The sequence below is a fragment of the Bacteroides sp. OF03-11BH genome (genome assembly GCF_003604005.1).
Classification (GTDB): Bacteria; Bacteroidota; Bacteroidia; order Bacteroidales; family Bacteroidaceae; genus Bacteroides; species Bacteroides ovatus.
Genome location: NZ_QTMW01000045.1, coordinates 1 through 46,429, shown reverse-complemented (window position 1 = coordinate 46,429; position 46,429 = coordinate 1). Strand labels below are relative to the sequence as shown.

Genomic DNA, 46,429 nt, shown 5'->3' with positions numbered 1-46,429 from the left:
ACCAAACCTCAAAGTGTAAAAGGTGCATTTCTTCGAATGCTTACATTGTATTAGCCTTTACCTTTTTCTCTTTTATTGGAATCTTCGAATCAGGATAACCCAAAGCTACACAACCGTAGACTTTATGATTGGCAGGAACACCTAAAGCAGTAATAAATTCACGAACCTCCGGATCATCACATGTTGTCCCCAACTGATTGATCCAACAAGAGCCGATACCTAAAGACTGGGCAGCCAGGAACATATTTTCTATGGCACAAGCACAATCCATACCAGCCCACCATTGAGTAGGCTCATTAGATACAATCACTAAAGTCGGAGCATGATAATAGCAACAATAAGTCTTACTATGTCCACGTTCCTGCAAACGAGAATCGTCGCTTTTTGCAAAAGCCCCTTTAATCCGTTCATTCAGTTCTGTCAACTTATCCATATTTTGAATAGCCGTAAAATGCCATGTTTCCAGATGCATTCCACTCGGTGCATAAGTTGCAGCTTCCAAAATAGCCTGCAAATCCTCTTCTAAAACTTGCTGGCCAGTATAAGCCCGTACGCTACGGCGTGCTTTAATGTTCTCTAAAACTTCATTTGTTTTCATGGATAACAAGTATTTTATATAAGTATGCCATCATTATTAGTTTAACTGCATCAATACATTATACTTTTCTACCGTTTGACCAGCCCAATCTTTGCATTCAGTTTGAAATAATAGACTCCATTCTCTCTCTCCAGGAACCCGTATTTGTCTTTCTCTAAAGATCCTTTTTCTAAACGGGTATTTAGCAACAAGAAGTCCTCCATTATTTGCTTTTCCGATTTATGATAACAGAGCACTTCTCCATTTCCATCCACCAATAGAATACCTTCCACTGCCGAATCCAATCCATTGTAAATCTTTGCAGGACGCATTCCCAATACTAATGCCATCAAGAACTGCTTCATCTTGAATTCATAGAACTTATGCTTATTGATTAGTTCATCTTTAATCTTCAACGGATTCATTTGTTTAATAACTTCCGTCAACTCACTAATACGGGAGATACCATCCAAATGCATGATACGAACCATTTCTGTCAGTACACGTGGAAAATGCAGATCAATCATCAAAAGATTACTGCGGAATACGCGGTCGGCTACATCAGCGTATTTAAGTACGCCCCCCAAACGTTCGATCATCATCATCCGTTCGGCAACTTCATTCGGAGATTCAGGCAAAGCATTGATTTTATTCACTGTTGGAGTGGCAAATTTGACTCCACTCTGTTCCAGTTTAAGATTCGCTGCACGTCCTCCATCCAACAACGGATTCATTACGCCCAACCGTGAACGGACATTGAAACCTCTTAACGGAGCTTTCGGATGCCAAAATGCAATGGAAAAATCTGTGCGATCTTCTGTTTTTGCTTCCAAATCGAAAATGGCAGCTTCGTCTAAAAACTCTTCTACTCCTTCCGGAGAAACAACATCATTTTCCGACGAAGATTTCACAGCCTGTAATATCAGATCAGCTACAATACCAAAATCTTCACGAGGCATGGACTTACTCCCATTCTCTCCTTCTATACGAATCGTATCTTCTTCAATATAATATTGACGTGTTCCATCATGTTCTTCCCGTTGAATCATTGCAACAGGCCAAAATGTATCTCCCGCCTTTGCTTCTGCTGTGCCTAACACTACTTTTCCATCTGCTAAGAGACGAAAGAAAGAATAGAGTTCGCACCATTCTTTTTTGGTTGCTTCAAATGCCATATATTTTTGTTCTTCTTTATTTTACTACAAATGTTCTATCTTAATTCTACTACTGATATTACAGACGACACAATCGGAGGAACTATATGAGTCACCTCCTCCAATGGAGGGAGCTTGCCTACCTGTGCAAACAGGGAGTTTCGTATCCATTCTCTGGGAGTGACTATGATAAATCGTCCCGTCCAACAACCATCAAAATAGGAAGGGTTACCCGGCTGTTTCTTAATGGGATAACAGATGTTTTCTCCTTTAGTCCGCATCTCCGGCGAACGTCCGGGATCATTCACCCACACATGTTTATCATCAATGCCACGAAGCACCATCCAGTGCCCTCTCGGACCAGGACGCAAACCACGAACTGCACCTGTATATCTCACATTTACAAGCACAGGAATGCCACGATCAATATAATCTTTCAATATCCGATAATCTTTCTGCTGGAAATGTTCGGCACTTATCATGTTTTCATAATAACGTGTCAACGAATCAATCTCAAAAGAATAATATCCTCCCTGCCCTATTGAAGTACGGCGACGGAAAGGAGCACGTTTTTTCAGAAAGTAGTTCCGCTGATATTCAATCAGTTTCTTTTCTGCATCCTGGGCTGTACGTTGTGTATCAGCCGTCATTCCCTTAAAATAATCAAAGACCATTAACGAAGAAGCCAGAGAGCAATGCGAGTAAGGGCATCCCGCGATTTTCTGCGAATACCACGGAACAGGAATATTATTAGGAGCCAGTTTTTGAGTTTCCTGTATTTGTGCTTGCGCCTGAACGCTCATCCATACAAAGGAACTTAAAAACAGACTAAAAATTATGTGACATTTATTTATCATGCAATCCACTCTCTATCTCTATTACTACTTCTAATACTTTACCTACAAAATATTCTCATCATCAAGAATCCGCGCTGTCTCCACCTTCTCCAAACGTGCACGCAACTTAGGCATCATCGAACGACGAATCCGCAATGTCATGCTACAATCCATGTCATACGACTGATTAAGAATCTCCGGTTCCTCTTCTTTCACAATGCGCATGACATCATTCATAAAAGGATATTCAAACATTACCGTCACATCCTCATCTACCGTCTTTTCTATAATAGTAGCGGCAGCAATAGCTTCGGCAGCAGCGGCCTTGTAAGCAACAATCAATCCACTTGTCCCCAACTTGATTCCTCCAAAATAACGAACAACTATAATCAGTATATCCGTCAGTTCATTCGAGTTTATCTGTCCGAGAATAGGTTTACCCGCTGTTCCGGAAGGTTCTCCGTTGTCATTGGCACGGAAATCCTTTCGCGCAGCTCCCAACATATAAGCATAGCATACATGCCGTGCATCATAATACTTTTTCTGATACGTTTCAAGATGCATCTTTATCTCATCGAGAGTACGCACAGGAAGGGCTATAGCAATGAACTTGCTTCGTTTTTCCGTATAAATACTTTCGGAAGGCTCAATGATGGTTTTATAAGTATCTTCAGCAGTCATGTTGCAAAGATACGGCTTTAATGAGAAAAGTCAATCTATCATTTGGAAATATTAATGTTCCACTTATCGATGATAGGCAGTTGGGGGAATTAAAAATAGTGACGCTATCCAATAAAAATAGTGACGGTATACCACAACGATACCGTCACTATCCCGGGCATATCCCGTCACTATTTTTTCTACATCAATCAAGCGTCACATCTACTGATATAGTCCCTATCAACAATAATTTTCGCATCATCTTACAGATATTTCTTAATCTAGCTTATGAATTACCAGTCCCGAACGAAGTTTCGGTTCAAACCAAGTAGTCTTCGGCGGCATAATATTGCCTGTATCTGCAATATCCATCAACTGTTTCATAGATACGGGATAGAGAGCCAAAGCCACTTTCATTTCACCGCTATCCACACGCTTCTTGAGCTCTCCCAATCCACGGATACCACCGACAAAATCAATACGTTTATCAGAACGCAGATCCTTTATACCTAAAACTTCATCCAAAATCAAGTTGGAAGAGATTGTAACATCAAGCACACCAATAGGGTCGTTATCATTATACGTACCGGCCTTAGCAGTCAAGCTGTACCATTTACCACCCAAATAGAGTGAAAAATTATGTAAGCCGGATGGTTTATAGATATCCGCACCCTTCTCTTCTACTATAAAGTTTTTATCAAGTGCAGCCAGGAATTGCTCGGGAGTCAAACCATTGAGATCTTTCACTACACGATTATAATCGATGATGGTTAGCTGATTTGCAGGGAAGCAAACAGCCATGAAGTAATTATATTCTTCATCACCACGATGATTCGGATTTTGCTTTGCTTTCTCTGCTCCCACCAATGCAGCAGCGGCAGAACGGTGATGCCCGTCAGCAATATAAAGAGCTGGCATTTTAGCAAATTCGGCAGTAATGGTAGCAATATCTGCATCCTGGTCGACAATCCAGAAAGTATGTCCAAAGCCATCACCCGGAGCAATAAAGTCATAAATCGGCTTGTTTGCTGTATATTTCTTTATAATAACATCGAGCTTCTCATTATCAGGATAAGCAAAGAAAACAGGCTCAATGTTTGCGTTGTTCACACGTACATGTTTCATACGATCCTCTTCCTTGTCACGACGGGTAAGCTCATGCTTTTTGATAATACCATTCATATAATCGGGAACATAAGCACCGACCACCAATCCGTATTGCGTTTTCCCGTTCATCGTCTGGGCATAGATATAATAGTTTTCCTTATTATCCTGCACCAACCAGCCTTTGTCCTGAAACAGTTGGAAATTCTCGGCAGCTTTAGCATACACCTGTTCGTCGTGTTCATCCGTACCAACAGGGAAATCTATTTCCGGTTTAATAATATGATAAAGAGACTTTTCGTTACCTTCCGCTTCTGCGCGGGCTTCTTCAGAGTTCAATACATCATAAGGACGTGAAGCGACCTGTTCTACGAGGTTTTGCGGAGGACGAATGCCCTTGAAAGGTTTGATTATTGCCATGATATTAGTATTTTATATGTAAAAAATTAAAGCCACAGACTTCTTGAAAATCTGTGGCTCAAATATACTACTTATTTCTAAAAAAGACATTCTGCAACGGATTGTTTTTATTCAGATACTATCATAGTTATCCTGAAAAATCCGGCAGACTTATTCAGAATCTTATTTGTTTACTCTAAATTTCTCGCAACCATCTTTCAGGAAGCCAACAATTTGTTGAGCGGCAGCAATACCGGCATTGATATTTGCTTCAGCAGTTTGAGCACCCATCTTCTTAGGAGTTGAGAAATAACGTCCGGCAAACTTTTCAGCAAACTCTGCGTTAGCAGCAGGCATAATATCTGTGATATATTTGAAGTCTGCACGATCTTCCATCAATTTGATTAGTTCTGCTTCGTTAATCACTTCCTTACGGGCAGTGTTTACCAACATAGCACCTTTCGGCATATCTTTCAACAGAGCATAATTGATAGAGTTCTTTGTTTCGGCAGTTGCCGGAATATGAAGAGATACCACCTGGCAAGTCTTGTACAATTCTTCTGCAGAATCAAGTGCTTTCACACCATCTTTTTCGATTACTTCTTTCGGGCAGAATGCATCATAAGCATACACTTCCATTCCGAAACCTTTGGCAACACGAGCTACATTGCGGCCTACGTTTCCATAAGCATGAATACCCAATTTCTTGCCCATCAATTCTGTACCGGAAGTTCCGTTATAGAAGTTACGGACAGCATATACCATCATACCCAAAGCAAGTTCGGCAACAGCATTAGAATTCTGTCCCGGAGTGTTCATCACGCATACATTGTGAGCTGTGGCAGCAGCCAGGTCCACATTATCGTATCCTGCACCGGCGCGAACTACGATTTTCAATTCTTTAGCAGCATCAAGCACCTCTGCATCAACAATATCACTACGGATAATGATGGCATTAGCATCTTTCACTGCATCCAGTAACTGGGCTTTTTCTGTATATTTCTCAAGTAAAGCAAACTCGTATCCGGCTGCTTCTATTTCTTTACGGATACCGTCTACTGCAACTTTAGCAAACGGTTTATCAGTAGCTACAAGTATTTTCATAATCTAATTCTGTTTATAAAGACTCACCACAGATTACCCAGATTCTCACAGAATAAAAAAAATCTGCGTCCGTCTGTATAATCTGTGGTGAAAATATTATTAATGAAGTTTTTCAAATTCCTGCATACAATCAATCAAAGCTTGTACGCTTTCTTTCGGCAGAGCATTGTAGCAAGATGCACGGAAACCACCTACAGAACGGTGTCCCTTGATACCTACCATACCTCTTTCAGTAGCAAACTTCAAGAAGTCAGCTTCGAAGTCTTTGTATTCGGGAGCCATCACGAAACAGATGTTCATACGTGAACGGTCTTCTTTGGCAGCAGTACCCACGAACATTTTGTTACGGTCGATTTCAGCATACAACATATCCGCTTTTTCAATGGCACGACGTTCCATTTCTTTCACACCACCCTGTGCTTTGATCCAGCGAAGCGTCTGCAATGCTGCATAAATAGGTACAACAGGAGGAGTGTTAAACATAGAGCCACTGTCAACATGAGTCTGATAATTCAACATCGTTGGAATGTAACGGGAAACCTTACCCAATGCGTCATTCTTAACGATAACGAATGTAACACCAGCAGGAGCCAGATTCTTTTGTGCACCACCATAAATACAGATATATTTAGAAACGTCGATCGGACGTGAGAAAATATCAGAAGACATATCGGCAACCATCGGAACCGGAGAATCGAGGTCTTTCTTCAATTCTGTACCGTAAATTGTGTTGTTAGTCGTGATGTGGAAATAATCTGCGTCTGTCGGGATTGTATAATCTTTGGGGATATAAGTATATGTAGCTTCAGCAGAGGAAGCAACTTCTACAACTTCACCAAACCCTTTAGCTTCTTTCATAGCTTTCTTTGCCCATACACCGGTGTTTAGGTAAGCAGCTTTTTTTTCGAGGAAGTTATAAGGAACCATGCAGAACTCCATACTAGCACCTCCACCCAGGAACAGTACCGAATAGCCTTCGGGGATATTGAGTAATTCCTTGAATAATGCCTCTGCTTCGTCAACCACAGGTTGGAAGTCTTTGGCGCGGTGGCTGATTTCCATCAAAGAGAGACCAGAGCCGTTGAAATCTAAAATAGCCTTCGCTGTATCCTCTATCACCTCACGCGGAAGAATGGAAGGTCCTGCATTGAAATTATGCTTTTTCATTTGAAGTTTGTTTTTGGTTTAACAATTTCGTTACTTTTGTCTTTTGACCTTGCGAATTTACGAATTTATTTCCGCCGCACAAATCTTTCCTTATAAAAATACTGTTTTAAAGCAGATTTTCCTTTCTTTTTATTGGTTTATACAGGATATATACACCATTTTGTTATCCATAGATGTCAAGTAAGGTATCTTACAGAAAAGATCTTTACTTCGCTTCTTCTATAATAGTCTTCATTCCTTTGATTTTCTCCCCCTGAATCAGATTCAAGAGTTGCTTCACCTTAGCCTGGCGAACAGCGACAAAAGCATAATGTTCTTTGACGTCAATCGCTCCGACATCTTCGCGGGTCAGATTTCCTTTTTTATATAAGAATCCGGCAATATCTATCCGGCTAAGTTTCTCCTTTTTTCCTTTACCTATATAAATGGTAGCCCAGACCGATTTCGGAGGCCGGGGAGGGTTTTCAGGCAACACTACTATCTCCATTTCTTCCAGAATATAAGAAGGAAGTTTCTCTTCGGCATGAAGAATCAGATAAGACGTTCCGGTCGCATCCCAACGTGCTGTTCGTCCGTTGCGGTGCGTAAAGGCTTCTTCATTGACCGGCAAATGATAATGGATGATATGTCCGACTTCCGGAATATCCAGTCCACGGGCAGCCAGATCGGTAGAAATCAATACATGACAACTGCCATTACGGAACTTGTAAAGCGCACGTTCACGGTCCGGCTGTTCCATACCACCATGAAAACGTTCTGCGAGTAGTTTTTTATCCGCCAATAACTGATGTACACGGTCCACCGCATCCCGATGATTACAAAACACGATGCTCGAAGCGCTCCCCAATGTACAAAGCAGGTTATATAAAGTATCAATCTTATCTTTGGAAGGCGAAAGCACCTCCATCAATTTCAAGCGCGACTCTTGTTCTTCAGAATCGTCCGAAAGGAAGTTCAACTTAACTGTGCGGTTCAATCCTGTAAATTCGGGAATCTCTGCCGCATCGGTAGCTGAAAGCAACATACGTTTTTTTAATCCCGGAAGCTGGGTGATAATCTCTGCCATTTCATCGTGGAAACCAAACTCCAACGATTTGTCGAACTCGTCGATAATTAAAGTTTCAATGGTTTCAGGGTTAAAATTGCCTTTCGACAAATGGTCGGTGATACGTCCCGGAGTACCAATGATGATAGCAGGATGATTGCCCAATATACTTTTCTTTTCTTCGGCGATAGGATGTCCACCGTAACAACAGCAGGTTTTCCAGGATGTCCCCATTGCTTTGAATACAGAATCTATCTGTAAGGCCAGCTCACGCGAAGGAACGAGAATCAAAACCTGCACGCTGTCATCGTTCGGTTTTAGAGTAAGGAGTAAAGGTAACAGATAGGCCAATGTCTTGCCCGATCCTGTCGGTGACAACAGTATAACGTCTTTTCTTCCGGTAGCTTGTTCAAGTGATGCTTCCTGCATCGGATTCAGCTCCTCAATCTTCAAATTGCGGAGAGCCGACTGTATAATTTCATTTTTCTCTAACATGGGGGCAAAGATACAAAAAGGAAAGAGTACGGAGATAAAAATACAATCAAACTTTAGCCATGCCGGTCAATATATAATAACCTTTCAGATTATTCTCTTTCATGTAAATGGTTACTTCTGCCCTACAAGCTGTCACCAAGGCATATCCCGTTAAACTTGAACTCATAGCTTTGATAAATGAATACTCTGTATCATTGTGAATAAAAGATATACGATGATATTCCATAACCTATTGTACTTTAATAATTCTATTGTGTAGCCAAATATACGAATATAATAGATAAGTACGGATAAAAAAGGAGAACTATCTTTAAAACAGACATAAAATAGATACAAACCATAACGGAAAGACATTATGAGATAATACCAAAAAGAAGCGGGAAATCGAAGAAGCATTACTGCTTTTCAGATTTCCCGCTCTGTGTTTATGTAACCTTTCCGGTCATTGTTCCGACCGGTTTGTTCTCTTCTGCGAATTATCCTCCGAAGTTGTCGAACATCAGGTTCTGTGCCGGAACGCCAAGATCGTCGAGCATCTTCTCTACAGCTTTCGACATCGGACCAGGACCACACATATAGTATTCAATATCTTCAGGAGCTTCGTGATTCTTCAGGTAAGTTTCGTAAATTACGTTGTGAACGAATCCCGGAGTGTACTTCACGCCTGCAGCATCAGCAGCAGGGTCCGGACGGTCGAGAGCCAAATGGAAAGTGAAATTCGGGAAGTCCTTTTCGATTTGCAGGAAATCTTCCAGATAGAACACTTCGTTCAGCGCACGGGCACCGTAGAAGTAAGACATCTTACGGTCAGTAGTATGCAATGTCTTGGTCAAGTGCATGATTTGCGCACGCAACGGAGCCATACCCGCACCACCACCAATCCACATCATTTCCTTCTTAGAATCGAAGATTGGGTGGAAGTCTCCGTAAGGACCGCTCATTATTACCTTGTCACCCGGTTTCAGAGTAAAGATATAAGAAGAAGCGATACCCGGCATTACGTCCATAAATCCAGGACCTTGTTCTTTCGGTTTGAACGGCGGAGTAGCGATACGTACTGTCAACATGATACGGTCACCTTCGGCAGGATAGTTGGCCATAGAGTAAGCACGAATTGTTTCCTCGTCGTTCTTACATTTCAAACCTAACAAACCGAATTTCTCCCATGCAGGAAGATATTCGTCACCAATCAAGCTCTTATCAATGTCCTTATCATAGTCCATTGAAAATTTAGGAATCTTAATCTGCGCATAAGAACCCGGGATAAAGTCCATGTGTTCGCCTTTAGGCAGAGCAACGATGAACTCTTTGATAAATGTAGCTACATTCTTGTTGGAGATTACTTCACACTCCCACTCTTTCACACCAAGTACAGATTCGTCAATCTTGATTGACATATCGCCTTTCACTTTCACCTGACAACCCAGACGCCAGTGGTCTTGCTGCTGTTTGCGACTGAAGTGAGGAACCTCAGAAGGCAGGATTTCGCCGCCTCCTTCGAGTACTTGGCATTTGCACTGTCCGCAAGATCCCTTACCACCACAAGCAGATGACAGGAATATCCCATTTACAGACAGCGTATTCAACAAAGTAGAACCGGAAGCCACTTCCAATTCCTTTTCGCCGTTGATTGTCAGTTTTACGTTTCCTGATGGTACCAGGAAATTCTTGGCAACCAACAAGATTACAACAAGCAACAGAATAACCACAAGGAATACCCCAATGCTCGCTAATATTAAATTCATATCCATTGTCTTATTCCTTTCTTTTTAGATGTTCAAACCAGAGAAACACATAAACGCGATTGCCATCAGACCTACTGTGATAAATGTGATACCCAAGCCCTTCAATGGAGCAGGTACGTCAGAGTAAGCCATTTTCTCGCGGATAGCAGCCAGACCTACGATAGCCAGCAACCAACCGATACCGGAACCCAATGCATAAGAGAGGGCATCCCAAATATCACCAATGTATTTCGGATCACTCGGACCAACGTTAATACGTTGTTGCATAAACAGAGAGGCACCCATGATCGCACAGTTAACGGCAATCAACGGCAGGAAGATACCCAACGAAGCGTACAGTGACGGAGTGAAGCGTTCTACCACCATCTCCACCAATTGCACGATACCGGCAATTACGGCAATGAAAAGAATAAAACTCAAGAAGCTAAGGTCGACACCTTCAATGATAGCATTGGCAGCCAGCACCTTAGTTTGCAACAGGTAGTTGACCGGAAGCGTCACCAGCAACACGAAAGTCACGGCGATACCCAGTCCTACGGCAGTCTTCACATTCTTCGAAACAGCCAGGTATGAACACATACCCAAGAAGAATGCGAATATCATGTTGTCCACAAAGATAGAGCGGACGAATAAACTTAATAAATGTTCCATAATTCTTTTTGATTTATGATTTATGATTTATAATTTATGATTTATGATTCAGCAGACTTATCATGCGACTATGACTATAAAGCTAGACATAAATCATAATTCAGAAATCAGAAATAATTAATTACTTTGTTCTTGCAATTCTTTATGACGTGCACGTTGATACCAGATAATGCATGCTACGATAATCAATGCCATCGGCGGCATCAACATCAAGCCGTTGTTTACGTATCCGATATTTTGAATCGGTTCATAATTCAGGATATTGAAACCAAGCAATGTTCCCGAACCAAACAATTCGCGGAAGAAAGCAACGATAATCAAAATCTTAGCATAGCCTAAACCATTACCTACACCATCCAAGAAAGACTCCCAAGGACCGTTCTGCATGGCAAATGCTTCCAGACGTCCCATCAAGATACAGTTGGTGATAATCAAACCTACATAAACAGAGAGCTGTACGCTTACGTCGTAAGCAAACGCTTTCAGGATTTCACTTACGATAGTTACCAAAGCAGCTACCACAACCAACTGGACGATGATGCGGATGCGGTTAGGAATCGTCTTACGCAACAGTGAAATAACAACGTTGGCAAATGCAGTAATCACCGTTACTGAAAGTCCCATCACGATGGCAGGCTCCAGCTTTGCGGTAACAGCAAGTGCAGAACAGATACCGAGCACCTGTACGGTTACCGGATTATCAATTCCCAGCGGAGCAGAGAATACTTCTTTATTTTTCTTTGAAAACAGTTGTCCCATATTCTATCTTTCTCCTCCTTATTATTTAGTTAAAAAACTCAAGTAACTATTCAGGCAAGACTTCAACATGGCATCTACACCTACTGAAGTGATTGTACCACCGGAGATACCATCCACTTGGTAATCAGGTTTCTCTACCTTGCCATTTTTTACGACTCCCAAAGTGATAGCTCCATTTTCCAAAGTCTTCTTACCTACAAATTCGTTTTGGAAATGTTCGGTTGCAATTTCAGCACCCAGACCCGGAGTTTCACTAGCGTGTGAGAAGTAAGTACCGTAAACGGTATCTTTATCTTCGTTCAGTGCAACGTATCCCCAGATAGCGCCCCAAAGACCGGCACCGTAAACAGGAACTACATATTTAGTCTGACCGTCCACTTCGCATACAAACACGTGCAGACGTTGTTGTTCTTTTGCTTCTTTCTCGTAGTTGGTAGCAAATTCGCCCGTATTTTCGGTCAGCGTACCGTCTACGTTCATCAGCATGTCCCCTTTCACATATTTCTTATATTCAGCATCCGCATCCTCCACATTTTTAATGTTCAGTGCAGCGAGAATCTGTTTCTTAGTGTCCAACTGCACATTCTTATCTTGTGTAGATTTCAATGAAGAACTAACGAATGCCAGCAGGAATGCTACGATAATAACCATTACCGAAGCATAAATGATAGTATAACTATTACTATTCGTATTCATTTTCTTTCGGTATTTATTGGTTAGACTTGATAGCGCGTTTTTCGCGACGGCTGATGTTACCCTGCACTACACAGTAGTCGATCAGCGGAGCGAAGATGTTCATCAGTAGGATGGCAAGCATCATACCTTCCGGATAACCCGGATTCAGTACGCGGATAACGATAGCCATCACACCGATCAGGAATCCGAAGATATATTTACCTCTTTCCGTACGTGCGGAAGTCACAGGGTCAGTAGCCATAAATACGGCACCGAAACAGAAACCACCGAGAACGAGGTGTTCGTACCAAGGCATTTGAGCCATTGTATTGTTTTCCATGCCGATTGAGTTGAATACCCATGCCATAAATGCACCACCGACAAATACGGAAATCATAGTCTTCCAACTAGCAACGCCTGTCCAAAGCAAGATAACCGCACCAATCAGAATAGCGATCACACTGGTTTCACCGATCGAACCCGGAATCAGACCTGTAATCATATCCATGTTGAATGCAGGAACACTACCAGATGTAGCAGCTTGTCCCAGCGGAGTAGCAACGGTAAGTCCGTCTACGCTTTGTCCCAGACCGAAAATGCTGTCGCCTGACACCCAAACGGCGTCACCGGACATCTTAGTCGGATATGCGAAGAACAGGAATGCACGAGTAATCAACGCAACGTTGAAAACGTTCATACCTGTACCACCGAATACTTCTTTTGCGAAAATAACAGAGAATGCAGTAGCTACGGCAAGAATCCACAGCGGACAGTCTACCGGAACGATCATCGGGATCAAGATACCGGAAACGAGGAATCCCTCCTGTATTTCTTCTTTCTTCCATTGAGCTACCACGAACTCAATACCCAAACCTACTACATAAGATACGATAATTTTAGGCAGTACTGCCAGGAATCCGTATGCAAACATTTCGATAAAGCTGCCAGTAGCACCCGTGTGAGTGAAATGCTGGTAACCTACGTTATACATACCGAACAGCAAAGCCGGTACCAACGAAATAACCACAATCGACATGATGCGCTTGCTATCAATTGCGTCATGTATGTGCGTTCCCGTTTTCGCAGTCTTGTTGGGCACGAACAGGAATGTTTCGAAGCCGTCAAACACCGACTGGAATGCGTGGAATTTGCCGCCCTCTTCAAAGTTCGGCTTTATCTTATCGAGATAATTTCTTAACGCTTTCATTTATTAAATTGAGAATTGAAAATTGAGAATCGAGAAAAGGCTACGCTGTGTTTACCAGAAGACAATTTCATAAAGTCTCAACTATCATTTTTAATTTTTACTTTTTACTTTTTTAATTCTCCTATGCCATTTCCGAACGGAGCATATCAAGTCCGGCACGAACAATGCGTTGCAGTTCCATCTTCGAAGAGCAGACGAATTCGCAAAGAGCGAAATCTTCAGGAGCCACTTCATAGATGCCAAGTGCTTCCATACGGTCGATGTCACCGGCGATGATTGCTTTAATCAGATATTCGGGCAGGATATCCATCGGGAATACCCTATCGTATTCACCCGACATAATCATGTGACGTTCGCCACCTTTGATGCGGGCATCCAACGTATATTCCTTCTTACCCATCAACCAGCTGAAATAAGAATGGTTGGCACTGAACTGGTTGAAGCGCGGCATGATCCATCCGAGCATTTCGTGAATGTCGTCACCTTCGGGGATAACAGTCAGTTGGCTGTGGAATGCGCCCAAGAATCCGTTCGGAGAAACTTGCTTTCCTGTCAGTACGTTACCGCTGATATAGCGTAAGTCTTTGTCTTTTGTTACATTGCCGGCAAACACGTTGGTGAGCAATGCGCCTACCTGGAGTTTGCAGTATGCAGGTTTCAACACTTCGGAACCTGTCACAGCTACTGTACGGGTGAAATCCACATGGCCTGTATTGAAAAGGCGACCGATGAAGATTACGGCTTGCGGATCAATGGTCCATACCGTTTCTCCCTTGGATGCAGGGTCGAGATGGTTGATCTGAACACCTACATTACCAGCAGGGTTCGGTCCGTCGAAAGCGGTGATTGTAACGTTCTTAGCCTGTGTCAGTGCAGCAGCGTTCTGTTTCACACTGATATTCAGGTAGGTTTTTGCCAGTTTGGCAAGAACATCAAGTCCTGTCTGGAAGTTTGTTTCTTCACCTTTGAGGGCGAACTCGAAATCCGGAGCTAACGGATTAGTGTCGAATGCGGATACAAAGATTCCTTTCGGAGTGACCGTCGGGTCAGCAATGATGTCATAAGGGCGCTGTTTGATAAACGCGAAAAGTCCGGCTTCCAACAAAGCGGTTTTCACAGCTTCAGCATCCATCGAAGCAACATTCTTTTTCCCAAAATCTTCATAGTCCTGCTCTGCAGCAGCTTCCACAACGATGTTCAACACCTTACGACGAGCACCACGTTCTACACTCGTCACCACGCCGCTCACCGGCGAAACAAATTTCACTTCAGGATGATACTTGTCGATAAACAAGGGTCCACCAGCCATTACATATTCCTGCTCTTTCACGACTACCTTAGGCGTCACTCCAGGAAAGTCATCGGGTACGAGTGCGTAGAACCCCGGTTCTTTTACTGTTGCGTACGTTTCAGCAGCTTTACCTTTCAGGTTTATGTCAAGGCCTTTACGTAACTTTATTACATTTGCCATGCTAGATAAAATAATGGTTTCATAAATTTGCCGCAAAAGTAATAAATAAGATTGGGATTCGGGAGGAAAAAAGAAAGGAATTACGGAAAAATATCCGTAATTCTTTTCGTGTTCGTGCACGTAATCTTTTATCTTTTGTTCCGGAACAAAAGACAGAAGCAAAGAAAAAGAACTATTCAGCAAACATAGGATCCCAAGCAGGAAGTCGGATAGGCTTCTGTTTCAACACCTCGAGAGCTTTTTTCGATGCATATTTCGTTTCTACTACTAGACGGAACATATATTCGTTAAACCAATCATCCGTCATGATGAGATAACCCTGATAACCGGCAGCAGGGCCCCAACTATTTTCAACCATCCATTTCGTCGGTTTTCCGTTTTTGTCAAGATCAACAGCCATAAGAGTCATGGCGTGACTGGAGCCACTGGCAAAACTTTGAATGCGTTGCTTCTTGTTCATGCCAAAAGAAGTACCCATAAGAGATTCGTAGTCGTAGTTTTTGACATCCAGTAGACCACGGTCAGAGTTTAGAAACTTACCTACATCGCAAGAGAAATACATCATCGTGCTATCCTTGAGAGAAGAAATAGCCATTTCTTTGATATCTTCGATGGGAAGATTGACATACGTCCAGTTTTTGCCGTCGTAACGGTGGCGGTCGTAGTCTATCTCATAACACTTATAATATTCACGGCTCGGATCGTTCATTAACATGACATAATTATCAATCAGTTTTTCGTCACCATACTTTTTCAGGAAAGAAAACGGAGTGTAAGTTTCCGTAGACACAGGCTCACCCTTAGCGTTATATTCAATCCAGGTAAATTCAGTAGGAGGAACACCGAGATTCAACACTAACATGCGGTAGATGGTGCTCAACATCTCTGTTTTTGTTTTCTCAAGGGCAGCAGGCTTGGCACCTTGCGCAGCGAGATCACGGAGTTGAAGCCCCTGTTCACGAAGTTTCAGGGCGATCAGACCTGCCATACGGGAGGTATTTTCACTACTGTTGGTTTCCGGCATCACATCTTTGGGAACAAGCCCGTATTTACTGACAATATCGGCTACACCGGTAAATGTTCCACCGTCACTCAAAGGATTGCGGAAGAGCCATTCCACCATTTTATCATCCATCGGCTTACTGCTGGTGTCGATAATACCTTGCAGAAAGAGATTAGCTTTCTCCAGCTGATCGAAGAAGAAAGGATAAGTTTGCGAAAATTCGAAAGAACCGAGGTTATGCTTGGCGATCGCTTTGGCACGCATCACATTCAAACCTGTAAAAAGCCAGCAACGGCCGGAAGATTTCTGATCGGTGATACCTTTGGAAGGCACTTTGATGGAGAAATGTGTGTCCATCCCTTTCAGGTTATCCTGATTGAGAGCCAGTTTACGAATGTCGTTGCTACCGATAGCGTTGCGGATAGCCTTGTCAGTAGGAGTGTTTGCGTAACTCTGCTTGATTTGTTGCATCATGGAGTCGCTGATGCCTCGTTTCACTTCTTGCGCTTGTGTAGAATAAGAAAAAGCACATAAAACAAAAATTGATAAAATCTGTTTATTCATTGATATAAGTAATTAATTAATAGGCTGACGGATCATGATACACTAATAAATACGGTTTAAATGTATGAGATTAAATCATGCGATTTTATTTATCAGCATATCGAAAAACATCATATTCCGCAAAAATACGATTCTTTTTTAGATTTATTATCTAAGAACTTCAAAACTAATCAAAATAAAAGAGTTTTCTTTGCAGTCGAATTCCTCACAGAGAAATTATGAAGAAATATATAATAGGAATATTGATGATGCTTCCATCCATCAATATGATGTCAGCCGCGGCTGATAGTACGGCAGTAAAGAGCGATGAACTGCAAAGGTCTACAACTTCTATCAGTGATACTACTCCTACAGATATTGAAGACATCTCGTCAGATACCATTCCTGTCCTTTCAAAGCGCGAGCTGCGTCGCCAGCGCGTGGCAAACCGGAATTTACACTATAACATATTGGGTGGTCCCAGTTATACGCCGGATTTTGGTTTACTGGTGGGCGGTAGCGCACTGATGACATTCCGGATGAATCCGAGTGATACCACCCAACGACGTTCGGTAGTGCCGATGGCCATTGCCTTGATGTTCAAAGGCGGCTTGAACCTGATGACAAAACCACAGCTCTTTTTTAAAGGCGACCGCTTCCGTATCTTCGGAACTTTCTCATATAAAAATACAATCGAAAATTTTTATGGCATCGGATATTCCACTAATAAAGATTATGAACGTGGAGAAGATACCAGTGAATACCGTTATAGCGGCATCCAAGTAAACCCCTGGTTCCTGTTCCGTCTGGGAGAAAGCAATATTTTTGCAGGTCCCCAAGTCGATTTGAACTATGATAAAATTACCAAACCGGCTGCCGGAATGGTTAATGAGCCCTCATATATAGCGGCAGGAGGAACAGAACACGGATACAAAAATTTCAGTTCCGGACTTGGTTTCCTGCTGACGTATGACACACGTGATATTCCTGCAAATGCATATAGCGGAACCTACCTCGACTTTCGGGGAATGATGTATAACAAGGTATTCGGCAGCGATAATAACTTTTACCGTTTGGAAATCGACTACCGCCAATACAAAACAGTAGGACGCCGCAAAGTGATAGCCTGGACAGTGCAAAGCAAAAACGCATTCGGAGATGTACCCCTAACAAAATATGTACTTAGCGGAACCCCCTTCGATCTTCGCGGTTACTACATGGGACAGTTTCGCGACAAGTCCTCGCATGTCATGATGGCCGAATACCGCCAGATGATAAATACGGACAAAAGCACTTGGGTAAAAAAGATGTTAAGTCATATAGGATATGTAGCCTGGGGAGGATGCGGATTCATGGGACCCACTCCGGGCAAGATAGAAGGTGTGCTTCCCAACCTCGGATTAGGGTTACGCGTTGAAGTTCAACCCCGTATGAATGTACGCCTTGACTTCGGCAGAGACATGGTGAACAAGCAGAATTTGTTCTACTTCAACATGACAGAAGCCTTTTGACGCCATTTACGCGACAAATTGTGCACAAATTACAAGAAAGATTGTAAAATAGATAATAAAAGACTGCACATAAATGAAATTAATCCTTATATTTGCGCAAGCTATAACACAGCAAGAGCAAATAATAGGATTTTTTTATGAAGCAATTTATATGTTTTTTTTCGGGGTTATTACTTCTGTTCGTCTCTACCACTCGTGTAGTTGCACAAGAAGTGTCTGACTATTCTCAACTAAGTGAAGAAGATTATACTAAAATAGTACTTCCCCCTCTATCCGTTTTATTCGAAAATGCCAAGAACAGCCCCATTTATGAGATGGCGGACGTAAAGGCGAGAATCGAGCGCAAATTACTCCAAAAAGAGAAATGGTCATTTCTGGGTTTCTTCAGTCTACGGGGAAGCTATCAATACGGAATGTTCGGCAATGAGTCCACTTATACGGACGTGGCACTCGCCCCATACCTCACCTACTCCACCCAGGCACAAAATGGCTACACAGTAGGTGCCGGTCTAAGCATCCCCTTAGACGACCTATTCGACCTCAAGGGTAAAATCAACCGGCAAAGGCTCACATTACGCAGTGCAGAATTGGAACGGGAAGTGAAGTACGACGAAATCAAGAAGAATATTATTGAGATGTATGCGATGGCTACCTCACAGATAAGAGTACTTAAAATGAGAAGTGAAAGTTTGGTACTTGCTAATGTGCAATATGAAATTTCTGAAAAGAATTTTGCCAACGGAACCATAGAATCTTCCGACTTGGCCGTAGATAAAGAAAGGCAGTCAACTGCACGTGAGGCATATGAGAATAGCAAGTTTGAATTGACAAAGAGCTTAATGATACTTGAGGTTATTTCACGTACTCCCATCATAAGAAAATAAAAAAACTAAGATATGAACTTCATCATTTCTATCATACGGACCCTCTTTCGCCACCGTTGGCTAATACTGGTAGGGACCGCTATCTTCACGTTACTCGTCTTCTACTATACGCGTCACATGCAAGGTGGATACGACGTGAAAGCAACACTTTATACCGGAGTAGCCTCGGGATACAACTTGGAAAGCGATAAACGCACAGACTGGGCGACAGTACAAAATTCGATGGACAACCTGATAAGTATCATGCAAGCCGAGAGCACCCTGAAAAGAGTATTCCTGCGATTATTTGCCCGTGTACTTATCCAGGGAAATCCGGACAATGACAATGACGGAGTCACCCCATCCAGCTACAATTACACCTATAACCACTTAAAAAACAGTCCGCATGGACCGGAAATATTAAAGCTAATCGACAAATCGAGCGAAGATAAAACAGTTGCCAATCTGGAAGCATATATGCGTCCGAAAAAAGGTAACTACATCTATGAAATGTTCTACTACAATCACCCTTTCTATAGCTACAACGCTTTGAAAAACATCAAAGTGCAACGCCGGCTCACGAGTGATTTGCTGGACATCAGCTATACTTCCGGCGATCCCGGCATAGCCTACAACACGGTAAGCATCCTGATGGACGAATTTGTGGAAGAATACCGCCGTATTCGCTACGGAGAAACAGACAAAGTCATCAAATACTTTGAGGAAGAGTTGAAACGCATCGGCAAAAAACTCAACTCGGAGGAAGACGACCTGACCAAGTACAACGTAGAAAAACGTATCATCAACTATCTGGACGAAACCAAAGAAATCGCGGCCATCAGTAAAGAATTCGAGCTGCGGGAACAAGATGCACTTTTTGCATACAACAGTACCAAGTCGATGCTCGAAGAACTGGAGAAGCACATGGACAGCAATGCCAAGCAAGTGCTCAAGAATATGGAATTTGTGGACAAATTAAGAGAAGCATCCAATATCACCAGTAAAATCTCGGAAGTGGAAGCGATGAGCGACTCCAAACAGAAAGATACCGAATCTCTGACAGGTGACAAAAAACGATTGAGCGAACTTAAACAGGAACTGAATGATTTAACCACTTCCTACGTAAGTCATAAATACACCAAAGAGGGCGCCAGCCGGACCAATATCATCGACCAATGGCTGGAACAAACTCTGTTGTTTGAAAAAGCTAAGGCCGAACTACTAATTGTACAAAATGCCCGTCAGGAATTGAACGACCGTTACGTTTTTTTTGCCCCTGTAGGTACCACCATCAAACAAAAAGAACGCTCCATCAACTTTACGGAGCGCAGTTACCTGACCGTGTTACAGAGCTACAACGAAGCCCTGTTGAGAAAGAAAAATCTGGAAATGACTTCTGCTACATTGAAAGTGCTCAATGAACCGACCTATCCGATTGCATCCAATTCAACCAACCGCAAGCAGATTGTCATTGCCGCCTGCATAGGTAGTTTTCTGATAATCATCGCTCTATTATTATTAATCGAGATTCTTGACAGAACGTTGCGTGATGCAAACCGAACCAAACGAGTGACCGGATTTAAGGTAATAGGAGCCGTTCCCAGCCCCTCCTCTTCCCGTTATGGCGGACTAGCCAAAACCTACGTCCAACTTTCCATCAAAGAATTGAGCAACTCCATACTCCGCTTCCTGACGAAGCGGAAATCCCCCGGAGTATTTATCATCAACCTGTTCAGTACCAGCGAAAACTCCGGTGAAGACATCGTTGGAAATCTGATCTGCGGATATATGCAAAGCCGGATGTTAAATACGAGATTCATCACGTATGGAGAAGATTTTAACACAGATTCTACTCAATACCTGCTTGCAAAAAACATTACCGATTTTTATACCCTGCAAGGAGAAGACATACTGATCGTTGCCTATCCGCCATTGTCGTCAAGCAATATCCCGACTGCACTGTTGCACGACGCTAATGTCAACATTTTGGTCAGCCCGGCAGACCGCGGATGGAAAACCATCGACAAACAACTTTGCGAACAGCTCACGACACAAATGGGTAAAACGGATGTTCCGTTCCGTGTGTGCCTGACCAACGCCAAGCGTGAGGCAGTGGAAGATTTCACCGGACAACTTCCGCCATATACCTTATTACGTAGAGTCAGCTATCGTTTCAGCCAATTGTCACTTACAGAAAAAATCATATTCAATCTAAGTAGAAAAGCGAAAGAGACTGAAGAAGACGATGACGAATAATAAGATAGTGACTTTCCATATCCTGTTTGCTTTACAATTTGTGTTGGTTGCAGCAGGAATGTTAGTAAATATCAAGGTAGGGTTATTCTCTATGATAATTATCTTGTTATTTACTACTATCTGTTTGATACAACTTAACAATGATGAACAAACCAACTGGAAAGCAGGTCAAAACATCATGACCTATATGTTCACAATCTGGTTGTGCTTCTATCTTCTCGAAATTCTTAATCCCAACAACGTGCTGGCAGCATGGAACATCAACCTTACACCTTATGCGCTGATACCTTTAATATGCGCCTTTGTTGTTCCGCTCGTTGTCCGCACAAAAAAAGACATCGAGCTGCTATTAATCATCTGGTCGGTATTCGTCCTCGTCTTTACGATAAAAGGTTACTGGCAAAAAAACTATGGTTTCAGCTCCAAAGACCTCTATTTCCTGCACGTGCTGGGCGGATGGCGTACACATATCATCTGGTCGGGTATCCGCTATTTTTCCTGCTTCTCCGACGCAGCAAACTACGGAGTACATGCCGCCATGTCCGCTGTAGTCTTTGCCATCTCCGCCTTCTTTGTGGAGTCCAAATGGCTACGCATTTACTTCCTCTGCATCGCCGTCGGGGGACTTTACGGAATGGGTATTTCGGGAACCCGTGCAGCTATGGGAGTCATCATGGGAGGAATGTTGATGATAACCGTCATTGCCAAAAACTGGAAAGCGTTATTGGCAGGTATATTCATATCCATCAGCGTTTTCGTATTCTTCAGTTATACCAATATCGGAAGCGGGAACCAATATATCCACAAAATGCGCTCCTCTTTTCATCCGTCCGAAGACGCTTCCTATCAGGTGCGTGTCGAAAACCGGCAAAGGATGAAAGAGTTGATGGCAAAGAAACCGTTAGGCTACGGCATTGGGCTTTCTAAAGCCGGTAACTTCGATTCACGAGAGCAAATGCCCTACCCTCCCGACTCTTGGTTAGTCAGCGTATGGGTGGAAACGGGAATTGTGGGACTGATACTCTACCTTTCCATACACGGTATTCTCTTTGCCTGGTGTTCCTGGATACTCATGTTTAAAGTACGCAACAAAGGCCTGCGTGGACTTATCGCAGCATGGCTCTGTATGGATGCCGGATTTTTTATCGCCACTTATGTCAACGACATTATGCAGTATCCCAACCAGTTGCCCGTATACATAGGCTTTGCACTCTGTTTTGCAGCTCCACATATCGACAAGCGTATCAGTGAAGAAAAAGAAAAAGGTGAAGAAAGCGAAGAAAAAGAACGGCTGCTATCTAATAACGAAATCAACGAATAAGAATGACAAACAGTAGTCCCGACATATCATTTATTACCATCTGTTACAACGGGTTCAAAGACACCTGTGAACTAATAGAATCACTGCACAAAAAGCTGAAGTCTGTGAGCTATGAAATCATAGTGGTAGACAATGCTTCACGCGAAGATGAAGCAGCCAAAATACACGAATTATACCCAACGGTTATCAGCATCCGCAGCAATGAGAACGGAGGTTTTTCCGGTGGTAACAACATTGGAATCCGTACAGCAAAAGGCAAATACATTTTCCTTATCAATAACGATACATATATCGAATCCGATGAAATCGCCTACTTGGTGGAACGATTGGAAAGTCGTCCGGAAATCGGAGGCGTATCTCCTAAAATACGTTTCGCCTTTCCGCCGCAACACATACAGTTTGCAGGATTTACTCCGCTGACAAAGATAACATTGCGCAACAATATGCTGGGTTTCGACTGTCCCGATGACGGAAGTTACGATACCCCTCATCCTACCCCCTATCTACACGGGGCAGCCATGATTATCAAACGCGAAGTGATCGAAAAAATCGGAATGATGCCGGAAATCTTCTTCCTTTATTACGAAGAACTCGACTGGAGCACAAGCATGACCCGTGCCGGCTACGAGCTATGGTATGAGCCGCGTTGCACTGTTTTTCATAAAGAAAGCCAAAGCACCGGTCAACTAAGCAAACTACGCACCTATTTCCTGACACGAAATCGCCTGCTCTATGCCCGCCGTAATATGAAAGGCATGGAACGATTAATGTCCGTACTTTACCAGAGCACCATTGCAGCCGGCAAAAACAGTCTGTCATTTGCTTTCAAAGGCCGTTTCGACCTGTTTTGTGCCACCTATTATGGAGTCTGCACAGGGCTATTCATGTCTTCATCAGATACTAACAATAGCACACTTAAAAAACTCTAGATACTATGAACATTATTGACTGGATTCTCTACATTCCCCTGGTATTTTGCGTATGCTACCTATTACTATACGCTATTGCCTCCAAGTTTTACCGGGCTCCCCAATACCCCGAAGCCCGTACGCTCCGACGCATCGTCGTGCTCTTTCCCGCCTACAAGGAAGACCGCGTGATTGTTGCTTCCATACAGAGCTTTCTTGAACAGGATTATCCGAAGGAACTCTATGAGATCATAGTCATTTCCGATCAGATGCGACCGGAAACAAACGACGCTCTGGCAGCCCTTCCCATCCGCCTGTTAATGGCAAATTACAAGGAAAGTTCGAAAGCCAAAGCACTGGCAATGGCCATGGATTCCATTGATACAAATGCATTCGACATTGTAGTCATCATGGATGCCGACAACATGACCACGCCCGATTTCCTGTCTACCATCAACCGTGTTTTTGACAGCGGCATAAAATCCGTACAGGCGCACCGGACAGGAAAGAATCTGAACACAGACATTTCCGTACTCGACAGCGCCAGCGAAGAAATAAACAATGGATTCTTCCGCAGCGGACACAACGCAGTAGGACTTTCTGCCGGGCTATCCGGTTCGGGAATGGCATTCGAAGCAGAATGGTTTCATCAGAACGTGAAATATCTCCAGACAGCAGGTGAAGACAAAGAATTGGAAGCCATGCTCCTGCAACAGCGCATCTATACCGTTTATCTGCCCGACCTGCTTGTGTTTGACGAGAAAACACAAAAGAAAGAGGCTATCAGTAACCAGCGCAAACGCTGGATAGCAGCACAATTCGGTGCACTCTGCGCTTCGCTGCCTCACTTGCCTAAAGCATTCATACAAGGAAATTTCGACTACTGCGACAAGATATGCCAGTGGATGCTTCCACCACGATTGATTCAGTTGGCAGGAGTTTTCGGCTTGACCTTCGTCTTTACCGTTATCGGCCTTATATTGAGCCTATGCAATGGCAGTAACGAATGGATGATAGCCATCAAATGGTGGATATTGTCGGCTGCACAAGTAGCAGCCATGATGCTACCCGTACCGGGCGGCAGACTATTTACCAAACAGGTAGGGAAAGCAATCACCAAAATGCCTATGCTGGCTGTTACTATGATTGGTAACTTATTTAAATTGAAAGGAGCCAATAAAAAGTTTATCCATACGGAGCATGGTGAACACCATAAATAGAAATCAAACATAACAAGAAAACAACAATGAAAATCGCTATTGAAGCCCAACGAATTTTCCGCACTAATAAACACGGAATGGATTTCGTTGCTCTTGAAAGTATCCGGGAATTGCAAAAAATAGACCATGAGAACGAATATTTCATCTTCGTTACTCCTGGTGAAGACAGATGCTTGGAAGAATCGGAAAATGTGCATATTATCGAACTAAAATGCCCCACTTACCCCCTTTGGGAACAAGTGGCTCTTCCACGCGCAGTAAAAAAAATCATGCCCGATTTATTGCACTGCACAAGCAATACTGCCCCATTGCAATGTCCCGTACCATTAATACTAACACTACACGACATTATTTATTTAGAAAAGCGTCATTCTTCCAGCTTCACCTGGTATCAGGAAATGGGATGGTTTTACCGCCGGATGGTAGTACCACGCGTATTGGCCAACTGCGAGAAAATTATTACAGTCTCGCAGTTTGAGCGTAAACGAATCCTTGACGTGCTGCATCTGCCGGAAGAACAATTAGTAGCCGTGTACAACGGTTTCAATAGTCATTTCCATGTACAACCCAAAGCTCCGGAGATCACCCGAAAATATATTGATGCAGACAATTATCTATTTTTTCTGGGAAACACCGACCCTAAGAAGAACACTCCCAGAGTGCTGAAAGCATATAGCGACTATCTGAAACAATCCACCCAAAAGTTGCCATTGCTCATTGCCGACCTCAAGGGAGATGTTATCGACCGGATATTGGAAGAAGAAAATATTACAGAAGTCAAGAGTTATATCCACGCTCCGGGATACATTGCGAATACCGATCTTGCGGCACTCTATAGTGGTGCATTCGCATTCCTTTATCCATCGCTTCGCGAGAGTTTCGGCATCCCGATGCTGGAGGCAATGGCTTGCGGAACGCCCATCATTGCGGGAAATACATCAGCCATGCCCGAAATTGCAGGCGAGGGAGCTTTACTGGCAGATCCGTTCGACTCCAATGATATTACTGAAAAAATACTGCAACTGGAAAAAGACCAGGCACTCTATCAGCAACAAGTGGAATATGGCATACAACGCAGCCAGTTGTTTTCATGGCGGAATACGGCAGAATCGCTGCTAAAAATATATAAAGAGTTTGCCAAGCAAAATACCAAAAAGCAATAACTAAATCAAAAAGAGAATGTGTCAAAGCTTCCCTTTTTAACGCAATCACCTTCGCCACAAATAGTTGTAGCGAAGGTGATTTTATTTAACCATTCCACTCGGCTTTCACCTCAAAACACGGACATGCCTTAATCCACTCTTCGGGTTCAATCTCCCCGTTTCCATTCAGGTCGGGACTTAGATCCCGATGTCCGCACACCCGGCAACCGGGATAGTCGCGCAGGAGTGCAAGGATCAGCACCCGCATTGAATGAACCTGCCATTCGGTACGGGTATCGGCGGGATGACCGTGGCAGTCAAGTCCGCCCTCATAACAGATGCCAATACTGTTCCGGTTGTGTCCTTTTGCGTGCGCACCGATTCGTTCAATCTCACGGGTGGTCTTTATATCTCCATTTTTGCGGATATAAAAATGATAACCCGTCCCGTTGAAACCACGCCTACGGTGGCACACTTCCAAATCATCTTCCGTAAAATTCCTATCCTCCCTTGAGGCGGAACAGTGGATCACAATCAAGTTGATGGTTCGCATAAATTCATCCCTCCGTTTCTGTGACCATCTGTACTCGTTGCACACATTCCCTGCTGCTACACTGCAGAGCCGCAGCTTGCGTCAGCTGTCCTCTCAACGAGAAAATCTCCGCGTGCATCTCTTTCACTTTCGAACTAAGGTCGAAATAATCCTTCAACACTTTCTCCAACTGCTGCATCAGAAAAGTATATTGATCTTTCACCAGCTCGCTGAACTCTTTCATTTCTTGTGCCATCATCTGGCGCTTCTTACGGCTACTGCCCAGAAAAGGCAGAATCGTCATGATGATTTCGATAATTTTATCTAACATTTTAATAGATTGAGATGATAAATTAATAAATTGAGAACAGAGTCAATCAAAGCAGTTTATGCTGCCGGATCCGGAGCTTCTCCTCCACCGCTACCACCACCGGATTCTCCCCCATCGCCTTTACCATCATCATCGGAGCCGTCACCGCCGTTTCCTCTGGCAGCGGACTTCTTCTCCGTATACAATTCGAACATCATGTTATTATCCCCGCCACGAGTAGTTGCCGTGCTGTCATTGGCAAGACGCAATGAGTTGTCGACTTTGAAACGGAGATTGATGCGAGTGATATTTTTCACCGTACAATCCTTTTCCTGTTCCACACCCGGACAGGTCAGCGTGGTATAAAAAATACCCAGTCCATCCACTTTCACCTTATTCCCTGCCACAAGCACTTTTTTCATCGCACGGACAAAGGATTTCATCACATGCGACACGTCTTCCACCGAAAGCGACCCGATAGACTCGATTTCCTGTGCCAGTGAATCGATTGAATAGATTTTCGACTCTCCAGCCTTGGGCTTGAGAAGATACATCATCGGTGATTTATCATCACCGAGCCGTTTTCTGCGTTTGTAGCGCACAACTGTAACTGTTGCCATATTTAAAAATTGTTTCTACGAAAAGAAGTACATTCTCCCTTTCTGTTGGTGAAACAAAGATACGACAACACGTTGACGACTTGCCGGATTGCACCGGACTACACCGGATTATGCCGGATTAAAACGGATTACACCGAATTATACAAATTATACCGGAATATGTGGAAATATGTAGGAATATGTAAGATCATTCCCTAGTTTTCAATGATCCATTCTCCAATAGTTCGCATACTACTGTCGAAATTAACTCCCACTTTAACGACTTTCCGATGATCTGCCTGATAAGGAATCGCATACTGTTTACTATTGATCTGTGCCAACGCTTCTTCAGGAGTACCGTCTACTTTGAATTCGAATACGTAGATAGCGTCCTGCATCTTTATCACAACATCGGCCCTGCCAACAGCGCTCTTCACTTCTGCATCCACATATTGCCCCATCAGCCGGAACAGGAGGTAGAAGATGGTCTGATAGTGTTTCTCCTCCTTATTATTCATATCATTGAGGATAGAGGCGAAAAATGATTTGATCCGCTCCATACATTGATCCAGATTGCCGACCCGTAAGTCTTTGATAAACGATACTACATAAAATGTATTCTCGCGAGCAGGCAAATGCACATAAGCCGGCATTAATGATTCGATAAAGCCTTTCCGAACTTCTTTGTTAGGATAAGCCAATGTATAGATCTGAAAATCCCGGTCATACTCTTTGATAGTGAGATAACCGCTTTGGTAAAGTACCGGAAGCGGGTCTGTAATGACATTGGTAGGTGCATCAAACTGCTCGGCAGTAGCCGAAACGCCATCCAGTTGACGAATATCGAAATCGCTTTGCTGCAAGATGTCTATCAGGAAAGTGGGAGTGCCGGTAGAGAACCAGAAATTCTCATAACTTTTCTGCGCAAATGCATTAAACAAGCTAAACGGATTGTACACATCCTCACATTTCTTACTGAAATGATACCCATCATACTGTTGCTTCAGATGCATACACGCTTCATCATACGTTTCACCATTCGCCTCGGCCATCCTTCTTATATCTTCTTCCAACTGTGTACGCAATTCATTTTCCGTTATACCGCAAATGGCACTATAAGCATCTTGCATACTTATGTTCTGAAGATTGTTCAATTCACTAAAGATGCTCATCTGACTAAATTTACTGATACCGGTTAGAAAAAGAAAACGAAGATATTCTCCCTGCGCTTTCAACGGACTGAAAAAGTCGCGCATGATGCCACGTATTTCAGCTTGCAACTCCTCATTGTTGTTGCTATCCAACATAGGAGAATCATATTCGTCTACAAGTAACACAACCTGACGCCCGCTCTGCTCGTAAGCACGTTTGATAATACCTTTCAGACGGAGACTGAAAGTGTCTTCGCTCGTGTCGCATCCGTAAATTCGTTCCCATTCCACCAAGCGATTGTTGATAGCGGAGCGCAGCATCCCCGCATTCATATACTTACTGATACTGAAATCAATATGCAACACGGGATAAACCGTCCAGTCTTTCTCCAACTGTTCCATCATCAGACCCTTGAACAGGTCTTTTTTACCAGAGAAATAGGCTTCAAGAGTGGAAACTAACAGACTCTTTCCAAAGCGTCGGGGACGGCTAAGAAAACAAGTCTTAGCCGAATTAGCCAAACGATAAATCAACTCTGTCTTATCAATATACACACAATTATTATTGCGTAAATCTTCGAAACTCTGTATCCCTATCGGATAACGCCTGAATATTCCTTCCATCCTTTTTCTATGCTTTTAACGTGAAACGTAAACAAAGATACGATAAATTTCAAGAATCGGTATTCTATTAGTATCAATTCTTTTATGAATACGCTCGAACATCTGCTCTCAAAATTTGCCTATCCCACTAAAAATGAGTAACTTTACTTCAAATATAACAATCTAAAGGCACAACTATAAATGAAAACAAAAAACAAGATTCTCCCCGAACAAGAAGAAGAAAAAACATTCCAATACCGCACCTATGGGAAAGGCGAACTTGCCTTGTTGTACCTCCCCAATATCCTGCAACAAAGCGCAGTAGACCGATTCAACGAATGGATTGAAGCTGCACCCGGACTAAAAGAACGGCTCCTGGCCACCGGCATGAATCCACGCGCCAGATACTACACTCCCGCACAAGTAAGGCTCATCATCGAAGTGCTACAAGAACCCTAATTAAAGTATCAAGTATTAGGTATCAAGTATTAACCGTGGTAAACGCATCACAACAACGGATAACATCATAATGCTTAACATCATAATACTTAACATCTAATACTTAATACTTGATACCTAATACCCTAAAACAGTTCTTTTTCAGGTAGCCAGCAGGAGTTGTCGAACATCGTATTTCGGACACGCTGGTCAGCGGAGAGAGAAGGGTCATGAGATTCTTCACAGGGCAGGTATCGTCCGCTTACGGGATCGTAGACAAAGGATGCCATTCCACCGACACCAAAATGCTTGAATTTCACCTTGTCCACATATACACGGGTGACACCAACCTCCTTGTCACGTTCCACAATGATACCATAATCCGCTTTGTTATAGAAATCGGCAGAGCCGTTGATGTCGTACATTTCCACACGAGGGGTAATGCCCGTGACAGGATTACGGTTCATTTTACGAGGATGGACTACGACCACGAGCAGGCAATTATGCTGCACGGCAAATTCTGTAAATTTATTCAACAGGTTGGAAATATATTGCGTTTCCGTCTGTCCCGGCTGCGGGTTATGGTCGAAACGGTTGAGCGGGTCGAAGACAATAATGCGGCAGCCGCGGCGGACAACAAGTTCATGAGCCTTGGCCAGTACACGATCCGGAGAAACATTACCTTTCAGAGAGATATGAGAGACGTTTTCAGTCAGAAAATCTTCCGAGTTCGCAAGGAGTCCCTCCGTCATGCCACAGCCGTTTTGAAAACGGTGTCCGGTGAGTTTCTCAATCAGTTTGCGGAGATGATAGACGATAGGGGTATTTTCCGGGCTAAAGAACCCGATTTTCCATTGATGCCGCAGGCAGAGACGCAACACCAATTCGTCCACCCACTCGGATTTTCCTGCACTGGGAACTCCGGTGACGTAGACACTTCGCCCACGTTCATACGTGCAGATCTTATCCATCTCCTCCCATCCCGTTTCCGCTCCGGGACCGAAGCCGTTGTCGAAAAGAGCCCGCAGATCGTCATGCAAGTCGGTAGCGGTGAAGATACCTTCGAGCGGAACTTCTGCTGCCTGTTCGATGGCGATACGGAGACTGGCGATACCATATTTGCAGAGATGCTCGTTGGCATCTTTACACTCCGGACCGTAAGTCACCACCCGGCAGCGTTCAGCTCCCAGCCGGTTGATGAGTTCATTGCGCAACCGGATTCCGGCAGAATCGGCATCAACGGCAATGATGATTTCTTTCAGGTCCTCGAAGTGCGTCTCCATAAAACGGTCGAGCCAGGAGAGGTTCGAATTGGCTCCGGCCGGCACGGAGATGACACTTTGAAATCCGGCGGCGATGGAGGAAGCAGCATCCAGTTCGCCCTCGTGGATGATGCAGGAGGTCTGCCCCACAATGGAGTCGATGTTGTAGGAAATCAGTTCGGCACCCTGCACCATTTTGAAAAGTTTCGGGAGAGCGCGAAATTTGGTGTTTATCAGTTGCTCCCCTTCAAAATAGTTGAAACAGATGCAACGTTCCTTTTTGCCGGATTGCGGCATAAATTCTTCCTGTTCGGTGATGCGTAGGGCAGCTATGACGGACTGCGGGATGCAACGCGTCTCCACCAGCCAACGCTCCGTGTCTTCGGAAAGCGTGGTTTTCGAAACATCGAACATCGGACGCTGAAAATGCTGCGGAATGGCTGCCGCACGACGCTTGCGGGCTACCGCACGTTCGGCATTCTTACGCTCTTCTACATCATCGGGAACATAAAAATCAGCGCCACAATGATAACAGTGACAGTGGCCCGTGTCGACGTTGACACGTAGCGAACGGTCGCGCTTATTCTTGCGGGTAGGAAGACATTTTTTACAAATCGTCTTGAGCACTCCACTCGATTTACCGTGGATGTCGACATCATAGTTGGCAAAATTTCTCATAATTTTTTCCTTTTTTCTAATTAAAAAATAGTTTAAAATAATCATTCACACGCAGAAGACTTACCTGCCGGACGAGTGTCTGCCACCTGCCGGACGAACTTCCGTTACCTGCCGGACGAACATCGGCCACCTGCCGGACGAAGCCAGTCATCTGCCGGATTAATGCGCCCATCTTTTCTTCACATCATCCCACACAGCCGATGCATCGGGACGTGGCGGCGCATCAGCCGGAATAAGATGTCCCAGATACGTTCGCCGCCCGTCGACGACGCTTTCAAAGCGGTTCACATCCTTGTCGACCGTATTCTCAAGCTCTTTCAGCAAGGTTTCCCTCAACGTGCGGCAAGTAACGGAACCGGCCGCGATATAATTTGAAAAATACCGTTTCACGTCCTCCGGGAAAAGCAGTCCGGCTCCTTTGTCATAAAGCCGGATATGTTTTTTGAAGATTTCCAAAATAAGTTTTTGATGGTCTACAAAAAGCTTTCCCAAACCGGAATGTTGCCCGACCAATTCCATATATGACTGGAAAGTAGAAAGTTGGTCCACCAACTTTTCCCAAGGCAACACGGGTTGTAACGGACCATGATTGCCTTCATCCGCCAAACGGCTCACAAGAGACGGTGTTTCTATATCACTCCTATTATTGTTTACAACAGAAACACTTCCTTTACTCTCCTCTTCTTTACTCTCCTCTTCTCTCCTCTTCTGGTTTTCAGTGGGTTTTCTCCCTTTACTGACGGGCGTTTCAGCACTTTTTGCCACCTTTTTCGGACGCCCTCCTTTTTTACCGTTTTCGATGTCCATTTTCCGCTTCTCTTCCAAGCTTTTCATCACCCTATCCAAGTAAGAAGAACGAAACATCTGTCGTTCCTCATCCAGTTCGAAGAGATCGAATTCGCGAAGTACCCGCTCCACCGCAACTACATCCACATCATACCGCCGGGCCATGGCCTTCAGTAAAACCGGTTTGCACGACGCCTCATAAGCATCTTTAGTGCGCAGATGCAACAACAAGATCACGTAAATTCCGAGTGCTTCCGCGGCATTCATCTCCGACATCATACTGGCAATATTGTCGTCATTCAACAAATTTACCTCCAAATTGAAATACTGATCTTTCTTCATTTTCATTTATCATTTATTATTCCACATTTAATACTTCCGGGGCGCAAAGGTGCGAAATGTATTTTATTCCAGCTATCGCAAAAATGAGAGGGGGATTATATATTTTTTATCAGACCTTTGCCAAAAATTATCAATAATCCCAAACAATATGGACACAAAACGCAACCAAACGTTGGAAGAAATAGAAGAAAATAAAATAGTAAGCGAGCATTATCGGAACAGAATAATGCTGATAAAAGAGCTCCTGAAAACATCACGGCTAGCCACAGTAGACCTCTGCGTGCATATCAACATCAGTGAAGCCTCCTACTACCGTTACATAAATTTCACCAGCTATATGAAAGCAGACATTTTCATACATGCTTGTCTCTTCCTCAAGCAATATATCGAAAGCAACCACATTCCTTATACCCAAGAAGAAAAACGGCTTATAAAAACATTAGACCTGTTTCAGATTTCCTCAAATAGCAACTTAAACTGCAATTAAAACACAGAAAAGGAGAAACTTATCATAAGTTTTATTACATTTGCAATGTAATAAAAGTCTTTAAAACTTAAAAAATGATTGATAGCGAAACAGACAGCCCATCAATAAAAGCACTGATCGTTTTCAGAGAAAACGGAGAAACCGACAATCTATTTGTTCCTATCTTATGCGATGCTATCAGAATGGCTGGAATTGACGTGCGATGTTCCACAAAAGAGTTTTGGGACTCGGATAAGCATTATGATATCATACATTTCCAGTGGCCGGAAGAAGTGGTGGGATGGACATGCAACGATCCTGATATCATCAGGCGTCTGGAAGAGCGAATCAGTTTTTTTCGTTCGAGGGGAGCACGTTTTGTCTACACACGCCACAATGTCCGTCCGCATTACGCAAACGGAATCATCAGCCGGGCCTATGACATTATCGAATCGCAGAGTGATATCGTTGTACACATGGGACGGTTTAGCCGGGACGAATTTCTCACGAAGTATCCTGACAGTCAGAATGTTGTCATTCCTCATCACATTTACCAATATACCTATAAAGAAGATATCAGCGTAGAGCGTGCACGTCAGTATCTCAACCTCTCGCAAGATGCATTCATCGTCACAGCTTTCGGAAAATTCCGCAACCGTGAAGAAATACGCATGGTGCTCGGAGCTTTCCGCGCCTGGGACGAGGAGCACAAGATGCTGCTGGCTCCGCGCCTCTACCCTTTCTCGAGACGCAACAGCTATGGCAGGAATTTCATCAAACGATGGATTTCAAAAGCCGGATACTATCTGCTCATGCCGCTGCTCAACCGTATGTATAAACTACAGGCGGGAGCCAACGACGAACTGATAGACAACTGCGACCTGCCCTACTATATGGCTGCTTCAGACGTGATATTCATCCAGCGGAAAGATATACTGAACTCGGGCAATGTCCCTCTTGCCTTCCTCTACCACAAAGTCGTGGTGGGTCCCAAGGTGGGAAACATCGGCGAACTGCTTTCCGAAACCGGTAACCCGACTTTCGATCCCGACGACAAGAAAGACATCCTGCGAGCACTCGAAGAAGCCCGCCGGCTTGCCGCATGGGGACAAGGGGAAGTGAATTACGCATACGGTATGGAAAACATGAGCATCCGCAAAGTGGGACAAGCATACGCGCAAACATATAAACAAGCAATCAATGGCTAATAATATTAAGAGTCAATTATTTTCGGGGGTATTTTACACAGCGCTGGCCAAATACAGTGGCGTCGTCATATCCCTTGTTGTGGCAGGAATTCTGGCCCGTCTGCTATCACCGGACGACTTCGGCATCGTAGCTGTTGCCACCGTCATCATCGCCTTCTTCAATCTTCTCACCGACATGGGAGTGTCTCCCGCCATCGTGCAGCACAAATCGCTGACTAAAGATGATTTGTCGGACATCTTCTCATTTACTATATGGACGGGCATCGGAATCAGCATTCTGTTTTTCGCTTCTTCGTGGATCATCGCCGATTACTACCAAAGTGACACCCTGCGCATCCTGTGCCAACTGCTGTCCGTCAACCTGTTCTTCGCCTCCGCCACCATTGTGCCGGGAGCCATGTTCTACCGGAACAAAGAATTTAAATTCATTGCTATCCGTAGCTTCGTCATTCAGATTTCGGCAGGTGCAGCCGCGGTAACCGCCGCCCTCTGCGGAGCAGGATTGTACGCATTGATTATCAATCCAATCGTATCCAGCGTACTGATCTTCGTAATTTCCTTTCAGCGTTACCCGCAACGGTTGCGTTTCACACTCGGACTGACGGTACTCCGGAAGATATTTTCCTATTCCGCCTATCAATTCCTGTTCAATGTCATCAACTATTTCAGCCGCAATCTGGACAAACTGCTGATTGGTAAATATATGAGTATGTCCGATCTGGGATATTACGAAAAGTCGTATCGTTTGATGATGCTGCCCTTGCAGAATATCACGCAGGTAATCACTCCGGTGATGCACCCTATTTTCAGCGATTTCCAGAATGACAAGGGAAAACTGTTGAGTTCCTACGAACGCATCGTCCGTTTCCTCGCCTTTATCGGTCTGCCGCTTAGCGTGCTGCTTTTCTTCACGGCAGAGGAAGTGACGCTTATTATTTTCGGCGATCAATGGATGCCGTCCGTACCCGTGTTCCGGATACTGTCGCTCTCCGTAGGGATTCAGATTATACTCTCTTCGTCCGGCTCCATCTTTCAGGCGGCAGGCGATACACGAAGTTTGTTTGTGTGCGGAGTGTTTTCGTCCGCGTTCAACGTGGCGGGAATTTTGCTCGGCATCTTCCATTTCGGAACCCTGACAGCAGTGGCCAGTTGCATTGTGGTGACATTCACCATCAACTTTATACAGTGTTATTGGCAGATGTACCGGGTGACCTTCCGGCAAAGTGCCTGGCCGTTCATCCGTCAGCTTATTTCTCCGTTGGTGATTAGCATTTTGATAGCATTAGCCCTCATTCCAATGCAGTATGCGCTGGAAGGGATGAACATTTTTGTGACAATTATTGCTAAAGGTATCGTTAGTTTTATTATCTTTGGCATTTATATACAGATGACGCATGAGTATGACATGATCGGTAAAGTGCGGTCGTTAAGAAAAAAAAGTCTATAGCTATGAATATACGCGACATTTTTATAACGCTACGTTATAAAATAAGTTATGGTAGCACTGTGGAATGGTACAATTTCTGGTACATCGTCTTGCGAAAAAAGAGAAAAATCACACCGCAAGTAGCTTCCATCGACGAAACGATACGTAAAATCATCGACGACCGTTGCTCTGTCAGCCGTTTTGGCGATGGTGAAGTGTTGCTCACCAGTCCGGAAAAGGAAATCCGTTTCCAGAAAGGTGACCCGTTATTGGCTAAAAGACTAACCGAAGTGCTGCAAAGTCACGAAGAAGGACATATTGTCTGCATCTCCGACGCATTCCGCGATTTGTATCGCTACAATCGCAAAAGTCGCCGGTTCTGGAGAACTCATTTTTATCTGTACGGTTCGTGGTGGGACCGTTTGCTGGTAGCGGGACGAAAATATTACAATACATTCGTCACCCGTCCTTATATGGACTTTGCCCGCAAAGAAGATTCCGCCCGATGGTTTCACGACATGAAAGGCATTTGGGACAACCGGGACATCGTCTTCATCGAAGGGGAGAAAAGCCGGCTCGGAGTGGGCAACGATCTTTTCGATAATGCCCGGAGCATCCGGCGTATTCTTTGTCCGCCCAGAGATGCATTCGAACGCCTGGAAGACATCAAGCGGGAGGCCTGCAAAGTGGAAAAAGAAGCCTTGTTTCTGATTGCCCTCGGCCCTGCAGCCACTGTGTTGGCCTACGATTTGTTTAAAGCCGGCTATCAGGCCATCGACGTTGGTCATGTGGACGTAGAGTATGAATGGTGGCGGATGGGAGCCCATAAAAAAGTGAAACTGGAACGAAAATATGTCAACGAAACTGCCATTGGCAGCGAAGTGGCGGATGCCGGAGAAGAATACCGGAAACAAATCATCGCCCAAATCGTTTGAGGAAGAAAAACAATTTGAGAAAGAAAAAACAGAATAAACAATTATTGAATACTGAAAATAAGAATGAAAGCTCTTTTCCTTATATTTCACGGCTTCAATGAGGCCAACGGAATTAGTAAGAAGATACGTTATCAGGTGAAAGCCCTCAAAGATTGTGGAGTGGATGTTCGCTTGTGTCATTATGATGTGACCTCTTATGGCGAACGGCGTTGGATGGTGGATGACGAAGTGATCGCTGATTTCGGCACGGGCTTTGCCGCAAAGATTTGGAAACGTGTCTACTACTCTCCTATTCTTGACTATGCACGCCGCGAAGGAATCGACTTTGTATATATGCGCTCTTTTCACAATGCCAGTCCGTTCACCCTCCGGCTGGTGAAGTCGTTGAAACGTACAGGCGCAAAAGTGGTGATGGAAATTCCTACTTATCCTTACGATCAGGAGTACGTCACCCGTTCCATGAAATTTCATCTAGCCATCGACCGCTGTTTCCGTCACAAGCTCGCAAAGGCTCTGGACGGTATCGTCACTTTCTCCAATGCGGAAGAAATATTTGGCGGAAACACCATACGCATCTCCAACGGAATTGATTTTGAGGCGATTCCGATGAAGCAGCAGCAGAATGACACTTCGAAAGAGTTGCACTTGATCGGAGTGGCGGAAGTGCACTACTGGCACGGCTTCGACCGCCTTGTGCGCGGATTGGCAGATTATTACCGCAACAATCCGGAATATAAAGTATATTTCCATATTGTAGGCCCGCTGTCCGGCGAACGGGAACGGGCGGGGATCTTGCCTGTTGTCCGTGACAACCATCTCGAACCGTATGTTCTTCTGCATGGTCCTTTGCATGGCGACGAACTGGATGCGATGTTCGAAAAAGCAGATTTTGCCATTGGCAGCCTGGGACGCCACCGCAGCGGAATTACGTATATCAAAACGTTGAAAAACCGAGAGTATGCCGCACGTGGCTTCGCGTTCACTTACTCGGAAACCGACGACGACTTCGACCACATGCCGTATGTATGGAAGGTGGCACCCGACGAATCTCCGGTGGATATTCAGGGACTGATCGACTTCCGGAAAACGCTGAAAATGACGCCTGCCGAGATACGCGAATCAGTCTGCCCGCTATCGTGGAAGGCGCAAATGCAGAAAGTGATCGACGCCATAAAGACTAAAGATAAATAAACAAAAACACAATTAATAACAAACAATATTCTGATAAACATGAAAATAGCCTACTGCATCCCCGCCCTCTACTACCCTAGCGGCATGGAACGGGTATTGACACTAAAAGCAAATTACTTCGCCGAAGTGTTTGGTTATGAAATACATATCATCCTCACAGACGGGAAGGGCAAGAAACCGTACTACGAACTGCATCCGTCCATCACTCTTCATCAACTTGACATTGATTATGATGAATTGAACGGAATGTCATTCTATAAAAAACTACCTAAATATATTGCGAAACAAAGACGTTTTAAAAAGAAACTCAACGAATGTCTGCACCAAATTCGTCCGGACATTACTATCTCCCTGCTCCGTCGTGACATCAATTTCATCAATCGGATGACGGACGGCAGCACAAAGTTGGGTGAAATACACTTTAACAAATCTAATTACCGAGATTTCAGCAACAGCCGTCTGCCCGCATTCTTACGGACAATCGTAAGCAATTATTGGAGAGAGCAGTTATACCGGCAACTTCGCCAGTTGAAACGTTTCATCGTATTGAGCCACGAGGATGCACAGGAATGGACGGAATTGGATAATGTTGAAGTGATCCATAACCCTCTTCCTTTTTTTCCCGACCAAATATCTGACAATAGCCATAAACAGGTAATAGCGGTAGGGAGATATGTTCCGCAGAAAGGATTCGACCGCCTGATCCCGGCTTGGCAACTCGTTGCCAGAAAGCATCCCGACTGGATACTGCGTATCTACGGAGACGGTATGCGTGAGCAACTGCAACAGCAGATTGACTCTTTAGGAATTACTGCCAGTTGTATATTGGAACCTACTGTTTCCAATATTGTCGACAAGTACTGTGAAAGTTCAATTTTTGCCCTTTCATCACGTTTCGAAGGTTTTGGAATGGTTATTATAGAAGCAATGGCATGTGGCGTGCCGCCCGTATCATTCACCTGTCCCTGCGGCCCGCGGGATATTATCAGCGACGGAAAAGACGGTCTGCTGGTAGAAGACGGGAATATCGAACAACTGGCGGAGAAAATCTCTTATTTAATAGAGAATGAAGATATACGTAAGAAAATGGGACAGCAGGCGCGTATGGACGTCCAGCGCTTCCGAATAGAAAATATTGCCGAACAATGGAAACAACTATTTGAAAGCCTGATTATCCCGGTTAATGAAAACAAATAAAGCATTCAATATCTATGGAATGGTATTCTAAGTATTTACAGGTTTATGAGAAACCTTTTGCGGAAGCTCCGCAAGCCGTTATCGAGGAAGTACGCCGCAATCTGGCCGGATTGCAGAGTAACGAACCGCTTGTCACTGTATCACTCATCGGATACAATGAGGAAAAACATCTGCTCGCCTGTCTCTGGTCGTTGAGCGAGATGAAATGTAAATATCCTGTAGAAATCATTGGTGTGGACAACGAATCGAAAGATCGCACTGCGGAGATTTACGAGGCTTGCGGTGTGCCTTATTTCACGGAAACGCAACATAGTTGTGGTTTTGCCCGTCTTTGCGGACTGAACCATGCCCGTGGAAAATATCATATCAACATTGATTCTGACACGATGTATCCGGCAAAGTATGTGGAAACAATGGTGGATGCGCTCGAAAAGCCGGGTGTAGTGGCTGTCAGCTCGCTTTGGAGTTATATTCCCGACAAGGATCACTCTTGGATGGGGCTGAAAATCTATGAGGCTGCACGCGACTTGCATTTATGGTTGCAGTCTTTCAAGCGTCCGGAGCTTAGTGTGCGCGGACTGGTATTTGCTTACCGGACGGAATGTGCGAGGAAAACGGGAATCCGCACGGATATTATCCGCGGTGAAGACGGATATCTGGCTTTGCAGCTCAAGCAATTTGGAAAGATTGCATTTGTACGGAAAAGACGTGCGCGTGCCGTCACCGGATATGGGACGGTGGGAGCCGACGGAACTCTGTTCAATAGTTTCAAGGTGCGTGTCGTCAGCAGATTAAAAGGTATCGGAGGACTGTTCACCCAAAAGAAGGAATATAAGGATGAGGAGAGTAATCTAGTAAAAAAGAAGTAAGAAAGGAAAGCCTATGTGCAAGAATCTCAATATCGGTATCGTTTTATTTTTAATTATTGGCTTAGTTATGTCGGGATGTATCCGCAAACTGAATCTATATCAAGGAGATAAAGACGAGGATGAAAACAAGGATAATGGAAAGAGGCGGGATGTCATCTGCGAAACGGAATTCATATACCCGTTCGGTAATGAAACAGCCGATAAAGAAATAGAAATAACCATCCACCTGAAAGCAGACAGACAGGTAGGATATCTGTATACGGAAATACCAACATTGAAATATAACAAAGATTGGCTGTTTCTGATGACACAGGACGACTGTATGCATTCAGCCTTTTCATATACATGGGCTGCCATTCATGGCAAACCTTTATCTTATATTTACTACTGCGATCTGGCTCATCTGCAAAACGGTGATTTGCCTCCTGATTATTATTCATTGGGAAAAACATTAGCTACCACCAATGGTACCGGACAGGAAGTACGTTTCTCTTTCGGAACTACCGTGGCTGCCGACGATGATTTAATGAACACACAAACATGGGTACAAAATGGATATACAAGAGATTATTTCCGCTTTTATAAAAAAACAATGTTAGTATGGGGCAACTTGCAGGAAATGATGAATTACGGAGTAAGCATCGCTTTCCATGACTTGAATCTACCTGACGAAGATAAAACAGAAGATAAGTTGCTGGCACAATTTCCTGTTGCTCAAAGCATGATACGTGAGAAACTGAATAATCGAACTTGTAAAATGCTGGCAGAGCCTAATGGAGATAAAAATTATATCAAAGCGGCTTTGAGATATGATAAAATCAGAACCCTGTGTGCACAAAGCGGAGCTACAAAACTCTATCCATTTCAAGAAAACGGAGATATTGAACAAGTAGTGATCGAAAGAGCTTTCTATGACCCACCCGAAGGTAGCGGGCTGACAAATCCGGATATGATTAAGGCGGCTATTCTCAAGGAAATGGAAAATCCAAAAGAAGAGCGGGCAGCTATTTCTATAGGTGCCCATAATACAGATACCGGTTGGGTAAACTTCTTGGAATGGCTCAACGACACATACGGACGAGATGGTGACGACTCTATGTGGTTTACCAACCAGGAAGAATATTATGAATATTATTACTATCGTTTGCACAGCAAACCGGAAATCAAACAGGTAAATACGCACACGTGGAAACTGACACTAAATCTGAATGGAGAGGACTCCGCTCCTTTCTATTACCCTTCCGTGACTGAAAATATTTTCGGGCTTAAAATGGAGGACATTGAAAGCATAAAATCAAATGAAGATGTTACAGGACTCTCTTATGGTGACCATAAAGATTTCTTCATGCTAAATATCGACTGCCGGAAATACCTGGCGGAACACGCCGAGAATTTCGTGAAACGATATGAAGCGAATCCGACAGATGTTTCTGCCAAAGCGGACGCCAACTACTTTGTGAATATGCTGAAAGATTCGGATAAAAAGACGGAGTTGAAGAAACGAGCTGAATAAAATGAAATAAGAGGCTAATAAGAGCTGAATGTAAACGATACAAGAAAAATAAACAAATATAGCTATGAACGAAACCATTACCCTTTGTCTTGAAATTATTTTCTGGCTTGCCCTGTTCATTGTATTCTACACATACCTGGGCTACGGAATTGTGCTTTATATTCTTGTCAAGTTGAAAGAGCTTTTCGTGAAGCCTGTGAAGCGTTCGTTGCCGGCATCGGACGCAGACCTGCCGGAAGTTACCCTCTTCATTACGGCATTCAACGAAGAAGATGTTGTAGACGAAAAGATGGAGAACAGTCTTGAGCTGGATTATCCTGCGGACAAGCTGCACATCGTATGGGTGACGGACGGAAGCGATGACGGTACGAACGAACGACTGCAAACCCGTTGGCAGGGGAAAGCGACCGTACACTTCCAACCCCTACGACAGGGTAAGACGGCTGCAATGACACGTGGAATGACGTTGGTGGACACTCCGCTCGTCGTCTTTACGGACGCCAACACCATGGTAAACCGGGAAGCCATACGGGAAATCGTACTTGCTTTCCAAGACCCGAAAGTGGGCTGCGCGGCCGGCGAAAAACGGATCGCCGTACAGACCAAAGACGGGGCGGCTGCCGGTGGTGAAGGTATTTACTGGAAATACGAATCAACCCTGAAAGCACTTGATGCACGGCTCTACTCGGCCGTAGGAGCAGCAGGCGAACTGTTTGCCGTGCGTCGTGAACTATTCGAAGCAATGGAACCGGACACGTTGCTCGATGATTTTATTCTTTCGCTCCGGATCACCATGAAAGGTTACACCATTGCTTATTGCACCAATGCTTACGCCATCGAAAGCGGTTCGGCAGATATGCGCGAAGAAGAAAAGCGGAAAGTGCGCATCGCTGCCGGAGGATTGCAGTCTATCTGGCGACTTCGTCCGTTGCTGAATCCTTTCCGTTACGGGATACTTAGCTTTCAATATACGTCGCACCGGGTATTGCGGTGGTCTATTACTCCGTTCCTGTTGTTCGCGCTCTTCCCGCTGAATATTGTAATTCTGCTGTTGGGCGGTTCCGCGATATTCTACGGAGTGCTGCTTGCCATGCAGGTTCTTTTTTACGGATTGGGATATTGGGGATATTATCTATCCACCAAACAGATAAAAAACAAGTTGCTTTTTATCCCCTACTATTTCCTATTTATGAATGTCAATGTATTGAAAGGCATCCGTTATCTGAAAAAGAAAAAAGGAAGCGGAGCCTGGGAAAAGGCGAAGCGTGCCGAAAGGTAAAACAAATACTATTATCTTTTGTTATCCTTACTATTAAGACATTAGTCTCTATCATCTAATAAAAAACAGACATGAACAGAATATTACATGATGCGAATAACGCACAAAGAATATTGAAACTGACGGCAGATACAATGCTATTGGTTGACAGGCACGGAGTCTGCGTAGACATTGAACCTCATTGTGATCTATGGTTTCTGCAAGAGGATATACTTTTAGGAAAAAATATATTTGAGCTTTTACCAGAATATACGAGAGAGAGGGTGATGCCCATCTTCCAGATTGTACTCGAAGAACAAAGAAGCATCAGCAAGAACTTCAAGTTGGTGCTGAAAGACGAAACTTTTTACTTCAAATGCCTCATGTTCCCTTATGACGGTATGGTGCTTTGCCAATATCGCGACATCACGCAAAGAAGCAACGTAAAAAGACAGTTGGAACAGGCAAATCTCACCCTGCGGACCATTCAAAAGGTAGCCCAGATAGGACAATGGACGTATAATACGAAACAGAATATTTTTCATTATCTTGGATATACTGGTGTTTTGTGCGAGGAAAATGTACAAAACCTTGCCATTGAGAAATATGTGGAACTGATTGTAGAAGAAGATCGTCAGAGTTTTATTGAATGGTGCCACGTGAACGAGAAAGAGCTCAACATGGAGAGCATCAGTTATCGCGTTCGCCTGAACGGAGAAATCTTCTATATGCGTATCCAGACTTATTTGCGTGAAGAGCGCCCCGACGGTAGTTTCAACATCGAAGGGTATATTCAGAACATCACGGATATACAGCATCGCAGAAATGACATCAACACACTGACTCATGCCATCAACAATGCCAAAGAAAGTATCTTTGCCGCCAGACCCGATGGCACGATTATCTTCGCTAACCGTCGTTTCCTGTACAATCATGGTATTTCAGAAAACGAAGACATCAGTCAATTAAAGATTTACAATGTTGCCGCAGATATGCCTACGCAAGAGGCTTGGAACGAACGTTGCAAAGATGTCATACACGGTGGCAGCAGTAACTTTGTGGCTCACCATCCGTCGAAAATCAATAGAGATATATTGGCTTACGAAGGTACGATGTACAACGTCACCAATGATTCCGGTGAAGAAAGTTACTGGTCGTTTGCCCATGATATTTCCGAACGGATTCGGTATGAAGCCCAAATCAAACGGCTGAATCAAATCATGGATACGACGATCAATAATCTCCCCGCGGGGATTGTTGTGAAGGAGATCAATAATGATTTCCGGTACATTTACCGGAACCGGGAGGCTTATAACCGCGATCTTTACAAGAACGATCCTGTCGGTAAGAATGACTTCGATTTCTACCCGCCTATCGTGGCAGAGAAGAAGAGACAGGAGGATATTCAAGTGGCCACCAGCGGAAAAGGTATGCACTGGACGGTGGAAGGAAAGGACCGGAACGGAAACCTGATTATCCTTGACAAGCGGAAGATCCGGGTGGATGGGGACGAATTGTCTTCGCCTATCATCGTCAGCATCGAATGGGATGTCACGGAACTGGAAATGATAAAACGGGAACTTCAGTCGTCGAAAGAGAAAGCGGAAATGTCTGATAGCCTGAAGTCGGCCTTCCTCGCCAATATGAGTCATGAAATACGTACGCCGCTGAATGCTATCGTAGGTTTCTCGCATCTCATTGCCGAAAGCGACGATGCGGAAGAACGGAAGACGTATTATAACATCGTAAACGCGAACAACGAACGTCTCCTGCAACTTATCAACGAGATTCTCGACCTCTCGAAGATTGAATCGGGAACCATCGAGTTTTCCTTCGGACCGGCCAGTCTCCATAATCTCTGCCGGGAAGTGCACGATGCTCATATATTCCGTACTCCGCAGGGAGTAAGCCTTGTCTATGAATCCTCGGACGAAAGTCTGATGATTGAAACGGACAAGAACCGGGTATTCCAGGTGATTTCAAATCTGATTGGAAATGCTGTCAAGTTTACGAAGGAAGGAAGCATCAGTTATGGTTACAAACTGGTGGACAATCAGATTGTATTCCACGTAACGGATACCGGAACAGGAATTGAACCGGAGAAAGTGGGGCGTGTGTTCGAGCGTTTCGCAAAGCTGAACAATCATGCGCAGGGCACAGGATTGGGGTTATCTATCTGTAAGTCTATTGTTGAACGGCTCGGTGGAAAGATTTCCGTCAACTCCGAATTTGGCAAGGGGACGACGTTTACATTTACTTTACCATACACGATTGCAAATCCTGCAAATGTGGATTCTTCAAAGAAAGAGAATGGTGAAGGGAACATTGCTGGAATAGCATCTGCCGGAAAAACTGCTGATTCGAATGTTGACAGTTCTGTAAATACACGGCATGCCTGTATTTTGGTTGCCGAAGATACGGACAGTAACTTCGACTTATTGGAGGCTATTCTAGGTAAAGACCATCAGCTTATACGTGCGCATGACGGAATGGAAGCTGTCACGATGTTCGATGAAGTGAAACCGGATCTTATCTTGATGGATATCAAGATGCCGAATCTGGACGGACTGGAAGCTACAAAAATCATCCGTGAGCTGTCTGCCACTGTCCCTATTATTGCTCAAAGTGCCTTTGCATACGAACAGGACCGGAAAGCGGCTGAAGAAGCGGGATGCAATGATTTTATAGCTAAACCAATAGCGGATGATAAGTTGAAAGCAATGATTCATAAATGGTTGCTTCCTTCGTAGAGAGCTTAATCCCTCATGATATAACCAGCAAATAATTTAGATTAAATGAAAGCCTTTTACAGACTGTTTTATTACATATCCATCGTGCTGACCAGTATTTTGGCAGGAGTTACCATTGCGGGTGCTTTCGTAGGCAATGCCGCACCGGATAGTTTCAAATTTATGCCTTTCATCGGTTTGATACTGCCGATACTTTTATTGGCTAATCTTGCTTCTGCTATCTACTGGACGATTCGTTGGCGGTGCTGGGTTTTCATCCCTCTGATTGCTATATTCAGCAATTGGGGATATATGAGCTGTGTATTACAATCGCCTTTTTTCAGTCCGGCTTCGTCACCGATGGTTAAAATGAATGTATATACTCCGGGAGTGTTGACGGTTGCTACTTACAACGTCGATGCCTTTAACCACGAGCATACCGGCTACTCATGCAAGGAGATTGCTTCTTACATGAGAAATCTGCAAGCAGATATTCTCTGTTTCCAAGAATTTGGCATTAACGATGAGTTTGGCATCGATAGTATATCCGCAGCTCTTTCTAATTGGCCGTATCATTATATTCCTTCTTCGCCCGAAGGGAAGAATCTGTTGCAACTGGCTGTTTTCAGCCGTTATCCTATCAAGGAGGAGCATCTTATCATCTATCCTGATTCGAAAAATTGCAGTCTTGCATGTGATATTGAAATCAATGGTCGCACCATCCGCCTGTTCAACAATCATCTCCAAACAACAGAAGTAAGCCAGAACAAGCGCAAACTGGAAAAGGGACTTCGTACGGATGATTCCCAAAGAGTGGAACATGCTGCCCTGGGACTTATCGACGGTTTACACGAGAATTTCCGGAAACGGGCCGTACAAGCTGATCTTCTCAAGCAACTGATAGCCGCCTCCCCCTATCCTACTCTAGTCTGCGGTGACTTTAACTCTCTGCCGTCTTCGTATGTTTATCACACTGTAAAAGGTGATAAGTTGCAGGATGGCTTTCAGACGAGCGGACATGGGTATATGTATACTTTCAAGTACTTCAAGCATTTGTTGAGAATCGACTATATTCGTAAGCATTCGAAGAAATGCACCTTTTACACTTTGAGGTTTGGTT

Annotated in this window: 42 protein-coding genes; 19 read left to right on the top strand and 23 right to left on the bottom strand. The window is 44.0% G+C overall.

Annotated elements, in window-relative coordinates; all coding sequences use genetic code 11:
- Positions 1–40: 40 nt before the first annotated feature.
- From DXA54_RS22785 to DXA54_RS22705, 16 genes are all read right to left on the bottom strand, one after another.
- Positions 41–598: a nitroreductase family protein gene (locus tag DXA54_RS22785; protein WP_120080738.1), complete on the bottom strand. Its 558-nt coding sequence runs from the start codon at positions 596–598 to the stop codon at positions 41–43.
- 68 nt (positions 599–666) lie between these two features.
- A complete protein-coding gene (locus tag DXA54_RS22780; protein WP_120080736.1) occupies positions 667–1,752 on the bottom strand; it encodes an HpaII family restriction endonuclease in 1,086 nt (361 codons plus the stop codon).
- 35 nt (positions 1,753–1,787) lie between these two features.
- Positions 1,788–2,534 (bottom strand): C39 family peptidase, encoded by a 747-nt coding sequence (locus DXA54_RS22775; protein ID WP_008647284.1) that lies wholly within the window; start codon positions 2,532–2,534, stop codon positions 1,788–1,790.
- Between the two features lie 96 nt (positions 2,535–2,630).
- On the bottom strand, positions 2,631–3,248 hold the full coding sequence (locus tag DXA54_RS22770) for an IMPACT family protein (RefSeq protein ID WP_120080734.1): 618 nt from the start codon (positions 3,246–3,248) through the stop codon (positions 2,631–2,633).
- 255 nt (positions 3,249–3,503) lie between these two features.
- Entirely contained in the window at positions 3,504–4,751 is a 1,248-nt protein-coding gene (locus DXA54_RS22765) for a DUF1015 domain-containing protein (RefSeq protein ID WP_120080732.1), read from the bottom strand.
- Between the two features lie 162 nt (positions 4,752–4,913).
- Positions 4,914–5,834 (bottom strand): NAD(P)-dependent oxidoreductase, encoded by a 921-nt coding sequence (locus DXA54_RS22760; RefSeq protein WP_074557192.1) that lies wholly within the window; start codon positions 5,832–5,834, stop codon positions 4,914–4,916.
- A 99-nt stretch (positions 5,835–5,933) separates the two neighbouring features.
- Positions 5,934–7,001: a 3-phosphoserine/phosphohydroxythreonine transaminase gene (gene serC, locus DXA54_RS22755; RefSeq protein WP_004300395.1), complete on the bottom strand. Its 1,068-nt coding sequence runs from the start codon at positions 6,999–7,001 to the stop codon at positions 5,934–5,936.
- 205 nt (positions 7,002–7,206) lie between these two features.
- Positions 7,207–8,541: a DEAD/DEAH box helicase gene (locus DXA54_RS22750; RefSeq protein ID WP_008647280.1), complete on the bottom strand. Its 1,335-nt coding sequence runs from the start codon at positions 8,539–8,541 to the stop codon at positions 7,207–7,209.
- 46 nt (positions 8,542–8,587) lie between these two features.
- The gene (locus tag DXA54_RS22745) at positions 8,588–8,767 is read right to left on the bottom strand and encodes a hypothetical protein (RefSeq protein WP_004300393.1); all 180 of its coding nucleotides are present in this window, start codon (positions 8,765–8,767) and stop codon (positions 8,588–8,590) included.
- A 250-nt stretch (positions 8,768–9,017) separates the two neighbouring features.
- Positions 9,018–10,292, bottom strand: coding sequence for an NADH:ubiquinone reductase (Na(+)-transporting) subunit F (gene nqrF, locus DXA54_RS22735; RefSeq protein WP_008022130.1), 1,275 nt, complete (start codon positions 10,290–10,292; stop codon positions 9,018–9,020).
- Between the two features lie 18 nt (positions 10,293–10,310).
- Positions 10,311–10,937 carry an NADH:ubiquinone reductase (Na(+)-transporting) subunit E gene (gene nqrE, locus DXA54_RS22730; protein WP_004306319.1) on the bottom strand — a complete coding sequence of 209 codons (627 nt, stop codon included), beginning with the start codon at positions 10,935–10,937 and terminating at the stop codon, positions 10,311–10,313.
- A 117-nt stretch (positions 10,938–11,054) separates the two neighbouring features.
- Complete coding sequence (locus DXA54_RS22725; protein WP_004300389.1) at positions 11,055–11,696, bottom strand: NADH:ubiquinone reductase (Na(+)-transporting) subunit D; 642 nt, start codon at positions 11,694–11,696, stop codon at positions 11,055–11,057.
- Between the two features lie 21 nt (positions 11,697–11,717).
- A complete protein-coding gene (locus DXA54_RS22720) occupies positions 11,718–12,392 on the bottom strand; it encodes a Na(+)-translocating NADH-quinone reductase subunit C (protein WP_004306320.1) in 675 nt (224 codons plus the stop codon).
- A 13-nt stretch (positions 12,393–12,405) separates the two neighbouring features.
- On the bottom strand, positions 12,406–13,578 hold the full coding sequence (locus tag DXA54_RS22715) for an NADH:ubiquinone reductase (Na(+)-transporting) subunit B (protein ID WP_004306321.1): 1,173 nt from the start codon (positions 13,576–13,578) through the stop codon (positions 12,406–12,408).
- Positions 13,579–13,699: 121 nt separating this feature from the next.
- Positions 13,700–15,049, bottom strand: coding sequence for a Na(+)-translocating NADH-quinone reductase subunit A (locus DXA54_RS22710; RefSeq protein WP_120080740.1), 1,350 nt, complete (start codon positions 15,047–15,049; stop codon positions 13,700–13,702).
- A gap of 172 nt (positions 15,050–15,221) precedes the next feature.
- A complete protein-coding gene (locus DXA54_RS22705) occupies positions 15,222–16,616 on the bottom strand; it encodes a C1 family peptidase (protein ID WP_120080730.1) in 1,395 nt (464 codons plus the stop codon).
- A 218-nt stretch (positions 16,617–16,834) separates the two neighbouring features.
- Here DXA54_RS22705 and DXA54_RS22695 point away from each other — a divergent pair, with 218 nt between their 5' ends.
- The 7 genes from DXA54_RS22695 (at position 16,835) to DXA54_RS22665 (ending at position 25,837) form a co-directional block, all read left to right on the top strand.
- A complete protein-coding gene (locus DXA54_RS22695; protein ID WP_165860841.1) occupies positions 16,835–18,106 on the top strand; it encodes a BamA/TamA family outer membrane protein in 1,272 nt (423 codons plus the stop codon).
- 137 nt (positions 18,107–18,243) lie between these two features.
- A complete protein-coding gene (locus DXA54_RS22690) occupies positions 18,244–18,990 on the top strand; it encodes a TolC family protein (protein ID WP_120080726.1) in 747 nt (248 codons plus the stop codon).
- 12 nt (positions 18,991–19,002) lie between these two features.
- Positions 19,003–21,225 (top strand): GumC family protein, encoded by a 2,223-nt coding sequence (locus DXA54_RS22685; protein WP_008022121.1) that lies wholly within the window; start codon positions 19,003–19,005, stop codon positions 21,223–21,225.
- On the top strand, positions 21,215–22,546 hold the full coding sequence (locus tag DXA54_RS22680; protein ID WP_120080724.1) for an O-antigen ligase family protein: 1,332 nt from the start codon (positions 21,215–21,217) through the stop codon (positions 22,544–22,546). Before DXA54_RS22685 ends, DXA54_RS22680 begins: the two co-directional genes overlap by 11 nt.
- Before the next feature lie 2 nt (positions 22,547–22,548).
- Complete coding sequence (locus tag DXA54_RS22675) at positions 22,549–23,475, top strand: glycosyltransferase family 2 protein (RefSeq protein WP_120080722.1); 927 nt, start codon at positions 22,549–22,551, stop codon at positions 23,473–23,475.
- A 5-nt stretch (positions 23,476–23,480) separates the two neighbouring features.
- Complete coding sequence (locus DXA54_RS22670) at positions 23,481–24,674, top strand: glycosyltransferase (RefSeq protein WP_120080720.1); 1,194 nt, start codon at positions 23,481–23,483, stop codon at positions 24,672–24,674.
- Between the two features lie 26 nt (positions 24,675–24,700).
- The gene (locus DXA54_RS22665; protein ID WP_120080718.1) at positions 24,701–25,837 is read left to right on the top strand and encodes a glycosyltransferase family 4 protein; all 1,137 of its coding nucleotides are present in this window, start codon (positions 24,701–24,703) and stop codon (positions 25,835–25,837) included.
- An 85-nt stretch (positions 25,838–25,922) separates the two neighbouring features.
- Here DXA54_RS22665 and DXA54_RS22660 read toward each other — a convergent pair whose 3' ends face one another.
- The 4 genes from DXA54_RS22660 to DXA54_RS22640 form a co-directional block, all read right to left on the bottom strand.
- Positions 25,923–26,369, bottom strand: a complete 447-nt coding sequence (locus DXA54_RS22660) for an N-acetylmuramoyl-L-alanine amidase (protein ID WP_120080716.1) — start codon at positions 26,367–26,369, stop codon at positions 25,923–25,925.
- Between the two features lie 4 nt (positions 26,370–26,373).
- Positions 26,374–26,679, bottom strand: a complete 306-nt coding sequence (locus tag DXA54_RS22655; RefSeq protein ID WP_120080714.1) for a hypothetical protein — start codon at positions 26,677–26,679, stop codon at positions 26,374–26,376.
- A gap of 56 nt (positions 26,680–26,735) precedes the next feature.
- Positions 26,736–27,278, bottom strand: coding sequence for an HU family DNA-binding protein (locus tag DXA54_RS22650; protein ID WP_120080712.1), 543 nt, complete (start codon positions 27,276–27,278; stop codon positions 26,736–26,738).
- A gap of 194 nt (positions 27,279–27,472) precedes the next feature.
- The gene (locus DXA54_RS22640; RefSeq protein ID WP_120080710.1) at positions 27,473–29,032 is read right to left on the bottom strand and encodes an ATP-binding protein; all 1,560 of its coding nucleotides are present in this window, start codon (positions 29,030–29,032) and stop codon (positions 27,473–27,475) included.
- Positions 29,033–29,212: 180 nt separating this feature from the next.
- Here DXA54_RS22640 and DXA54_RS22635 point away from each other — a divergent pair, with 180 nt between their 5' ends.
- Entirely contained in the window at positions 29,213–29,470 is a 258-nt protein-coding gene (locus DXA54_RS22635) for a DUF4248 domain-containing protein (RefSeq protein WP_004300371.1), read from the top strand.
- A 125-nt stretch (positions 29,471–29,595) separates the two neighbouring features.
- Here DXA54_RS22635 and DXA54_RS22630 read toward each other — a convergent pair whose 3' ends face one another.
- Genes DXA54_RS22630 through DXA54_RS22625 form a run of 3 tightly spaced genes read right to left on the bottom strand, consistent with a single transcriptional unit; the run spans position 29,596 to position 32,517 of the window.
- Complete coding sequence (locus DXA54_RS22630) at positions 29,596–31,389, bottom strand: bifunctional DNA primase/helicase (RefSeq protein ID WP_120080708.1); 1,794 nt, start codon at positions 31,387–31,389, stop codon at positions 29,596–29,598.
- 16 nt (positions 31,390–31,405) lie between these two features.
- Positions 31,406–31,561 carry a hypothetical protein gene (locus tag DXA54_RS28280; RefSeq protein ID WP_008647253.1) on the bottom strand — a complete coding sequence of 52 codons (156 nt, stop codon included), beginning with the start codon at positions 31,559–31,561 and terminating at the stop codon, positions 31,406–31,408.
- A complete protein-coding gene (locus DXA54_RS22625) occupies positions 31,549–32,517 on the bottom strand; it encodes a Lin1244/Lin1753 domain-containing protein (protein WP_165863281.1) in 969 nt (322 codons plus the stop codon). Before DXA54_RS22625 ends, DXA54_RS28280 begins: the two co-directional genes overlap by 13 nt.
- A 148-nt stretch (positions 32,518–32,665) precedes the next feature.
- On the opposite strand from DXA54_RS22625, the gene DXA54_RS22620 reads away from it, so the two are divergent.
- From DXA54_RS22620 to DXA54_RS22570, 11 genes are all read left to right on the top strand, one after another.
- On the top strand, positions 32,666–33,004 hold the full coding sequence (locus DXA54_RS22620; protein WP_004306338.1) for a hypothetical protein: 339 nt from the start codon (positions 32,666–32,668) through the stop codon (positions 33,002–33,004).
- 74 nt (positions 33,005–33,078) lie between these two features.
- Positions 33,079–34,191 carry a glycosyltransferase family 1 protein gene (locus DXA54_RS22615; protein WP_120080704.1) on the top strand — a complete coding sequence of 371 codons (1,113 nt, stop codon included), beginning with the start codon at positions 33,079–33,081 and terminating at the stop codon, positions 34,189–34,191.
- A complete protein-coding gene (locus DXA54_RS22610; RefSeq protein ID WP_004300364.1) occupies positions 34,184–35,638 on the top strand; it encodes a lipopolysaccharide biosynthesis protein in 1,455 nt (484 codons plus the stop codon). Before DXA54_RS22615 ends, DXA54_RS22610 begins: the two co-directional genes overlap by 8 nt.
- A gap of 2 nt (positions 35,639–35,640) precedes the next feature.
- On the top strand, positions 35,641–36,552 hold the full coding sequence (locus tag DXA54_RS22605; protein WP_008647238.1) for an SP_1767 family glycosyltransferase: 912 nt from the start codon (positions 35,641–35,643) through the stop codon (positions 36,550–36,552).
- Positions 36,553–36,615: 63 nt separating this feature from the next.
- Positions 36,616–37,743: a glycosyltransferase family 1 protein gene (locus tag DXA54_RS22600; RefSeq protein ID WP_117512343.1), complete on the top strand. Its 1,128-nt coding sequence runs from the start codon at positions 36,616–36,618 to the stop codon at positions 37,741–37,743.
- 39 nt (positions 37,744–37,782) lie between these two features.
- On the top strand, positions 37,783–38,940 hold the full coding sequence (locus DXA54_RS22595) for a glycosyltransferase family 4 protein (RefSeq protein ID WP_120080702.1): 1,158 nt from the start codon (positions 37,783–37,785) through the stop codon (positions 38,938–38,940).
- A 14-nt stretch (positions 38,941–38,954) separates the two neighbouring features.
- Positions 38,955–39,809, top strand: a complete 855-nt coding sequence (locus DXA54_RS22590; RefSeq protein ID WP_004300359.1) for a glycosyltransferase family 2 protein — start codon at positions 38,955–38,957, stop codon at positions 39,807–39,809.
- Positions 39,810–39,822: 13 nt separating this feature from the next.
- Positions 39,823–41,322: a hypothetical protein gene (locus DXA54_RS22585; RefSeq protein ID WP_120080700.1), complete on the top strand. Its 1,500-nt coding sequence runs from the start codon at positions 39,823–39,825 to the stop codon at positions 41,320–41,322.
- 64 nt (positions 41,323–41,386) lie between these two features.
- Entirely contained in the window at positions 41,387–42,601 is a 1,215-nt protein-coding gene (locus tag DXA54_RS22580) for a glycosyltransferase family 2 protein (protein ID WP_008647235.1), read from the top strand.
- A 71-nt stretch (positions 42,602–42,672) separates the two neighbouring features.
- On the top strand, positions 42,673–45,330 hold the full coding sequence (locus DXA54_RS22575) for an ATP-binding protein (RefSeq protein WP_120080698.1): 2,658 nt from the start codon (positions 42,673–42,675) through the stop codon (positions 45,328–45,330).
- Positions 45,331–45,375: 45 nt separating this feature from the next.
- Positions 45,376–46,429 (top strand): endonuclease/exonuclease/phosphatase family protein (locus DXA54_RS22570; protein WP_120080696.1); only part of this gene is annotated, 1,054 nt, incomplete at its 3' end.

What these genes read in the sequence shown, in the direction of transcription:
- DXA54_RS22770 (WP_120080734.1), bottom strand. Translation starts at nt 3,248, where the DNA reads ATGACTGCTGAAGATACTTATAAAACCATCATTGAGCCTTCCGAAAGT.
- DXA54_RS22600 (WP_117512343.1), top strand. Translation starts at nt 36,616, where the DNA reads ATGAAAGCTCTTTTCCTTATATTTCACGGCTTCAATGAGGCCAACGGA.
- nqrF (WP_008022130.1), bottom strand. Translation starts at nt 10,292, where the DNA reads ATGGATATGAATTTAATATTAGCGAGCATTGGGGTATTCCTTGTGGTT.
- DXA54_RS22720 (WP_004306320.1), bottom strand. Translation starts at nt 12,392, where the DNA reads ATGAATACGAATAGTAATAGTTATACTATCATTTATGCTTCGGTAATG.
- DXA54_RS22660 (WP_120080716.1), bottom strand. Translation starts at nt 26,369, where the DNA reads ATGCGAACCATCAACTTGATTGTGATCCACTGTTCCGCCTCAAGGGAG.
- DXA54_RS22655 (WP_120080714.1), bottom strand. Translation starts at nt 26,679, where the DNA reads ATGTTAGATAAAATTATCGAAATCATCATGACGATTCTGCCTTTTCTG.
- DXA54_RS22785 (WP_120080738.1), bottom strand. Translation starts at nt 598, where the DNA reads ATGAAAACAAATGAAGTTTTAGAGAACATTAAAGCACGCCGTAGCGTA.
- DXA54_RS22640 (WP_120080710.1), bottom strand. Translation starts at nt 29,032, where the DNA reads ATGGAAGGAATATTCAGGCGTTATCCGATAGGGATACAGAGTTTCGAA.
- DXA54_RS22680 (WP_120080724.1), top strand. Translation starts at nt 21,215, where the DNA reads ATGACGAATAATAAGATAGTGACTTTCCATATCCTGTTTGCTTTACAA.
- DXA54_RS22620 (WP_004306338.1), top strand. Translation starts at nt 32,666, where the DNA reads ATGGACACAAAACGCAACCAAACGTTGGAAGAAATAGAAGAAAATAAA.
- DXA54_RS22695 (WP_165860841.1), top strand. Translation starts at nt 16,835, where the DNA reads ATGAAGAAATATATAATAGGAATATTGATGATGCTTCCATCCATCAAT.
- DXA54_RS22750 (WP_008647280.1), bottom strand. Translation starts at nt 8,541, where the DNA reads ATGTTAGAGAAAAATGAAATTATACAGTCGGCTCTCCGCAATTTGAAG.
- DXA54_RS22625 (WP_165863281.1), bottom strand. Translation starts at nt 32,517, where the DNA reads ATGAAGAAAGATCAGTATTTCAATTTGGAGGTAAATTTGTTGAATGAC.
- DXA54_RS22685 (WP_008022121.1), top strand. Translation starts at nt 19,003, where the DNA reads ATGAACTTCATCATTTCTATCATACGGACCCTCTTTCGCCACCGTTGG.
- nqrE (WP_004306319.1), bottom strand. Translation starts at nt 10,937, where the DNA reads ATGGAACATTTATTAAGTTTATTCGTCCGCTCTATCTTTGTGGACAAC.
- DXA54_RS22675 (WP_120080722.1), top strand. Translation starts at nt 22,549, where the DNA reads ATGACAAACAGTAGTCCCGACATATCATTTATTACCATCTGTTACAAC.
- DXA54_RS22690 (WP_120080726.1), top strand. Translation starts at nt 18,244, where the DNA reads ATGAAGCAATTTATATGTTTTTTTTCGGGGTTATTACTTCTGTTCGTC.
- DXA54_RS22725 (WP_004300389.1), bottom strand. Translation starts at nt 11,696, where the DNA reads ATGGGACAACTGTTTTCAAAGAAAAATAAAGAAGTATTCTCTGCTCCG.
- DXA54_RS28280 (WP_008647253.1), bottom strand. Translation starts at nt 31,561, where the DNA reads ATGGGCGCATTAATCCGGCAGATGACTGGCTTCGTCCGGCAGGTGGCC.
- DXA54_RS22615 (WP_120080704.1), top strand. Translation starts at nt 33,079, where the DNA reads ATGATTGATAGCGAAACAGACAGCCCATCAATAAAAGCACTGATCGTT.
- DXA54_RS22710 (WP_120080740.1), bottom strand. Translation starts at nt 15,049, where the DNA reads ATGGCAAATGTAATAAAGTTACGTAAAGGCCTTGACATAAACCTGAAA.
- DXA54_RS22670 (WP_120080720.1), top strand. Translation starts at nt 23,481, where the DNA reads ATGAACATTATTGACTGGATTCTCTACATTCCCCTGGTATTTTGCGTA.
- DXA54_RS22650 (WP_120080712.1), bottom strand. Translation starts at nt 27,278, where the DNA reads ATGGCAACAGTTACAGTTGTGCGCTACAAACGCAGAAAACGGCTCGGT.
- DXA54_RS22595 (WP_120080702.1), top strand. Translation starts at nt 37,783, where the DNA reads ATGAAAATAGCCTACTGCATCCCCGCCCTCTACTACCCTAGCGGCATG.
- serC (WP_004300395.1), bottom strand. Translation starts at nt 7,001, where the DNA reads ATGAAAAAGCATAATTTCAATGCAGGACCTTCCATTCTTCCGCGTGAG.
- DXA54_RS22765 (WP_120080732.1), bottom strand. Translation starts at nt 4,751, where the DNA reads ATGGCAATAATCAAACCTTTCAAGGGCATTCGTCCTCCGCAAAACCTC.
- DXA54_RS22630 (WP_120080708.1), bottom strand. Translation starts at nt 31,389, where the DNA reads ATGAGAAATTTTGCCAACTATGATGTCGACATCCACGGTAAATCGAGT.
- DXA54_RS22575 (WP_120080698.1), top strand. Translation starts at nt 42,673, where the DNA reads ATGAACAGAATATTACATGATGCGAATAACGCACAAAGAATATTGAAA.
- DXA54_RS22610 (WP_004300364.1), top strand. Translation starts at nt 34,184, where the DNA reads ATGGCTAATAATATTAAGAGTCAATTATTTTCGGGGGTATTTTACACA.
- DXA54_RS22760 (WP_074557192.1), bottom strand. Translation starts at nt 5,834, where the DNA reads ATGAAAATACTTGTAGCTACTGATAAACCGTTTGCTAAAGTTGCAGTA.
- DXA54_RS22580 (WP_008647235.1), top strand. Translation starts at nt 41,387, where the DNA reads ATGAACGAAACCATTACCCTTTGTCTTGAAATTATTTTCTGGCTTGCC.
- DXA54_RS22605 (WP_008647238.1), top strand. Translation starts at nt 35,641, where the DNA reads ATGAATATACGCGACATTTTTATAACGCTACGTTATAAAATAAGTTAT.
- DXA54_RS22635 (WP_004300371.1), top strand. Translation starts at nt 29,213, where the DNA reads ATGAAAACAAAAAACAAGATTCTCCCCGAACAAGAAGAAGAAAAAACA.
- DXA54_RS22705 (WP_120080730.1), bottom strand. Translation starts at nt 16,616, where the DNA reads ATGAATAAACAGATTTTATCAATTTTTGTTTTATGTGCTTTTTCTTAT.
- DXA54_RS22775 (WP_008647284.1), bottom strand. Translation starts at nt 2,534, where the DNA reads ATGAGCGTTCAGGCGCAAGCACAAATACAGGAAACTCAAAAACTGGCT.
- DXA54_RS22780 (WP_120080736.1), bottom strand. Translation starts at nt 1,752, where the DNA reads ATGGCATTTGAAGCAACCAAAAAAGAATGGTGCGAACTCTATTCTTTC.
- DXA54_RS22715 (WP_004306321.1), bottom strand. Translation starts at nt 13,578, where the DNA reads ATGAAAGCGTTAAGAAATTATCTCGATAAGATAAAGCCGAACTTTGAA.
- DXA54_RS22585 (WP_120080700.1), top strand. Translation starts at nt 39,823, where the DNA reads ATGTGCAAGAATCTCAATATCGGTATCGTTTTATTTTTAATTATTGGC.
- DXA54_RS22590 (WP_004300359.1), top strand. Translation starts at nt 38,955, where the DNA reads ATGGAATGGTATTCTAAGTATTTACAGGTTTATGAGAAACCTTTTGCG.
- DXA54_RS22665 (WP_120080718.1), top strand. Translation starts at nt 24,701, where the DNA reads ATGAAAATCGCTATTGAAGCCCAACGAATTTTCCGCACTAATAAACAC.
- DXA54_RS22745 (WP_004300393.1), bottom strand. Translation starts at nt 8,767, where the DNA reads ATGGAATATCATCGTATATCTTTTATTCACAATGATACAGAGTATTCA.